The sequence below is a fragment of the Pseudonocardia sp. genome, assembly GCF_050250275.1.
GTDB lineage: Bacteria > Actinomycetota > Actinomycetes > Mycobacteriales > Pseudonocardiaceae > Pseudonocardia.
The window spans coordinates 1-54642 of the sequence record NZ_JBFWOY010000019.1 but is presented as its reverse complement, the minus strand read 5'-3'; the positions used below and the strand labels follow the sequence as shown (position 1 = coordinate 54642).

Sequence of the window (54642 nt, the reverse complement as noted above, 5' to 3'; positions counted from 1 at the left end):
CAGCGCGACCCAGACGCAGGCCAGGCCGCCGCCCGTCGGGATGATCCCGCCGGTCAGGCCCGGCCGGTAGAACAGCTCGTAGGAATGGCTGGTGAGCGGCCAGTAGCCGTAGACGACCGCGCTCGCCGCGCGCCCCCGGCGCAGCACGGGCGCGTCGACGAGGTGGGCGACGGTCGAGCGACGCCCGTCGGCGCCGATCACGAGCGGCGCCCGCACCTCGTACGCGGCACTCCCACGGCCGCGCGCAACCACGCCGACGACACGACCCCGGTCGCGGAGCACCCCGGTGACGTCCACACCGGACCTGACGGTGGCGCCCGCGTCCCGCGCGGCGTCGACGAGCAGCGGGTCGAGCACGGTCCGGCGGGGCGCGTGCAGCGGGCCCGGGAGGTCGACCGTGGACACGGTGTCGCCGAAGAAGTACCTGACCGACGTGATCGCCGGGGACGCCGCGGCGACAGCGTCCAGCAGGCCCCACCTGCGTAGCTGCAGGACGGCGCCCGGCAGCAGCGCGTGGGTGGACAGGGTGTCGCGGCCGGGGCGTTCCCGGTCGAGCAGCAGGACACGGGCGCCGGCCCGGGCCAGCAGCATCGCCGTCGCGGCGCCGGCACAGCGGGCGCCGACGACGACGGCGTCGTAGTCGTTCACGGGGACCTCCGGGTCAGGGGTCGGACTGGTGACGACGACGCTAGGAACGAGGCGCATCCGGGCTCGTCGGGAGCGACTCCCCATCTCGCGCTGCGGGTACCCCATCTCTGGATCGGTGCCCGGGGTGGTGCGAGGCTCGCGCCGTCACCCGTCGACGGACCGTCGGGGGCCATTGCGCAGGTCAGAACGGTGCCGGGATCGGCCCCCCACCGGCCCCGGAAGGGTGAGCGCCGTCCACGACGCGCACTACCCGTCCCGGCGGGCCGCCGCTCGCGACGGTGTCCCGGTCCCGCCGGGCGGTGCCTCGGTGGCGGCGGTCAGCCGGTGCCCGCGCCCGCGAGCCCGGCGGCGCGCGCGTCGCCCGCCGCGGCGAGGTGCGCCGCGGTCCACGGGAAGGCGCCGGCCGTCGAGCGGATCCCCTGCACCGTGCGGGAGCGGTTGGGCTCGTCGAGCTCGGCGAGCAGGTCGGTCGAGAGGGTGGCGAGCGCGACGAGACGGCCCGGGTCGAGCCACGACGGGCGCAGCGCGAACAGCAGGTCCTCGGTGGCGGCGTTGCCGCTCGCGCCAGGCGCGAAGGGACACCCGCCGAGCCCGCCGAGCGCGCCGTCGACGACCTGCGCGCCGGCCGCGACGGCGGCGAGGGTGTTGGCGACTCCCTGCCCCCAGGTGTCGTGGCCGTGGAACACGATCCGCCGGTCGGGGCGCTCCCGGTGCACCCTGCCGATCAGCGTGGTCACCTCGCCGGGCGCGGCCTGGCCGAGCGTGTCGCAGACGACCACGTCGGAGGCGCCCTCGGTGCGCGGGTCGTGGACGATCTCCAGTACCCGGTCGGGGGCGACGGGCCCGTCGAACGGGCAGGTGAACGCGGTCGCCAGGCACAGCTGGATGCGCCCGCCCGCACCGAGGGCCGTCTCGACGGCCTCCGGCATGGCGGCGAGGCTGGCGTCGGTGTCGCGGCCGATGTTGGCCCGGTTGTGGGCGTCGGACACCGACAGGCAGTACTGCACGTTGCGGGCGCCGGCGTCGACGGCGCGGGCCACGTGGCGTGGGGTGGCCACCCATATCCAGCAACGCTCGAGCTCCTCGGGCGTCAGTGCGGCGACGACCTCGAGGGTGTTGGCCAGTGGCGGCACGAGGTCGGGCCGGGCCAGGGAGCCGATCTCGAGGCTGGGCACGCCGAGGGCGAGCAGCTCGCGGACGACCTCGACCTTGCGCCGGGCCGGCAACGTCTTCCCGGTGAGCTGCAGGCCGTCGCGCAGGGTCACGTCGCGCAGGAGGACCTCGGGGCGGGCGGCGTCGGGTGCGGCGGCGGTCATCGGGCACCGTCGGGGCGGTCAGCGGCGGCGGCGATGCCGACCTCGGCGAGGACCTCGGCGGTGTGCTCGCCGAGATCGGGCCCCAGGCTGCGCACCGGGAGCGACCTGTCGCCCATGACCGGGACGATGCCGGGGAAACCGACGCGGCGCGGGGCGTCCCCGCCGGTGTCGACGTCGAAGTACTGGATCATGTCGCGGGCCTGGAACTGCGGGTCGGCGACGATGTCGGCGGCGGTGTAGATCGGGCCTGCGGGCACGCCCACCTCGTCGAGTGCGGCGAGGACGGCGGCGCGGGGGAGGGTCGAGGTCCAGGCCGCGATCGCGTCGTCGAGCTCGTCGCGGCGGGCCCAGCGTGCGGCGTTCGTCCCCAGCGACGGGTCGTCCCCCAGATCGGGGCGCCCGGCCGCGCCCATCAGGCGTCGGTAGATGCCGTCGCCGTTGCCCGCGATGACCACCGACGACCCGTCCGCGCACGGGTAGGCGTTGCTCGGGGCGATGCCCTCCATCCGGCCGCCCACCCGCTGCCGGTCCACCCCGTAGGCCAGGTGGTCGGGCACGAGCGACTCCATCACGGACAGGACGGCCTCGTTCAACGCGACGTCGATCGTGCGCTGCACGAGTGCGGGGTGGCCGTCGTCCCGGCGGTTCTCGCGCTGGAAGAGCGCCATGACCACGCCGAACCCGGCGTAGAGGCCCGCGATCGAGTCACCGATCGACACCCCGGTGCGCGACGGGGGCCGGTCGGGCTCGCCGACGAGGTCGCGCAGCCCGCCCATCGCCTCGGCGACCGCGGCGAACCCCGGACGGTCGGACAGGGGTCCCGTCTGCCCGAACGCCGAGATCCGGGACAGGATGACGCCGGGGTTGGCGGCGTCGAGCTCGGCCGGTCCCAGGCCCCACCTCTCCAGCGTGCCGGGGCGGAAGTTCTCCAGGACGACGTCACAGGTGGCGACGAGCCGCAGCACGGCGTCGCGGCCCTCGGGGCTGCGCAGGTCGAGCACGATCGACTTCTTGCCGCGGTTGATCGTGCGGTACAGCATCGACGTGTCGCCCGCGTACAGGCGCCAGTTGCGCAGCTCGTCGCCGGTCCGCGGGCGCTCGACCTTGATCACCTCGGCGCCGAAGTCCGCGAGCAACCGTCCGGCCGTGGGCGCGGCGATGTAGTTCCCCAGTTCCAGCACCCGAACCCCCTCGAGCGGGAGGGTGAGGCCTTCGGCGACGGGCATGGAGCTCCTCCGTGGTCGTGACGTCGTCCGCGTCGGGAGGGGCCGCACGACGAGGGACGCCGCACGGCCGGTGCCCGGCGCGCGTCGTCAGTCTGCCTGGCCGGCCGGTGTCCGTGTAGTGAGCGGGGACTCACATCGTGATGCGCCACAAGGGCTGCGAGGGGTGCGTCCGGGTCGCGGCCGTGCCGGAACCGGGTGCGGCGCAACGTCGGTACGGGCGGATCGCGCGCGGACTGTCAGGCTGCGCGGTGGCGCTGCAGGGTCCGCAGGTCGGCGGTCTCGGCGCGCACGACCAGCTGCTCGAGCAGGCCGTCGCAGAGGTCGGGCGCGGTGACCTCGAGCAGGACCTGACCGTCCTCGAGGTGGACGGTCATGCCGTCGCGCATGCGGGCAGCCAGCTCGCACAGCGCGGGCGCCGCCTCGGGGGCGAAGGTGAGCAGTAGCCGGTTCGCGGCGAGTCTCTCGGTGTCGCGCAACCAGCGCGCCAGGACGATGTCGAGTTCGGCGGGTGTCACGGCGTCGGCGCTCATCTCGATGGAACGGCGGGGTCGACCCGCGTTGTTCCCCGGTTCGCGCGGCGCTCGAGGCCAGGCGCCGGCCGCAGCGGTCATCGGGCGCCCGCCTCGGTCTCTGCCCGCAGGTCACGCTGCTCACCGACCAGGACGTCGAACATTACGAACGTCGAGAGCGTGACCTGGCACGCCGGGCGGCGTGCATCGCCGGCGGGTGGATACGCCGCGCTGCAGCGCCGCGAAGTCCTGTCGCCCGTCGCGGCGGATCACGAGCTCACCGTCCAGAACGGTCCCATCGGGCAAGCTCTTGACGGACGCCCAGCGCGTGCGTCTAGGCTTACCGTTCGTGGCAGCTTACGGAGATGGGGGGTTGGGGTTGCTCGGCGACCCCAGCCGACGCGCCATCTTCGAGTTGCTCGCCCGGCGTCCGTGCTCGGTGCAGGAGCTGGCCGACGCGCTGCCGATCAGCCGGCCCGCGGTGTCGCAGCACCTGAAGGTGCTGCGCGAGGGCGGGCTGGTCGTCAGCCGCGCCGAGGGCACACGGCGGATTTATCACCTCAATCCCGAGGGAGTCACCGCTATGCGGGCATGGCTGGACGGTGTGTGGAGCGACGTCCTGGCCACCTTTCACAAGATCGCCGAGGATCCACGATCCTGAACTGCGACGACCGTAAGGAGCACTCATGACCGGCACGGCCCCGATCCCTCCCATCACCGGCAGCGTGACACTGGCCGTCCCGGTCGAGCGCGCGTTCGAGGTGTTCACCGGATCGGTCAACTCCTGGTGGCCGCACCAGTACCACATCGGACAGTCCGAGGTCGCCGAGATCGTGCTCGAACCGCGGGTCGGGGGCCGCTGGTTCGAGCGCGGCGTGGACGGCAGCGAGTGCGACTGGGGACGGGTGCTGCTGTGGGAGCCGCCGGCGCGGCTGGTGTTCACGTGGCAGATCAACGGGTCGTGGCAGTTCGACCCCGACCCGGAGCACGCCAGCGAGATCGAGGCCCGGTTCACCGCGAACAGCCCGACCGAGAGTGTGGTCGAGGTCGAGCATCGCCACTTCGAGCGCCTCGTCGGTGGCCAGGCCGTCCACGGCGCCATCAACGGCGGTGGCGGTTGGGTGCAGCTGCTCGACGGGTTCGCCAAGACCGTCGCCGAACAGGGCTGACCGCCATGGCCGCACCGGGCACTGCCGGCGGCGACGCCATGGCGATGGCCCACGCCGAACGCGCCGCGCTGGTGGAGCTGCTGGAGTCGCTGAGCCCCGAGCAGTGGGACGCGCCCACCCTGTGTGAGCAGTGGCGGGTCCGTCACGTGATCGCGCACATGTTCAGCTACGACGAGCTGTCCACCCTCGGCGCGATCGGCAGGCTGTTACGCAACGGCATGTCGTTGGATCGAGCCAACTCCGCCGGACTCGCCCAGTACGCCGACCACACCCCCGCTCAGCTGCTCGCGTTGGCGCGCAAGCACCTGCACCCGAGTGGGTTCACCGCGAAGTTCGGCGGCCGCATCGCGCTGGCCGACGCGATGATCCACCAGCAGGACATCCGTCGACCGCTGGGGCTGCCCCGCGAGATTCCGGCCGACCGGATCGCCACCGTGCTGGAGTTCGCCAGCACCGCCCGCCCGCTCGGTACCGCCCCGCGCATCGCCGGGTTGACGCTGACCGCGACCGATGTCGGCTGGAGCCGCGGCGGGGGGCCCGAGGTGCGCGGGCCCGCCGAACCGCTGCTCATGGCCATGGTCGGGCGCCGCGGCATCTCCCCGGAGCTGAACGGCCCAGGTGTTGCGGTGCTGGAAGGTCGCATCGCTGCGTAGGAGGTGAGCGATCGCCGATACCGGTGAGGGCTGCACGGATGCGGGCGGCGGCGTCGGGCCGGCCGGCGCCGGTGCGGGGGAAGGGGCAGGTGGTGGCCGGAGGGCTCGGCCACCACCTGCCGCTGGATCGATGTGTCGTGGTCTGCGCGCCGAGTTGGGGGGCCGGTCGGCGCGCGTGTGGGTCGAGGTGACGCTCACCCCCTCTCGTTGCGGGCGGATCCGTGGAGCATCGGCCGTCCGGCGCCGCCAGGGCATGCCGTCCGGTCGGATCGGGACGAGGCTCGTGGGTCGGCGTGCGGTGGCGGCGTGTACCGCGTCGCCGATTGTGTCTGGAGGTGGGTCCGTACCCGTCGGGGTCGCACGGTCCGGGGCCGGTGTCGCGGAGCGGTCTGCAGCCGTACGAGGCTCACGAGACCTGCTGGGCCGGGGTTCGGGTCGGCTCCGGGGGGCGGGGCCCGTGCGGCCCGGGGACGTGTCAGGTCGGCGCGTCCCCGGGCCGCCGGGCCGCCGGTCAGGACGATCCGGTGCTCAGGGCGCGCTGACCGGCACCGGCCGAGACGGAGATGGATCGGGGCTTGGCCCGCTCGGCGACGGGGATCGTCAACCTGAGGACGCCCGCGTCGTAGGAGGCGTGGACGTGGTCGCCGTCGAGGGCGTCGCCGAGGAACAGCTGGCGGGAGAAGACGCCGAGCGGTCGCTCGGCCACCTGCATCTCGACGGACCCGTCCTGGGTCGGGCGGCGCTCCGCCCTGACGGTGAGGACGTCGCGCTCGAGGGAGATGTCGATCGCGGACGCATCGACGCCGGGCAAGTCGAACTCGACGATGTACTCGTCGCCGTGCCGGTAGGCGTCCATGGGCATGCCGGCAGGGCGTGACCAGGTCCCGGGTGCGGCGCCGAAGGCCTGCTGGGCGATGCGATCGAGCTCGCGGAACGGGTCGGTACGCATCAGCATCGCTGGTTCTCCTCTCATCGACGGGTGGTGGGCGATGCTCCAGCCGACTGGCTGGATATCTGCAGTCTAGGACAGAGATTTTCGTGTTCGCAAGAGGAGATCCTGAAAATCTTCAGCCACCGATGAAGGTTGCCGTAGATGGCCACTGCAGGAACCCGGTACCCTCGGGCGCCGGGAGGTGAACGCATGAGCGGGCTCGACAAGCTCGACGACGAGGACTACCCGTCGGTCTCGATGGGGCAGGCAGCCGAGCTGCTCGACGTGCAGCCCGCCTTCCTGCGCAGCCTCGACACCGCCGGCGTCCTGCACCCGCACCGCACCTCCGGCGGGCATCGCCGCTACTCCCGGCGGCAGCTCGCGCAGGCGGTCAGGTTGCGGGCCCTCCTCGACGACGGGCACAGCCTCGGTTCCGCCCAGGCGATCCTCGACCTGGAGAACCGGGTCGCCGCCAGCGACAACGCCCGCCGCCGCGCCGACGACGCGCGCGACGAGGCCCGCACCGACCTGCGGGAGCGCACCGACCAGCTCCGGGAGACGCAGCGGGAGCTCGACGAGGCCCGCGACGAGATCAGCGCCCTCAACGCGCAGCTGAGCCGGCGCGCCTGACCGGCCCCCCGGCGGCCCCCGCCGCCGATCCTCCACGGCCGCGACCCGGCCGCGGACTCACCCGCCGTGGGGGAGCCGTGAGGACGTGGGGGCACCACATCCTCTGCTCCGATTCGACACCAGGGAGCATCGCGATGACGTCAGGAAACGCGTTCCCCTCGGCGCGGTACGGAGTCCACTCCGAGGTCGGAACCCTTCGCAAGGTGTTGGTGTGCGCCCCCGGCAGGGCGCACGAACGCCTGACCCCCGGCAACTGCGACGACCTCCTCTTCGACGACGTCCTGTGGGTGCAGAATGCCCGTCGCGACCACTTCGACTTCATGAGCGAGATGCGCCAGCAGGGGGTCGAGGTCGTCGAGCTGCACAGCCTGCTCGCCGAGATCTCGACGTCCCCCAGGCCCGCGAACGGCTGCTCGACCGCAAGATCGTCGCCAACGAGGTCGGCCTGGGTCTTCCAGAACCTCGCCGTCCGCAAGCCGGAACTCGACGCCGGGGTGTACGCCTACGCGAAGGCGGGCTTCGGCACGTACCCGGGGTTCCTGTCGGCCTTCGGCTACTGGGCCAGCGCGTGCGTCGGCAACGTGACCTACCGGGTCCTGATCAAGTCGACCCTCGGTGCGGTGTTCCCGGCGCTGGGGGACGGCGACACCCTCCTCGCCGTCGCGATCTCCTCCGTCGGCCTGTGGGCGTTCGCGTTCCTGATCCTGCGCGGCGTGCGCGAAGCAGCCGGGATCAACACCATCGTCACGATCGCCAAGATCGTCCCGCTGGTGACGTTCGTGGTCATCCTGTCCTACGGGGTCCTCCCGCGCGCCGACCTCGCAGAGCAGCGCCAGCCGTCGGTGGCGGGTGTGCTCGAGTCGGTCGTCGGCCCGTGGGGTGCGCTGTTCATCAGCATCGGCGTCATCGTGTCGGTCCTCGGCGCGTACCTGGCCTGGACGCTCATGGCGGCGGAGGTGCTGTTCGTCGCGGCCGAGCACGACGACATGCCCCGGTTCCTGTCCCGCCTCAACGCGAAGGACGTACCGGCGCCCGCCCTGCTGCTGACGTCCGGGCTGAGCAGGTCGTGCTCCTGCTGACCCTGTTCTCCGACGACGCCTTCACCTTCACCCTGAAGCTGTGCACCTCGTTGTCGCTCATCCCGTACCTGCTCGCGGCGGGCTACGCGCTGCGCATCTCACCGGGACGGCACCGCGAGCTGATCATCGCCCTCCTCGCGACGGTCTACACCGCGTTCCTGGTCATCGCCGCGGGCATCGAGTACGTACTGTTGTCCTGCATCGTCTACGCACCGGGGACACTGCTGTTCGTCCGTGCCCGCCGTGAGCAGGAGGCCACCGTGTTCACCGCCGTCGAGAAGGGACTCGTGGTCGTGGTCGTCGCCGGGGCGGCGGTGGGCGTCGCCGCCCTCGCCACCGGCTGGATCACGATCTGAGGTCGGCGCGACGATGCCCGGAGCCGCCCGCGCAACGGCCCGGAAGCTGCGCCGCCGGGCCGCCGCCCTGCGCAGCCGGTGGCCGGTGCTCGACCATCTGCGCCGCACCGGCCGGCGCTTCTTCGACCAACGCGGCAACCACCTGGCCTCGGCGATCGCGTTCTCGACGGTCGTCGCCGCGGTCCCGCTGCTGATGGTCCTGTTCTCCGCGGCGGGTTTCCTGCTGTGGCTGCGACCGGACCTGGTCGCCGAGCTGGAGGCGTGGGTCGTCGGCAGCTTCCCGGCGCCGCTCGCGGCGGCGGTGGACCCCCTCGTCGAGAGCGCCGTCGCGAGCCGCGGCCCCGTCGCCTCCGTCGGCACCGTCGTCGCGGTGTGGGCGGGGACGACCTGGATGCGCGTGATCCGTGAGGCGGTGGCGGCGATGTGGGAGATACCGCCGCGCCCACCGGCGTCCGTGACCCAGCTGCTGCGCGACCTGATGTCCCTGCTCGCCCTGATCCTCGCGGTGTCGGCGTCGGTGGCGTTGACCGTGAGCGCGACCGGCGGTCTCGGTTCGGTGCTGCGGCTCGCCGGGGTGGCCGACCGCACGTCGGCGCGGGTGCTGGTCGCGGTCGTCGGCGTGCTGCTGGGCTGGTCGATCGTCTGGGGCGTGCTCGTCTGGATGCTCGCCAGACTCCCCGGCCACGCGCTGCCGCTGCGGGTCGTGGGACCGGTCGCCGCGACCGGCGCGGTGTTGATCGAGGCCATCACCGTGGTGACCACGCTCGCGATCGGCGCCACGTCGACCTCGGTCGGCGGGGCCGTGTTCGGTACCGCGCTGGCCGGGTTGGCCTTCCTGTTCGCCGTGGCCCGCGTCCTGCTCTCGCTCGCGGCGTGGTCGGCCACCGCCGCGCCCCCGCCCGGCTCCGCCGTCGCCCCGGGCGCCCCCTGACGTGGACCTCCGCCGCCGGCCGCCCGGCGGCCGGGCCGCCGGGCGACGCCGGTCGGTCGCCGACTTCTCACCCGCGCCGGGCGAAGGCGCGCGCCGGTCGCGACCCGACCCTGGACGGCACCGCCGGGGCGACCGAACCGGCGCAGGGGGTGCCGATGACCGACCGAGCCCGCCGTGACCCGGGCCCGAGCCGCACCGGCGTCGGCCCGAACGCCCCGTCGTCCGCCGTCGCCGGGTTGCCGTGCGCCACCGCGGTCCTGCTGGCCCTCGCCGCGATGGTCGTCGTCGCCGCCGGAGCCGCCGCGGCCTCGTGGTTGATCGGCCCCGTGTTCCTCGCGCCACCGCTCCGGCCCCGGTCGCCACCCTGATGCGGCGGCGGCTCGGCGAGTTCGACGAGCTCGCCGCCGCTGCGCTGGAGATCCGGGGGCGGCGCGGTCTCCCGGACCCGCCGACGTTGACGGAGCGCGAGCACGCCGTCCTCGTCCTCCTGCCGTCCCTCCGGCCGCTCGCCGAGATCGCCGACGAGCTGAGCGTCTCGGCCAACACGGTGAAGACACACGTCAAGGCGCTCTACAGCAAGCTCGGTGTCAGCTCGCGTCGTGACGCGGTCGATGCCGCAACCCGCCTCGGCCTCATCCGTTCCGGCTGACCCGGGGGGCCGGCCCGTCGACGTCTCCCCGACGCCGGGGGCCGATGTGACCGCTACCGGCACCCCGCACCGGTGCGCCCGCCCGCAACCGGGGCGGGCGCCGTGTCGGCGACGGCGACCCGCCCACCGACGCGCCTCAGGTGCTGGAGGCGGAGGCCGTCCGCGGCGGCCGGGAGACCATCGACTGCGGCGGCTCGGCCGTCGGGCCCGGCCGCAGACCCTTGACGACCAGGTGGACGCCGAGGGCGAGCTCCCAGCCGGCGATCGGGACGACGGCGATCGCGGCGAGCGGGGACAACCGGTCCCACATGCCGAACAGGGTGCCGACGTCGGAGGCCACGAGCAGGGCGGCGCCGACGAAGCCGATCATGGGCAGGGCGCGCGGTACGAGGCGTGACCGGTAGAGCAGGGTTCCCAGCAGCAGAGCGTTGGCGGCGGGGATCAGACCCTGGCTGAGCAGGAAGTTCGCGTCGTAGAACGCGACGAGGGCGTGTCCGACGGCAGGTGCGTCGGCTGCCTCGCCCGCTCTCTTCAACGTGAGGACGGTGAGGAGGGCGGCGACGCCGACGAGGATGGCGGTCGCTTCGGTGACGCGGGCGGCGACGAACCCCAGCGCCCGGGCCGGGCCGTACGTCCGGAGGACCGGATGGAGCGCGACGGCGGTCCCGATGCAGGCGAGGGCGACGACGATCTCCAGCAGGCCGCCGACGACGACCGGGGTCGGTGATGCGTCGCTGGTGAGGAAGTCCGGTTCGTGGATCCGGCCGTACAGGGCGAGGGTGGGGATCGAGGCGAAGGACAGCAGGTAGAAGCCGCCGGCGATCCGGGCGTACCTGCGGGTCGCAGGGTCGGTGGTCATGGCGTCGTCTCCTCGGGTTCGGTGCGGGTGGTGGGCCGGCGCCAGGGGTCGCCGGGGGTTCGGACGTAGCGGTTCCAGACGTGTCGCCACGGGACGACCGCGGCGATGACCACCACGAGCGAGCAGTTGACGAGCACGTCGCCCGTGGCGGCGTCCAGGTCGCCGGCGACGATGTGGGGGAGGGCGACGACAGCGATCCAGATCGTCTTCCAGACCACCTCGAACAGCAGGATCGGCTGCATCCGGGCGGGGTGGCGCAGACCGATCAGGGCCATCAGCGACATGGCGGTGAGCAGACAGGTGACGACGCCGTCCATGACGGGGACGTCCGCGGCGCCGGGCAGGAGCGGCCATTTGACGACGGCCAGTCCCACGGCCATGAGGGCGTACCCGAGCCGCATGGCGGTGAGCCGGTGTGTCGTCAACGGGCGTCGTGCCGACTCCCGGACCGTGGCGACGGGGTTCACGATGCCCGCCGCCGGTCGAGGCGGGCGACCAGCCGACGGCGCACGCGATGCAGCTCGGGCACCAGACCGTAGATCACGATCGGCACGGCGACGGTGGCGAGCACGACGGTGCGCACGATCGACGGCAGTGCGGCGAGCCGATCGCCGAGGACGAGGTCGAGGATCGCGAGGGTCGGGACGACGGCAAGCCAGATCATCAGCGCCAGCTGGTGGGTGGACGGTGGTCGGGACGTGCCGGGCCGCGGCTCCGGGACGGGTGACGGGGTGGGTGACGACGCGGTCATGCGTCCTCCTCGATCTGGTTGTGTGGGCGGGTGGGTCCGGTGTGGGGGCCGAGGTCACGGACGGCGGTGCGGACGTCGTCGTCGACCAGGTCGGCGTTGAGTGCGACGGCGGTGGCGGAGCCGGCGCCTGCGGCGGTGACGACCTGGGCGCGGGGGTCGACGACGTTGCCCGCGGCCCAGACCCCGGCAACGCTGGTGCGGCCGGTCCCGTCGACCACGACCCAGCCACGGTCGTCGACGTCGCAGCCCAGCCCGGTGAGCAGGGCGTCGTGCGGGACGAACCGGGGTGGCACGAACAGTGCCTCGCACGCGACGACACAGCCGTCGTCCATCTGCAGGCCCCGCAGGTGGTCGGCGTCGTCGACGACGAGGTGGTCGACCGCCCCCTCGACGACCTCGACACGCCGCGCGAGCAGCGCCGTCCGCTCGTCGGCCGTGAGCCGTCCCGGGGGCACGACGTGGACGAGATCGTCGGTCCACTGCCGGACGATCTGGGCGTAGCGGTGGGACCCCGGGTCGCCGCCGAGCACGCCGAGGCGGCGGCCGCGGACCTCGTGGCCGTGGCAGTACGGGCAGTGCAGGACGTCGCGGCCCCAGCGTTCCCGCAGGCCGGGGACGGCGGGCAGCTCGTCCCGCAGGCCGGTGGTGACCAGCACGTGCCGCGCCGGCACGTCCGGCCGCCCGTCGGTGAGGGTGAGCCGGAACCCGCCGGCCGGGTCGGGGCGGATCCCGGTGACGGTGGTGTCGACGACGACGCCGCCGTAGCCGCGGACCTCCGACCGACCGGTACCGAGCAGGTCGGCCGGGGCCATCCCGTCGCGGGAGAGGAACCCGTGCATGTGTGCAGCCGGGGCGTTGCGGGGGTGCCCGGCGTCCAGCACCACGACGTCGCGGCAGGCCCGCGCGAGCACCAGCGCCGCGGAGAGCCCGGCGGCGCCGGCTCCGATGATGGCCACATCGTGTCGTCTCATGCCGAGAAGGTTGCGACCGGTGTGGGCGGTTCACCAACGAACGTTGCCATTCGTGGGAATCAGGAGTCGGATGAGCCGTGTGGCGCACGTTCCGACCGCCGCCATCGCGGCAGCTCTCGACCGGGTCGGGGGCCGGCTCAAGCGCATCCGCACACAGCGGCGGATGACGCTGACCGCGGTCGCGGACGCCACGGGAATCTCGAAGAGCACCCTGTCACGGCTGGAGACGGGACAGCGGCGGCCCACCCTGGAGCTGTTGCTCGCGCTCTCCCACGCGTACCGGGTGCCGCTCGACGAGCTCGTCGGCGCCCCGCCGGAGGGTGATCCCCGCCTGCGGCTCAGCCCGGGCCGGGTCAAGGGCCGCACCGTCATCCCGCTGACCCGGGAGCCCGGCGGGGTCCAGGCATGGAAGATCGTCGTGCCGGCCGACAAGACCATGCCCGAGCTGCGGACACACGACGGCCGGGAATGGATCTACGTCATGTCGGGGCGGCTGCGGCTGCTCCTGGGGGACGAGGACCTGACCCTCGGCCCCGGCGAGGTCGCCGTCTTCGACACGAGCGAACCGCACTGGTTCGGCTCCGACGGGGCCGGCCCCGTCGAGATCCTGAGCATCTTCGGACGCCCCGGGGAACGGATGACCATCCGGACGGAGCCGTGACGGGCGGCCGGTGCCGGACCTCATGATCCGTTTCGGACACCGGACCCGCCGCCGCCTCGCGCCTGGTCGACCACCGCACGAACGGCGCCGGCGACGAGGCGCGGCTTCTCGACCGCGATCCCGTGCCCGCTGTCGGTGTCGGTGACGTGCCGGGCGCGGAGTTCGTCGGCGAGACGATCCTGCGCGGCGAGCCACGCCGGCCAGGTCGATCCGGTGTCGCCGACCTGCAGGTCCCACGGATGGTCGGAGGTGAGGACGGCGGCGGGCAGCGGTTGCGGCAACGGAGGCGCGGCGAGGATCTCGTCGACGGCGGCGGGATAGTCGGGGACCTCGATGCCCCTGGCCGGGTCGACGGTCGCGGCGATCGTGCGCATCCAGTCCGACCACTGCGCCGACGTCATCGTCTCGCGCAGGAACACCGACGCGCCGTCGACGGTGACCAGCCCGGCCACCTGCCCGCCGTGGACGCGCGCGTACAGCGCCGTGATCATCGCCCCCCACGAGGCTCCCACCAGCACGTACGGCCCGCTCTCGCCGGCTGCGGTGAGCACCGCCCGGAGGTCCTCGGCGCTCGCCCCCGCCGACGTGGGCTGCGGTACCGGGGTGGACGGGCTCAGCCGGTCGTCGGCCAGCACGGTCCCGGGCCGGTCGTAGGCGCACACCCGGGTGAAGGAGGCGACCGTCGGGAGCACCGCTGACGGGCTCGGCGCGGGCGCCGCCGCCGGGTCGGCGGGATCGACGACGACGGTCCATTCGTCCGCCGCGCCGCCGGTGCCGGAGACGAGCACGACCGTCGGCGAGCCGGCTCCACGGCAATCGAGGAAGATGCTCCGGTCGCCGCCGATCGCGACCATTCCCGCGACGTCGTCGTCGACCGCAGGGGCCGGGGCTCCACAGGCGGCGAGGACGAGTGCCGCCGCGACAGCGATCGGAACCGCGCGCGAACACCCTCGGCGTGTCATGACCCGCCTCTCCGGTGCCCGGCCGACGATCACGCAGTCTCACAGGCGCCCGGTTCGGACGGAACCGCCGTTCGGTCCCGGCGAACCGGGCAGGGTACCCGCTGCGCAGGGCGGGTCGCGAATGGACGGTCGGGTCGGCGGCACGATCGCGCGGGCCACCGCGACCGCTCACGGCGCCGAGGTCGCCGGCCGGTCGCGCAGGACGGCCGCGCCCGGCCCGGTCAGTTTCGTCAGCGCGACGGTGCGCCCGGTGAGCAGCATCAGCAGGGCTCCGACCGGTCCGCGGACCTCGTGCCCCTGTCCGACGGACCAGCCGATGTCGTCGGCGACCAACCGGTAGCCGGCAAAGGTCCGCCTCGCATGGAACATCCGGCCCCTTGACCACACCCGGTCCGCGCCGAGCGCGGCCAGCCGGGCCGGCATCGGCAGGTCGCGCCCGAGCGGCACGGCGATGTCCTGGCCGTGCACCAGGTAGTCCACCGCGGTCTCGCGGAACGTCACGGTCGGGAGGGGGTGCCAGACCCCGATCCGATCGCGGATCTCGTCGACGACGACCTCGACCGGCAGCTCGGCGTGGCGGCAGGCGGCGGTCCGGATCGCCCCGTTCATACCGCCGTGCCGGATCGTGTCCAGCACCGCGAGGGGCAGCTGTGACCAGCGGGTGTTCTGCAGTGCGACGTGCGCGGCCACCTGTCGTACGGTCCAGCCGTCGCACAGCGACTGCCGCTGCCAGTCCGAGGTCGACAGGCTCTCCAGCAGCGCCATCAGCTGTCGGCGGTGCTCGTCGATCGCGGTCCACGCCTCGCCGGGTTCCATCGGGGTTCTCCGTCCAGGGGCAGGCGGTCGGTCATCGGAGCCGACCGGGTGGAGCCTTCTCGTGCGTCGCGGTGAGTCCGAGCAGGGACTCCAGCAGAGCGGTGATCCTCTCGGTCGGGTCGAACGCCGGGTCCGGCACGGCGAGCTGGTGCAGGACCAGCCCGGTGACGAAGTCGCCGATCACGGGCACGTGCCCGGGATCGTGCGAGCCGATGGTGCGCAGCCACGTCGCGAACCAGGTTCCGACCTCGTTCCCGGTCTCGGCGACACGCCGGCGGATCGTGGGATTGTGGCCGGCCTCGACCAGGACGGCGTACCGGGCGAGGGTCAGGTGCCGATGGATACCCACGGCGTCATGCGCTGCTGCGGCGAGGACGCGCCCCAGCTCCGCAGGTGTCGTCGGATGGACGGTGTGGGCGACCGCCTCGAAGTTCTCACGTTCGCGAGCGGAGACCCGCTCGACGACCGCCTCGAGCAGCGCCTCCCGGGTGGAGAAGTAGTTCGCGGTGGAGCCGGCCGGCATGCCCGCCTCCGCGTCGACCGCGCGATGGGTCAGGGCGCGCATGCCACTCCCGCCGAGCACGCGGATGGCCGCGTCCAGCAGTGCGTCCCGGCGGCTCGCCACCAGCGGAGACTACAGCTGTTGTCTGATCCACAACAAGTGTTGTTCCCGGCGCCGGTCCGGCCGGGCCTGCCTCAGTCCGCTCCCGGGTCGGTCGCCTGCAGGCCGGTCTGCAGCTCCGGGTGTGCGGTGAACACGGCGACCTGGAGCTCCGCCACGAGGCGCTGGGTCGGGTCCTCGAGGTCGACGCCGAAGGCGTCGCGGAGCCGGGTGAGCCGGTACTTCAACGTGTTGCGGTGGACGTAGAGCGTGCGTGCCGCGGCGGTGAGGTCGCCACCGGCCTCGAAGAACGCCCGCAGGCTCGACAGGTACTCGGTTCCCCGGTCACGGTCACTCACCACCATGCCCGCGACGCCCCCCTGGAGGAGGCGGGGACGCTCCAGGACGAGCTCGGTCAGCTCGGACATCACGGCATCCGCGACGGAGTCCTCGAAGCAGACGACGCGCCGTTGCTCGTCGAGCAACGGCAGGTTGAGCAGGCGGTCGATGGCGCGGCGGGCATCGTGGATCTGTTCCACATCGGCGGTCTCCTCGCTGACGGCCGCGCGCAGGTCGACGCGGAGCTGGCGCGACGCCTGGCCGACGATCTCGTTGGCCAGGGCCGTGACCTCGCCCGCCGACCGCTCCTCGAGGACCGGGAACAGCGCGTAGATCCGCCCGTTGCAGGAGGTGACCGCTCCTCGCCGGTGTGTCGCCTCGACCCGCAGGGCGACCAGGTCCTCGAGTGGCCGGAGGGCGACCTGGCCGGCGGTCGGCCCCGGCTCCGGCCGGTCGCGGCTGAACGAGACGAGGCGGAACCGCAGCCCCTCGATGCCGAGCCGGGCCGCGACGGTCTCGGGGCTGCCCCGACCCGAGAGCACGTTGCGCAGGAGGTCACTGCGCAGGCGCCGGTCGAGGTCCTCGCTGATGCGGGAGCGGAGCAGCTGCAGGGCGGCGACGCGCGAGATCTCCGCCAGCAGGTCCTCGGAGTGCTGGTCGAGCTCCCGCTCGGACTCCGCCACCCAGATGTAGCCGAGGATGTCGGACCCTCCGCGGATCGCGGTGACCAGGCGCGTCGCGCCGTCCGGGGGCACCACACGGACGGGCCGCAGGCTCTGCCGGACCCGGGGGAGCACCCCGGTGGTCTCGCACCACGCGATGAAGTCCTTCGGCGGCCGGCGCTGCAGGATCGACTGCCGCCGGATTTCGTCGATCTCGTCGCCGAGACTGGAGAAGGCGATGACCTCCATCCGTTCGTCGTCGATGATGACCGGCCCCTCCAGGGCGGCGGCCGCCGAGTTGGCCAGGGCGAACAGGTCGCCGAACGGTACGCCGCGCTCGTCGGGGACGACTGCGGCCAGCGACGAGATCGACCGGCGTGCCAGCACGTGGAGCTGGTCCCACGACAACTCCGGGGCGATCGCCAGTACCGTCGCGTCGGTGGCGGTCGCCAGCTCACGCAGCCGGTCCCGTTCGGCGTCGTCCCGGATCTTGAACGCCAGCGTGATGTCGCGGCCCAGCAGCTTCATCAGCGGCTCGACGTCGGGGTCGTCCACCCGCACGCCGATCGCGAGCACCAGGTCGCCGCTGCTCGCCTGGGCCGCGGTCGAGGTGTCGTGGATGAGCACGGCGACCACGGGGACGCCGAGACCGGCGGGTGCGTGGACCACGTCGACGAAGTCGCCGCCGACGAGGCCGAGGAACGTGTCCAGCGTGAGCGCCGCGGTTCGCGACTGGGGTGTCATCCGGTTCTCCCTCCGTGGCGCTCAAGTCATACTGGGCGCCCCTCCGACCCCGGTGTCGAGGGAAGAACCTTCCCGACCGTCCCGCAGACGTTGCGTCCCCGTGAAGCTCGCGAAGATGTGAGCGTAGACCGCCACCGCGGTGACGAGGGAGTCCACGTCGACGTACTCGTCGACGGTGTGGGCCACCCCGAGCTCGCCGGGACCGAACACCACCGCCGGGATGCCGAGCTGGTTGCGCATGAAGCGGGCGTCGGTGGTGAAGGGCAGGCCGGTGACACCGGGCCTGCGGCCCGTCATCGCCTCGTAGGAGGCGCCGACGGCGGCGACGAACGGGTGTCCGGCGTCGATCTCCGACGGCTCGCAGAAGGTGTCGACGGCGAGGTCGTAGTCCGTGCCGGGGGACAGCCCGAGCGACGCGATCCGGTCGATGATGCCCCGTACGACGCTCTGCTCGGTGTCGCCGGGCAGCACCCGTCGGTCGATCTGCAGCTCGCACTCCTCCGGAACGACGTTGGGTCCGCTGCCGCCGCGGATGACCCCGACGTTGCAGGTCGTGGTCCCCAGCAGTGGGTGCGGGGTCTGGGGGAACTCGTTGTCGTGCAGGACCTGTGCGATTGCGGCGGCGCTGATGATGGCGCTGCGCCCCTTGGAGGGCTCGCTCCCGTGAGCGGGGACACCCCGGGTGGTGACGCGGGCGAACATGAGCCCGCGCTCGGCCAGGCACAGTGCCAGGCCGGTGGGCTCGGGATCGAGGCAGGCGTCGGCCCGGATCAGCCCCGCGCGCAGCAGCTCCGCGGTGCCCAGCTCGCCGCCGAGCTCCTCGTCGGCGACGAGATGGAAGGCGACCTCGCAGGGCAGGTCGAGCCCGATGCTGCGGCAGACCTGCAGCGCGGTGACGGCGGCGGCCACACCTCCCTTCATGTCGGCGGACCCGCGGCCGTAGAGCCGCCCGTCGTGCACCTCTCCGCCGAAGGGGTCGTGGCGCCACGCGTGGGGCCGCACCGGAACCGTGTCGACGTGCCCGTTGACCAGCAGGACCGGTTTCCCGCTGCGGGCACCGTCCCCGGTGGCGACCAGCAGGCTCTGGCGACCCGGCCGTGGCTCGACGATCCGGCCGGCCAGCCCCATGTCGTCGAACACACCGCGCAGGTGGGCGACGACCTCGGACTCGCCGCCGGGAGGGTTCTCCGACCGGATGCGGACGAGGTCGCGGGTGAGCGAGACGACCGCGTCGACGTCGACGGCCGCCCGGATCGTCCGGACGAGGGGTGCGGGCGTCATCGCAGCTTCTCCACCTGGGAGTGGTCGAGGAACCCGGCGTCGGCCAGCCGGCCGAGGAACTCGCCCAGCCGGGGGTTCGCCGACAGCGGCCCGGCGAGCTGGTCGCGAGCGGCGTCGAGATCCCCGGACCGGGCGAGCAGGACAGCACGCCAGAACTCGGCTTCGGGGTTGCCGACCATGACGCGCGCGGCGTCGGCGAGTCCGGCCAGGGCCCGGTCCCGGTCGCCGGCGCGGGGCTCGCCGTAGGGCCCGATCATCAGGCCCGGGGCGAACATGGTGCCGGAGACCGCGTCGAACGCGCGCCGGTAGCGCAGGAGACGCCGCAGCTCGGAGATCGGGTCCGGATGGTCCTCCACCCGCAGGTCGACCGGCCTGTGGTTCCAGGGCTCGGACGTGCGTTCCCCGCCGACGACGATCATTGCCGCGCCCTGGCTCCCGCGGATGTCCCCACCCGCGGCCTCGGCCGCCTCCATGGCACTCATCAGGCGTTCGGCGAGGTCGCCGGAGCTGCGGTGGTAAGCCGCGAGCATCTCGGTGAGGACACCGTCGTGCGCGAGCATGTTGCCCTGGACCGCCACGGGCCCGTCGACGAGGCTCCCGGCGGCGGCGATGCACGCGCCGCCGGTCCAGGCCGCCGCGTCACCCACGGCGCCGACCAGCCCGACCTGCCGGACCTCCGGATGGGGGTCGTCCGCGCGCAGACGGTCGAGTACGTCCGAGGCGGTCGCGCCGTCGGCGAGCAGCGCCATGCCCGTCCCGCCGTACCGACCGTCGATGAACGCCTGGGTGGCGATGGCGCCGACGCCCGGCTCGGCCCAGGTGACCCCGGCTCCGGGAGCGAAGAAGTGCGACTCGCAGGCCACGCCGAGGTGGCCGGTGGCCTCGTCGCGGGCGACGATCGAGTAGGTCATGACCCGTCCCCGGTGAGGCGATCGTGGAAGTCCCGGATCCCCGCCGCAGTGCCCGCCGGGTCCTCCAGCATCGGCAGGTGGCCGATGCCGGTCATCGTGCGGACGTCACCGCCGAACGCGGCGGCGAGCTCGTGGGCCATCGCCTCGGGGCAGGTCGGGTCGTGGGTGCCGACGAACACCCGCGCCGGCACACGCTCGGCGCGGGCGGCGAGGGCCGCCCCGGCGGGGCGGGAGTCGGCCACGACGAAGGTCGTGCGCAGGACCTCGACGACGGTGTCGAGGGGCCGGTCGCCGTCCGGACCGCCGGCGGCCAGCTCCACGAGCTCGGCGGCGGCCCCGGGCCGCGAGGCCGGGCCGAGGATGCCGGCCCCGTGCCGGCGGAACCACTCCCTGACACCGAGCGCGCGCAGGTCACGCTCGGTGTCGTCGATGGTCGCCTCGTCCCAGCCCACGCGCAGGGTGGCCCCGAACGCGGCGACGGAGGCGACCCGGCCGGGGGCCGCCAGCGCGAGCTCGGTCGCCACGGCGCCCCCGATGGAGCCGCACACGACGTGGGCCCGCTCCAGGCCGACGGCGTCCAGCACGGCGAGCGCGTCGGAGGCGTAGTCGGCCGGGAGGTAAGGGCCGCCCGGCGCCGAGTACCCGTGGGCCCGGTAGTCGACCGCGATCGCCGCCCGCGCGTCGCCGAGCTCACCTGCGACCGCCGACCACACGGCCGCGGCGGTGTTCACCGGGTGCAGGTACAGGATCGGAGTGGCACCCGGGTCACCCGGCCAGGCCAGATAGGACAGCTCACCGGCCTTTCCCGGTGTCGTGTGGCGTTCGGCGTGCGGCATCGCGCTGTTCTCCCGACTGCGTGGTGCTGGGGGTGGTCGTGCGGCGGCTCAGGTGTCCTGCGGGAACCGGGGGGCGTCGGGCGAGGCGATCGGCGAGGCGTGGAAGTGCCAGATCTTCCAGACCGGGTTGCCCTTCCCGTCGTCGCGCCGGTAGACCTCGGTCACGCGGAACACCAACGGCTCGGGGTCGGGCTCGAGGACGCCGGTGCCCTTGTCCCCGGAGACCTGGGCGCTCCAGTACGTGGTCAGATAGGCGAGGTTCCCCTCGGCGTGGACCTTCGGCTCCTCGACGATCTTCATATCGGACAGGTTGAAGCCGATCTGGTGCAGTCCCTCCCAGAGCCTCACCTTCTCATCGACGCTGTCGTACTGGTGGCCGTTGAGGTTGAACTGCAGGTACCCCGGGTTGGCGAAGTTCGGGTACATCTTCGCCTCGACGAGGTCGTTGTTCGACTCCAGCCAGGAGTGGTGGACCGCCAGGATCTCCTTGATGTCGTCCGGGTTGTTGACGTTGTCGGTCATGTCGTCTCCTCTGTTGGGGCCGGTCGGCGCTGCGCCGCGAGGGTGCGGAGCCGGGGTAGGACATCGGTGGCGAGCTGGTCGATGAAGCGGTGCTGGTCGTGGCCCGGGCCGTGGAACACCAGGTGGTCGAGGCCGGCGTCGAGATAGGGCTGGATCCGGGCCACCGCCTCGTCCGGGTCGGAGGCGACGATCCAGCGCCGGGCGATCTGCTCGATCGGCAGCTCGTCGGCGAGGCGTTCCATCTCGACGGCCGAGTCGACGGTGTGCTTCTGCTCGGCGCTCAGGGACAGCGGGGCCCAGAACCGGGTGTTCTCGAGGGCGACGTCGGGGTCACGGTCGTAGGACAGCTTGATCTCGATCATGCGGTCGATCGATGCCGGGTCGCGGGAACCCTTCTCGGCGCCCTCGGTGACGGCGGGCATCAGCGTGTCGGTGTAGAGGTCCATGCCCTTGCCCGATGTGCAGATCATGCCCTCGCCCTGGCGCCCGGCCCAGCGGGCCACCATGGGCCCCCCGGCCGCGACGTACACCGGGACCGGCTTCTCCGGGCGGTCGTAGATCGAGGCGTTGACCAGCTGGTAGTACTCGCCCTCGAAGTCCACCGCCTCCTCGGTCCAGAGCAGGCGCATGAGCCGGACGGACTCACGCAGCCGGGCGAAGCGCTCCTTGAACTCCGGCCATTCGCGGCCGGACACGGCGATCTCGTTGAGCGCCTCGCCGGTCCCGACGCCCATGACGACGCGGTCGTCGTAGAGCAGCGCCATGGTGGCGAACGTCTGCGCCATGACGGCGGGGTTGTAGCGGAACGTCGGGGTGGTGACCGACGTGCCGATCAGCACCCGGTGGGTCCGTTCGCCGACCGCGGCCATCCAGGTCAGCGCCGACGGGGCGTGCCCGCCCTTGTGCCGCCACGGAAGGAAGTGGTCGGAGACCCAGACGCTGTCGAGCCCGACCTGCTCGGCCCGCACCGCGTACTCGACGAGGTCGCGAGGGCCGAACTGCTCGGCGGAGGCCTTGTAACCGAAGCGGAGGTCCATCGGCGTCCTCAGCCGAGCTGAGGAAGGACGGTCGACGCCGCGAGCTCGAGCTCGTCGAGTGCGGTGTCGGCGTTGACGGGTGACAGCACGACACTGGTGGCACCCGCCGCGCGCAGTGCCGCGATGCGGGCGGCGACCTCGTCGGGGTCGCCCGCGACCGCGAGGGTGTCGATCCACTCGTCCGGGAGGTTCTTCGCGAGCGTGTCGGGGTCCTGGAGCAGCTGCGCAACCTGGTCGTTGTAGCCGAATGCGCCGGTCAGGGGATTGTGCGGGCCGACGGCGGCGATATAGGTGGCCAGCGCGGGACGGACGGCCTCACGGGCCTGCTTCCCGTCCTTCGCGATGCTGAACAGCGCGAAGGTCGGCACGAGGTGGTCGGTACGCCCCGACTCGGCCATGCCCTCCCCGATGTGACCGAGGGCGTTCTCGAGGTACGTCGTCCCCGCCAGCACGCTCATGACCGTGCCGTCGGCGATCTTCCCGGACAGCCGCAACGACTTGGGGCCGAGTACGCCGGTCAGGATCGGGACCCGGCCCTCGACCGGATGGGTCGGCGCCACCGCGTTGAAGGTGAACTGCTTGCCCTGCCGGTCGACCGTCTCCCCGGCGAGCAGCGCGCGGACCCCCTCGACGCACTCCGTCAGTGCCGACAGCGGGGACTTCGCGGTGATCCCCATCTGGTCGGTCCAGAACGGGACGCCGTGCCCGATCCCGGGCAGGAAACGGCCCGGGTGGGCCCGCGCCAGCGTGGCGATCTCCATGGCCGTCACGGCGGGGTGGCGGGCCACGGAAGCGACGATGCCGAGCCCGACCTTGACCCGCTCCGTCGCGCCGAGAGCCAGGCCGGCGCCGGTGAAGCCGCCGTAACAGAAGTAGTCCTCTGCCATCCACACCTCGCCGTAGCCGAGGCTCTCGGCGGCGGCGGCGAGGGCCGGAATGCGTTCCGGCGGGGTCGACGTGGCGACGAAGACGCCGACTGGGGCAGTCACACTCATGGAGGTCCTCCAGAAGCGACGGGCCGCTCGTGGGCGGCGCGTCGCGGTCGACGGTCGGAACGATGACGGCGCACCGTCGGTCGCCGCCGAGTCTCCGCGTCGCCGCGGTGGCGGGCAATTGACGGTGTGACGAACTCGGGCCCGCAGCTTCGGGCGATCCGTCAATGGACACCGCGGTGATCAGCCTCGACGCTGACTCGCATCGGAAGACCTGGCCGTCCTGGTCCCACGGATGTGCACTCGCCGTCGCCGGGTCGTCCCACCACCACTGCTGAAGGGCGGATCGTGACTCAGCAACAGGCACCTCCCGGACTGATCGGCTCTCGGGTGCGCCGCAAGGAGGACCCCCGCCTGCTCACCGGCCGGGCCCAGTTCGTCGACGACGTGGTACTGCCGGGCCTGCTGGAAGCGGCGGTCCTGCGCAGCCCGCATCCGCACGCCCGGATCCGCAGCATCGACGTCGGTGCGGCGCTCGAGCTGCCGGGCGTGTTCGCCGTGATCACCGGCCAGGAGGTCCGGGAGGCCTGCGCCACCCCGCAGCCCGTCGTGTGGCGGATGATCCCCGACCAGCGGATGACCGACCAGTACGCACTGGCCGTCGACAAGGTCCGCTACGTGGGGCAGGCGGTGGCGGCCGTGGCCGCGGTGGACCGCTACGTGGCCGAGGACGCCCTCGGGCTCATCGAGGTGGAGTACGAGGTACTGGAACCGGTGGTGAGCCTCGACGACGCTCTCGCCGAGGGCGCCCCACTGCTCCACGAGGACTGGCCGGACAACATCAGCTGTCGCCAGACCATCCCCAAGGGAGACGCCGCCGCGGCGTTCGCGGAGGCCGACGTCGTGGTCACGGAGACGCTGACCTACGGCAGGCAGATGGGCACCCCGCTGGAGACCCGCGGTGCCGTCATGTCCTGGGACCCGTTTACCGACCAGCTCGACGCCTGGATGTCCACGCAGTCCCCGAACCTGACCCGGGACCTCCTCGGCGAGGTGCTGGGACTGCCCGTCGACCACATCCGGGTGCGGACGCCGCACGTCGGCGGCGGGTTCGGCAACAAGTTCGACTTCTACGGCGAGGAGGTCGTGGCCGCGCTCCTGTCCAAGCGCACGGGCCGCCCCGTCAAGATCATCGAGGACCGGCTGGAGAGCTTCGTCGCCAACGCCCACTCCCGGGAACAGCGCATCGAGGTATCGGTCGCGGCGAAGTCCGACGGAACGATCATCGGCATGCGCGGAACGGTCTGGGCCGTGCTCGGCGGCCAGCTCGCCACCGTCGGCATCGGCCCCTGCTGGCTGTCGATGGCCGTGATGGCGGGCCCCTACGACATCCCGAACGTCGAGGCCACCGTCGTCGGCGTCGTCACCAACCGCTCCCCCTACGGGTCCTACCGCGGCTGGGGCCAGCCGAAGGCGAACTTCGCCCACGAGCGCATCATCGAGAGCCTCGCCCGCGAGCTCGGCATGCCCGCCAACGAGGTCCGCCGCCGCAACCTCATCGCGCCGGACAAGTTCCCGTACCCGAGCCAGGTCTTCTACTACGACAGCGGCAACTACGCCGAGTGCCTCGACATGGCCGAGAAGGCCGTCGCCGAACGCGGCTGGGCCGGGCGCCGGGCCGCCGCCGCCGCCGAGGGCCGCTCCCTGGGCATCGGATACTCGTTCCACATCGAGATCAGCGCCCTGGGACCCAGCAAGATCATGAACCAGGCCGGGCTCCAGCACTCCTCCTTCGACGAGGAGGTCGTGCGGATCGACTCCGCCGGGGGCGTCACCGTCCGGACCGGGCTCTCGGCGATGGGCCAGGGCATCGAGACCGCGCTCGCGCAGGTCGCGGCGCACACCCTCGGCGTCCCCCTCGACACCGTGAAGGTGCTGCACGGCGACACCGAGACCAACCCGTTCACCGGCTACGGCACCGGCGCCAGCCGGGGCGCCGCGCTCGGCGGGGGAGCGTTGCTCCGAGCCGCCGACCGGCTGCGGGACAAGGTTCTGCGCATCGCCGCCCACATGCTCGAAGCCTCCCCGGACGACCTCGAGATCACCGACGGCGTGGTCGCCGTCAAGGGCGCCCCCGGCGGACCGTCGGTGACGATGCGCGAGATCGGGGACGCCGCCTACCGCAGGCTCGACGGCAAACTCCCCGACGGGGAGGACCCGACGCTGGAGGAACGTGACGTCCTCGACCCCGACAACGTCGCCTTCTCCTACGGCACGACAGCGGTCCTCGCCGAGGTGGACCGCGAGACCGGCCGTGTGGACCTGCTGGACTACCTCCTGGTGCACGACTGCGGCACCGTCATCAACCCCATGATCGTCGACGGGCAGCTCCACGGCGGTGCGACGCAGGGAATCGGTGGCGCACTGTACGAGGAGATCGTCTACAGCCCCGACGGTCAGCCGCTGACCACGACGTTCATGGACTACCTGATCCCGACGGCCAGCGAGGTCCCGACCTTCGAGACCCTGCACATGAGCACGACCGCCGACCACATCCCCGGCGGTTTCAAGGGAATGGGGGAGGCCGGGACCATCGGCGCGGCCTCGGCGATCACCGCCGCGATCGAGAACGCCGTCCCCGAGCTCGACCTGCGCCTGACCAGGCTGCCGGTCACCCCGCCGCGGTTGCTGGCCGCCCTCACGGCCGCGACGTCCGAGGAGCAGTCATGAAGCCCGCACCCCTCGACCACGTCCGCGCCTCCAGCCTGGACCACGCGATCGAGTCCCTCGTGGCCGGAGACGGTGACGCGAAGATCCTCGCAGGCGGACAGAGCCTCGTGCCGCTGCTCGCCATGCGGCTCGCCCAACCGGCCACGCTGGTCGACCTGGGCGGACTCCGCGACCTCGACTACATCCGCGACGACGGCAGCCACGTGGAGATCGGCGCCATGACACGCAGTCGCGTCGTCGAGACCTCTCCGATCGTGGCCGGGGCCCTCCCGCTCCTGCCGGCCGCGCTGCGCCACGTCGGACACGTGACGATCCGCAACCGCGGCACCCTCGGCGGCAGCGTCGCCCACGCCGACCCGGCGGCCGAGGCCCCCTCCGTGCTCCGTGCCCTCGACGCGGAGATCGTCGCCACCGGGCCGGCGGGCCGCCGCACCATCCCCGCGGCGGACTTCTTCCAGGGCTTCCTGCTCAGCGCCCTGGACGCGGACGAGATCCTCACCGCGATCCGGATCCCCCGACAGCCCGCGGGATCCGTCGTCGCCGTGGAGGAGTTCGCCCGCCGCCACGGGGACTTCGCGCTGGTCGCGGTCTTCGGAACCGCCCGGCTCGGCGCGACCGGGGAGATCGAGGACATGCGCATCGGGGTGGCCGGCGCCGCGAGCACACCCCTCCGTGCGGAGGCCGCCGAGCGGCTCCTCGTCGGCCGGTCACCCACCCCGGACGTGGTCGCCGCGGCCGCAGCCGCCGTCGCCGAGGCCACCGACCCGGCGGAGGACATCCACGCCCCCGCCGAGTACCGACGACACCTCGCAGAGGTCCTCACCAGGCGATGCCTGAACCGCCTGTTCACCCACGCCGAGAGGAACGCGGCCGCATGAGCACCCCGACCCGAACCGGCGCCAGCGTGTCGATGACCGTCAACGGCGAGCAGGTCGACCGGCACGTCGACCCCCGGCGCACACTGGCGGACTTCCTGCGCAAGGACTGCGGCGCCACCGGCGTCCACCTCGGCTGCGAGCACGGCGTCTGCGGGGCGTGCACCGTGCTGCTCGACGGCCGCACCGCCCGCTCCTGCTGCACCCTCGCCGTCCAGGCCGAGGGCGCCGCCGTCACGACCGTCGAGGGCATGGCGGACGGAGCCGATCTGCACCCCCTGCAGGAGGCCTTCTGGAAGCACCACGGCCTGCAGTGCGGGTTCTGCACACCGGGGATCCTGCTCACCGTGCAGGAGCTGCTGGCGGACAACCCCGAGCCCAGCGACGAGGAGATCCGCGAGGGCATCTCCGGCAACATCTGCCGCTGCACGGGCTACCAGTTCATCGTCGACGCCGTCCGCGACGCAGCCGCGATCCTGCGCGGCGAGAAGGCCGCCGGGGCGAAGTAGCGTCTGCTCCGCCTCGGAGCGAGCCGCGTCGCCGTCGCGCACCCGGCCCGGCGGCGGCGCGGACCCGGGCGGCTCACCACCTCGTGGGGCTGCGAGCTCCCCCGCGCCTGCACCGACTCCGTTCGTGGCCGTCGACCAGCACAGAGCGGGGGCCTCGGCAGCAGTGCTGCGGCCCAGCGCCCAGACTTCTGCAGCGGCGTGCCGCGCGGCGTGGCTCGCGCTCCCGGAGGGGAGGGCGAACGCCGCGGCGCAGGTCCGAACTAGGGGCGATGGCCTCATTGACCGGCGTTGTCCGGCCCGGGACCCTCGATCGACGGGGCGAGGTCGGCCTGCGCGCTCCATGGGCCGCAGGCCCGTCCGCCCATCGACGCGCCCCCCCGGAAGGGGTAGGCCCTCGACCGGAGGGAGGCCACATCGGACCACGCGGAGAGTTGTTCGAGGAGAACCGGTGCCCGAACGCAACCCGATGTGCCGTCGGCCAACGGGGCAGTAGGCTGATACGCGATCACCTCTCCGACATCCTGAGTAGGGACCATCCCCATCCGGGTTGGCGACGGAGGTTCAAATGCCTGAGACACACGCGTGCGGGCCCGACAGCGACGACGCGTTCTTCACCGCGTTGGCTGAGGTCTTCGACAGGTTCCCGGACAAGTTGCGGCAGTACGCCGTCTCCTGCGTCGATCACGAGACGGACATCATGAAGATCGACTTCGACAAGCAGACGGCGATCGCACGCATCGAGGACGGGAAGGTCGTCGAGCGGTTCGCCGATCGGGGCGGGGAGGAACTGGCAGCGGGGCTGATCTGCTGCAAGTGGTGGCGGTCGAGTGACAACACCTGGGAATGTCTCAAGCGTTGGGACCACGCCGTGACAGGCGTACCTGTCGACGAGAAGGTCCTCAAACCGCCGGGATGACGCGACGTGGCTCTTCGGCTGCGCCTGACGTCGACGTCGTCGGTGCCTGCTGCTCGGGGCAGGAGGCGATGACCATGGCGCAGCCAGGAGCGGCCCGACTTCATCCGTGCCGGGCGCCGACCGCTCGGCGAACGTCGGCAGACCCGGACCGGAGTGGCCGGCCGCCGACGTCCCGGCGGCTGCGCTCACGGTGTCGAGACGGCGCTCCATCTCGACCGGACGTCGTGAACGGAAGCGGGCGATCACCGTTTTCAAGCGGTTCCTGTGAACGTAGTTCTCGTCGCCACCTATTCGGTTCCGGTCACCGCGGAACTGTTGCCGAGAAGGGGGGCATACAATTCAGGAATGTCCCGGTCCAGGCGTTTCGGATGGGCGTGGTGGCTTCTGGCGCACCTTGCTCTCGCTCTCGGTCTCGTCGGGATTGTCGTTCCGCTGCTCCCGACCGTGCCGTTCATCCTGCTCGCCGCCTACGCCGCTGCCCGAGGCTCCGACGGCCTGCACCGCCGGCTGCTGGCGCACCGACGGTTCGGACCCGCAATTCGAGACTGGCAGGCGCACGGCACCGTCAGTCGCCGTGCGAAATGGCTTGCCAGCGGTGTGATGGCGGTCAGTGCAATCATCATGGTGGTTTTCGCGACGCGGTGGTGGATCGCTGCGGCAGGAACGGCGATCATGGGCGTCGTCGCGACCTGGCTCTGGCTGCGCCCGGAACTGACGCAAGGCTGAGCCGGTCGCTTCTGTCACACCGAACGAGAACGCCCCGGACGGACGACGGAATCGACACGGCGTCAGAGGACCAGGACCGAGCGCAGCACATCGCCGTGATGCATCTTCTCGAACGCGGTCTCGATGTCGTCGAGCCCGATCTCCTCGGTCACGAACTTGTCGAGCGGGAGCCGTCCTTGCAGGTGCAGGTCGACGAGCATCGGGAAGTCCCGCGAGGGCAGGCAGTCGCCATACCAGGACGACTTGAGTGCCCCGCCGCGGCCGAAGTAGTCGATCAGCGGCAGTTCGGGGGCCATCACGTCCGGCATCGGGACTCCCACCAGCACGACGGTGCCCGCGAGGTCGCGAGCGAGGAAGGCCTGCCTGTACGTGTCGGGCCGGCCGACCGCGTCGACCACGACGTCCGCACCGAACCCCCCGGTCGCGGCCCGGATGGCCTCGACCGGGTCCTGCGAACGGGCGTTGACGGTGTGGGTGGCGCCGAACCCGCGCGCCCACTCCAGCTTCCGGTCGTCGGTGTCCACGGCGATGATCGTGGACGCGCCCGCCAGGGTCGCGCCTGCGATGGCCGCGTCGCCCACCCCGCCGCAGCCGATGACGGCGATGGAGTCGCCACGACCGATGCCACCGGTGTTGATCGCCGCGCCGATGCCGGCCATGACGCCGCAGCCGAGCAGGCCGGCGACCTGCGGTCTCACGGCAGGGTTGACCTTGGTGCACTGCCCGGTGGCGACGAGGGTCTTCTCCGCGAACGCGCCGATGCCCAGCGCAGGGGAGAGTTCCCTGCCCGACGTGAGAGTCATCTTCCGGGTGGCGTTGTGGGTGTTGAAGCAGTATTGGGGCTTCGCCTTCAGGCAGGCGCGGCACTGTCCACAGACGGCGCGCCAGTTGAGGATCACGAAGTCGCCGGGCGCGACGTCGGTGACCCCGTCACCGACGGACTCGACGACCCCGGCGGCCTCGTGGCCGAGCAGGAACGGAAAATCGTCGTTGATCCCGCCGAGCTTGTAGTGGAGATCGGTGTGGCAGACCCCGCAGGCCTGCACCGCCACCACAGCTTCGCCCGGACCCGGGTCCGGAACGACGATCGTCTCGACCGAGACCGGCTTGCCCTTCTCCAGGGCCACGACCCCGCGAACCTTCTGCGACATGGGAACCTCTCAGTTCGGTTGTGCTGTGACGACCGGGAGTGTGTGGCGCAACTCGGATGCCAGGCAGCGGCTCGCCGAGTCGAACGGGTGGGTGGCTGTCGGCGGTGTCTGCCCGGGAAGGCCTGCCATCGCTGCCTCTCAGGTCGACGGGGCGTCACCCGCCAGGGCGCGGTGGAGAATCCCGCGGACGGCGGGTTCGTCGACCGCACGCGGATTGATCGGGCGGCCGCTGACGATCTCTGCCACTGCGCGGTCGACGAACTCGACGCGGAATCCGACGTCGGCCAGGCTGGTGGGCGCACCGATCCGCCGCGCGAGGTCCCAGACCCCGCGGGCCGGATCGGTGGTTCCGAGCGCACGGCGGAGCCTGTCCGCGGCATCCGGAGCGGCCGCAAGGTTGAAGGCCGTGACCGATGACAGCACTGCGGAGTGCATCGGCGCGTGGGGGAGGTCGAACGCCCCGCCCAGGACGTGGCAGATCTTGTGGTGCAGACCCATGGTGGCGACACCGAGGACGGTCCCGGCGAGCCAGGCGCCGTACAGCGCGTCGCTACGCGCTTGCGGGTCGGACGGGTCATGGACGACACGAGGTAGTGCGTCGGCGAGGGCGCGGACGCCTTCCGCGGCCTGGAGGAGGGTGATCGGCGACGCGTCCGGTGCGTAGAGCGCTTCGACGAGATGGGCCAAGGCGTTCATCCCGCTGGCCGCGGACAGGTGCGCCGGCAGGGAGAGGGTGAGGTCCGGGTCGTAGATCACGGTGCGGGGCAGTACCCGGCGATCGCGACCGGTGGTCTTGCGGGCGCCATCGGTCACGCCCCAGATCGGGGTCATCTCGCTGCCCGCGTAGGTGGTGGCGACGGCCAGGATCGGCAGGTCCGTCCTGAGTGCGACGGCCTTGGCGAGGCCGGTGGCCGAGCCGCCACCGACGCTGAGCAGCAGATCGGCGTCCGCGGCGCGCGCCCGGCTCGCCGCCTCCGTGGCGACGTCGGCGGGAACGTGCATCACGACCTGTTCGAGCCGTTCGACGACCGCGGCGCCGAGGCGGTCGGCAATGTCGTCGGCATAGCGTTTCTCGTAGCCGCCGGCGATCAGCACTATCCGCTGCGCAGCCAGTCGCTCGACCTCGGCGGGAACCCGGGCGAGCGCGCCGCGGGCGAAGACGACCCGAGCGGCGGGAACGTCGTGGACGAAGTCCTGCACGGTCAGCCCCCCGAATAGAATGCGGGCAGGTCGGCGTCCACGTTGATCCACACCGACTTCGGGTCGGTGTAACCGTGCATGGCTTCGAAGCCCATATCGCGTCCGTAGCCGGAGCCGGCTACTCCTCCGAAAGGGGAGCCGGGGTTGACGCGTTTGTAGGAGTTGACCCAGACCATGCCTGCTCGGAGGTCGCGGGCGACTCGGTGCGCCCGGGAGAGGTCGCGCGTCCACAGACCTGCGCCGAGGCCGTACTCGGTGCCGTTGGCGATGCGGAGTCCTTCCGTCTCGTCGTCGAAGGTGTGGACCACGACGACGGGCCCGAAGACCTCTTCGGTGGCGATACGGTGGCCCGGTTCGGCGGATATGACGGTGGGGTCGAGATAGCAGCCGGCGGCCAGGTCCGGGTCAGCAGGGGCAGTGCCGCCGGTGAGGACCGTGCCTCCCTCGTCGGCGGCGATCCTCAGGAAGGACTGGACCCGGTCGCGGTGGGCGGGGCTGGTCAGCGGCCCCATCTCGGTGGCGGGGTCCTTGGGGTTGCCGACACGGATGGACCGGGCGAGCGCGGTGAACCGTTCGAGGAACTCGTCGGCAATGGCGGCGTGCAGGATCAGCCTGCTGCCGGCGATGCAGGCCTGTCCCTGGTTGTGGAAGATCGCGAAGGCCGAGCCGGCGACGGCCGCAGCGAGGTCGGCGTCCTCGAACACGATGTTCGCCCCCTTCCCGCCGAGCTCGAGCTGGACGCGCTTGAGGTTGCCGCCACTGGCCGCGACGATGGACCGCCCGACGGGAGTCGAGCCGGTGAACGCGACCTTGGCGATCCCGGGGTGGCCGGCGATGCGCGCGCCGGCAGTGGCCCCGTAGCCCGGCACGATGTTCACGACGCCGTCGGGAAGCCCGGCCTCGGCGAGCAGCTCGCCGATGCGGAGGCTGGACAGCGGAGTCAGCTCGGACGGCTTGAGCACGACCGTGTTGCCCGCTGCGAGTGCGGGCCCGAGCTTCCAGCTGGTGAACATCACCGGGAAGTTCCACGGCACGATCTGCCCGACGACGCCGAGCGGGCGGCGGTCGACGTAGTTGAGAAACCCGCGTTCGACGGGTATCACGGTGCCCTCGACCTTGTCGGCCATCCCCCCGAAGTAGCGGAACGTGGCCGCGGTCCGGGGCACGTCGAGTCCGCGAGTGTCGCGTAGCGGGTGCCCCGTGTCCCGGGTCTCGAGCAACGCGAGGTCCGCGGCATGGTGTTCGATGAGGTCGGCGAGCCGCAACAGGATTCGGCCGCGTTCGGCGGCGGGGGTGTTGCCCCAGTCCGGGGCAGCAGCCGTGGCGGCGTCGACAGCGCGATCGACGTCGGCCTCGCGGGCCTCGGCGACCTCGGTGATCAGTGAGCCGTCGTGCGGGTCGTGCACGGCGATGCGGGCACCCGCGTCTCCGTCGACGAACTTTCCGCCGATCAACAGGCCGGTCTGCACGGTGGTCCTCTCAGGGGGTCTGGCCGGAACGAGGGGCCACGGGCCCGCACGCCTCGTGCGGGCCCGCGGCCAGGATCAGAAGTCGATCGGGTAGGTCGGGGTCTTGCCGCTGGCGATGAGGTCCGGGATCTCCTCGCCGGCGTTCTCCCAGACCAGCAGCATCGACCGTTTCGGCGAGTAACCCTGGTGGCGGATGTCGGCGGGCATGGCACAGACGTCGCCGGGCTTCATCAGCACGCGCGCACGGACGCCTCCGCTCTCCCGGTCCTCGACCTCCCAGGTGATCTCGTCGGTGAGTTGGAGGAACCACTCGACACGATCGTTGCCGTGGACGATCGGCAGGATGTACTCCTCGGTGGTCGGGCAGAAGAGCGAGTCCTTGCAGACGCTCACGACCGACGGGTTCCAGGTCACCTGGGATCGGGAGAGGTAGGCGAACAGGCTGAACGCGGCGACCTCGGACTCGAAGCCCGGTTCCGCCTCCACCAGCGGCTCGTCCTGAGGCACGTCGGCGAAGTGCCGGTTGACAGGGTGCCCGTTGTCGTCCGAGCGCAGACCCTCGTCACCGGGGACGGCAACCATCCGCTTCGCGCTCACCCTGTGCCGGGTGATGGCGGCGCGGTTCTCGCCGTTCTTCACCCCGAACGCCGATCCGGTCTCGTGCGGCGAGGCGAAAGGGTCGAAGGTCGAGTTGGTCCAGTCGTCGAGCATCTCGCTGAACGTCGCTCGAACGGCGGGTGTCTCGACGTTCTCGGTGTAGTCGAGCTCGGCCTTGCGGTACGCGTCGTTGAAGCGGCCGGCGAAGACATCGACTGTGCCGTAGTGGTTCAGCGTGCCGAACACACCGTCGAAGTTCACAGTGCCGTAGAAGAACTCCCACGCGACGTCGCGCTGCAGGGCGCGCAGGAACGCGTCGGCACTCATGATGTGGCTGCCGGTGGGCCACGTGATGTAGACGAAGTACTCGTCACGACGGAACCTGAACTCGCCGAGAGCGAAATCCCGGTAGCCGTACTCGTTGGCCTGTTCCGCGGCGACGTGCTGGCTGTCTCCGGTCGCGGTCATGAGCTGTCTGCTCCTTTCGAAGGGCAGGTGGTGGGGATCGGCCGATCCCCGCTAGACCTGGGCGATCTCCGCCCAGCGGAAGAGGGTGTCGGGTCCCACAGTGGTCTGCTGGATCATCACGGAGGCGGTCGGCGCGGTGAACCGATACGCGGCTCCTGCTGGTAGCAGGGCTTGATGGCCGCGGCGAGCGACGATGCGCCCCATCCGCCGACCGAGCGGCTCACCCTCGAGGGCGATGGAGCCGTGGGCGTCGGGGTGCAGCGGGCTCTGGTCCAGCTTGACGAGGTGGATCTCGACCTCCCCGTCCATGACCAGGACGAACTCGTCGTGAGCCGCGGTTCGCCAGCTGCTGACGCCCTCGGCCCGCACCGCCTCCAGGACGTACTCCATGTTGCGGCCGACAGCGACCTTCTCGTACGGCGCGGAGCGGCTGGCGACCTCGAACACGTTGGAGAAGGCGTAGTGCCGTGCGTCGTCGTTGATCAGCTCCAGCCGGCCCTTCGTGTAGGCGGCGAGTGAGCCGAACCGGGTCTCATAGCTGTCCGACTCACGGACGGCCGACGTTGATGGCTGTGTCATGTATGTCCTCCGGCAGGTGTACAGCGGGATGTGGTCGGGACGAGTACCGGGCCGACCGTGACGGCCCGTAGCTGAGCGAGCAGGTCCGAGGCATCGGCCTCGTCGGCGAGCAGGGCGCGCAGCGACCGCGCTCCGGCCGCGACCAGGTCGATCACGTGGTTCTGGGCATCGGAGAAGGTGCCGAACAGACCGGCTCGCCGTGGGTCGCGTTGCGCGCTGAGCCAGGGGTCACGGTTCAGGCGGGCCTCCGCCTCGCCCAGGGTGCGGCCGAACACGACCGGGACGTCGACGGAGAGCACCTGTTCCGGCGGAGCGGTCTGCCGGGCCCGGCGCAGACGGTCGGCGGTCTGGTCGCGGTCCGGGCTGCGGACGATCCGTGTGGCGGGCAGCGGGTGGTGCCCTCTGACGACCACCCGTCGAGCCGCGGCGTCCTCCCCGCCCAACGCGGCGATGAGAGGCCCGGCCAGGTCGTGGGCGTCGACCTCGATCAGCACCCGGGAACGCGACGGGTGGTTCCGGTACTGCGCAAGCCAGGACAGGTGCGGCCCCGCCGGCCCGAACACCACGCCGACACGGGCCGGTCCGGCCGCGCTCACCAGTGCGTCGAGCGTCTCCAGAGCACCGTGGTGTGGTGGTTCGTCCCAGGTGAGCCAGGCGGCCGTGTAGCCGAGCCGTGCTGCCAGCCGGCACAGCTGTTCCTGGCGCGGCAGGGGCATCCCCGCGCGCAGTGTGACTTCCAGACCTATCGGTGTGCTCACCGCGGGACTTCTGCCCGGTCGGCGATCGAGGCGACGCAGTTCTCGAGTTGACGCAGGGTCGACACCTCGTGCACACCGGTGCAGTACTGCGCGTAGAGGCCGATGCTGGAGTCACCGGTGTCCCAGTCCCGGCGTGGCTCCGGGTTGAGCCACCACACCTGCCGGGCCTGGTGCCCGAGCTCGGCGAGCTCACGGGTGGCCGGCGCACGGTCGTGGCTGCGGCCGTCACCGATCACCAGGACCGTGCTGCGACAGGTCGACGCGCCGCGCCAGGTTCGCGTGAACGCGTCGAACGCCGCGGCGTAGTCGCTGCGCCCGTCGCCGCTGACCAGGCCGCGATGCCGCAGCAGGCTGTCGACGTCGAGCAGTCCGGTCGACCGGTCCAGGATCTCGGTGATCTCGACGATCCCGTCGACGAACACCCAGGTGCGGGTACGCGTGAACTCGGCCTGCAGCGCCTTGAGCAGGGCCAACGCGAACCGGGCGTATCCGGCCATCGAGCCGGAGACGTCGCACAGCACGACCAGCTCCGGCCGGTGCCGGGTGAGCCGATGCAGCACGGGGTCTGCAGGGACCCCTCCGGTAGCCATGCTGCGGCGGATCGTGCCGCGCATGTCCAGGCTCCCGCTGCTGCGGCGACGGGCACGATGCAGCCGGGCGGCAACTCGCCGGGCGAGCGGACGCAGCGTCGCGCCGAGCTCTGCCAGCTCGTCAGCGGTCGCGTCGAGCAGCAGCCGGTCGTCCAGCGGTGGCGTCGCCTCGACAGGTGGGGGATCGAGCCGACGAGCCACGAGCTGCGTGAGCAACGTACGAAGCTCGTCGACCTGCTCACGCGCGGCTGCCGCCCGCAGCCGCCGGACCAGCGGGGACTCCTCGTCGCGGCCTTCGGCCAACAGCCGCCGCAGGATGTCGTCGAGGTCGAGGGCGCGCACGACCCGGGCCGTGTGGTGGGCGGTCGTCCCTGGGCCGGAGCCCAGACCGGCCCACCGGTCGACAGCCTGCGCGGCGCGCTTCCCGGCCTCCACCCGGTCCCGGTCGGCCAGCGCCCGGCTCAGTCGCTCCCGGAGCTGCTCCGCCGACTCGAGGTTCGTCCCCGACGGGCCCTCCGCGTCGTCCCGGTCGTCGTTTCGGTCACTGCCGCCCTGGTCGTCCGGCGAGCGGGGTGGCGGATCGATGCCGTCCGGTTCCAGGACGTGTGGGGTCTGTGCGCGCGGGTGGAGAAAGGTCTCGTCGAACGCGCGGGCGAAGACGACCTTGTGTGCTGCCTGCTTCACCAGGACACACCGGGTGATGGACCGTACGGTTTCCCGGTCGAGCATCTCGACGCCTGTGAGCGCGCGGAGCGCGTCTGCCGCCGCCTCGGACGAGACCGGCACGCCGCCCATACGCATCCGCGACACCAGCCGGAGCATGGCGTCGACGGGTGTCCTCGTCGCGTCGGTCTGCTCACCCAGCTCCCACGCGCTCCAGCTCTGGCGTCGCCTGCGCACCGTGCCGTTCACTCCGAACCCAGACCCAGATTCGTGAACGCCAGGGCGCGGTCGCTGCCGTGCTTGAGCACCGATCCCAATGAGGAACGCAGCGCCGCCGCATCGAGAGTCCTGTGCCCGAGGGCCAGTAGGGTGCGGGTCCAGTCGATGGTCTCCGCGATCGACGGTGCCTTGCGCAGCTCGATCCGGCGCAGGGTCCGCACCGCGTGCACGACCTGCGCGCACAGCACGTCCTCGACCTCCGGCACCTGGGAGCGGACGATGGCCTCCTCCCGGGCAGGGTCCGGGTAGTCCAGCTCCAGGAACAGGCAGCGACGGCGCAGAGCCTCGGACAGCTCACGGGTGGCGTTGGAGGTGAGCACGACCAGGGGGCGTCCGTTCGCCCGCACGGTTCCCAGCTCGGGGATGCTGACCTGGAAGTCGGACAGCACTTCCAGCAACAGAGCCTCCACCTCGACATCGGCCTTGTCCACCTCGTCGATGAGCAACACCACCGCGGTGCTCGCCCGGATCGCGCGCAGCAGGGGCCGCTCGAGGAGGTACTCCTCCCCGAAGACGTCCCCTGCGAGCTCGTCGAACGAGGCTCCCTCGTTGACCTGCAGTCGAAGCAGCTGCTTCTTGTAGTCCCATTCGTAGAGAGCGCGGGCCTCGTCGATGCCCTCATAGCACTGCAGCCTGATCAACTCGGCGTCGGCGACCCGGGCCAGCGCCTTGGCCAGCTCCGTCTTGCCGACGCCGGCCGGACCCTCGACCAACAGCGGTTTGCCCAGCCGAGCAGCGACGAACGCACTGACCGCGGTCTCGTCATCGGCGAAGTATCCGCACGCGGCAAGGCGCCTGGCCGCGTCGTCGACGTCGGTGAACAACGCTCCTGCGCCGATGTCGCGGCCGGGCGGCACGGCGGGGCCGACGCTGCGTGCGGTGCTCATAGATTCAGCACCAGCCTCGCCGACCTCGCCCGGGAACAGCAGATCATCATGACCTCGCCCGAGGCCTGTTCGGCGGGGGACAGCACCGAGTCGCGGTGGTCGGGCTCGCCTTCCAGCACCACGGTCTCGCAGGTGCCGCAGATCCCCTCCTGGCAGGAGGAGACGACCGGCAGGCCGGCCTCCTCGGCTGCACTCAGAATGCTGCTGCACGCCGCGACCTGGAGCGTGACCCCCGAAGCGCGGAACTCGACCTCGATCGCGGTGTCGGCGGCCGGGACGTCGGGATCGGTCGCCTTCGCCGTGAACCGCTCGACCCGCAGGGCCTTCTCCGGCCAGGCCTCGCATGCAGCCTCGACCGCGGCGAGGAGTGGCTCGGGCCCGCAGCAGTAGACCAACGTGTCCTGCATCGGCACGCCGAGGGCCTCCCGAAGATCGAGCAGCCCGGACTCGTCTTCCGGGTGGATCGTCACCCGGTCGGGATGGTCGAGCGACAGCTCCTCGTGAAACGCCATCGAGGAGCGGGTCCGCCCGCCGTACAGCAGGTGCCAACACGCCCCGGCGTGTTCGGCCTCGGTGATCATGCCGAGGATCGGGGTGATGCCGATGCCGCCGGCGATGAAGAGATACCGTGGCGACGGCTCGAGCTCGAAATGGTTGCGAGGACCTCGCCCCGCCAACGCATCGCCCGGGCGCAGAGCGTGCACCCGCTCGGAACCCCCGCGGCCGGCCACCGTGCGGAGCACGGCGATCCGCCACCGGTCGCGGTCGTCCGGATCCCCGCACAGCGAGTACTGCCGCACAACATCCGGGTCGATACGGACGTCGAGATGCGCCCCCGGCGACCACGACGGCAATGCCTCTCCGTCGGCCCGGCGAAGCGTCACCGCAACCACGCCGTCGGCGATCGTGTCGACATGGTCGACGACCAGATCGAGATCCTGCTCGGGGCAGTCCGCCCTGCGAACGGAGTTCATCGGGAGGGTCTCGCTCATGAAACGGACACCTCCAGCCGGGTGAAGCCACGAAGGATGTTGTGCAGGGCCCGCTGCGACGAGGTGACCTCGAATCTGCGCACCTGCTTGGCCAGCGCAATGAGCAGTGCGGAGATCTCCAGACGGGCCAGGGTCATCCCGACACACTGGTGCGGCCCGGCGCCGAAGCCCATGTGGGTGCGGGCGTTGCGGCGCACGTCGAAGCGGTCGGGGTCCGGGAACTCTCGCTCGTCACGGTTCGCCGCCCCGTAGAACACGATCGCGCGCGAGCCCGCGGGCACGGTCACCCCGTCGAGGTCGTAGTCGGACACGGCGTATCGGGAGAAGTCCTGGATCGGTGCTTCGAGCCGGATGACCTCCTCGACCGCACCTGCCACCAGCGACGGATCCTGCCGCACCAGGTCCCACTGGTCGGGATGCCGTGCGAACAGCTCGACTGCGCTGGAGATGGCAAAGATCGTGGTGTCGAGGCTCGGGCCCATGTAGTCGATCATCATGACGGGCACGGCCTCGGGAGAGATCTCCCCGCGGTCCGCGGCGTCGTGGATCGCCTCGGCCCAGCTGCCCGGCTTGAGCTTGCCCCGCACCGCCTGGGTCGAGGCGTAGCTCACCATCTGCTGTAGCACCGGGAATGCCGATACGGTCCGCTCGTTCGCCGGGCCGAAGCAGTTGAACATCTCCGACGCCCACAACAGCATCTGCTCGCGGCCCTCCTCCGGGAGACCGATCAGGTTCGAGACCACCGTCAGCGGCAAGTGGTGGGCCAGCTCGGTCGCGGCGTCGAAGCTCCCCTTGGTCACGAGCCGCTCGACGAGCTGCTCAGCCTCGGCAGTGATCTGGTCGTGCAGCGCCCGCAGCGACAACGGTCGCAGCGGCCGGATCACCACGCGGCGCTGGGCATCGTGCTGCTCACCGTCGCTGCAAAGCGTATTGCCCCGCAACACCTTGTTCATCTCGTCGTTCATCATCACGCCGTACGCGGAGGAGAACGTCTGCCAGTCCTCGAGAACCCGACGCACCGACGAGTGGCGAGTCATGGCGAACATCTCGTACTTGCTCAGCCACACCGTCGGGCCGGCCTCACGCAACCGGCGGTAGCCCGGCCACGGGTCCAGCAGCGCCTCATCGGTGTAGGGGTCGAAATCGCTCTCCGGCACGCCGACCGGCCGGCTTCGGGTAGGGGCAGTCATCGGGACTCCATCGCATGAGGTCGGGTGAAGGTGGTCGGTGACAGTCCGGCCCAGGCCGCTGAGCCGGGCCGGGCCGGACGAACTCGACGACGGGCCCGCCGAACTCGATGACGGGACTGCGGATCAGGGCTGCCACAGCCCCGCCATCGACGGCCACGGCCGATCCGAGGGCTCAGACGACGTCGCGCTGCACGAACAGACTGACTCCGCCGGTGGCGAAGTTCTCCAGGTCGCCCGCGGCTGCGGCACCCTCCGGAGACGACAACCCCGCCGCCAAGGCGGCCCCGTCGGCGAACTCCAGCTCGGCGACCAGGTAGTAGGGCGCTTCCGTGGGGGTGCCGTCAGGGGCCGGGACGCCCTCGCAGGCACCCAGCCGCACACTCAGCAGGCCAGGGATCCTTTCCGCAATGGGTCGGTGCACATCGCGGTAGTGGGCATCGAAGGCGGCCGGATCCTCGGGTCGGCCGTAACAGACGGTCAGACGGTGCACGAGATCGCCTCTCAGGGACGGTCGGCCGGAACCGGGTTGGTGTCCGGGTCCCACTCGACGAGTACGTGCGCGGGGCCGCGGAAGGAGGTGTTTGGGCTGTACGCGAACTCCTGGCCCTCGACGAGCCGAATGTGCGGCAGGCGTCGGGTCAGCTCTTCGAGAATGATCCGCATCTCCAGGCGAGCGAGCGGCGCGCCGAGACACATGTGGGCGCCGAAGCCGAAGGCGAGGTGCTGGTAGGCGTTGTCGCGGTGGATGTCGAGCTTCTCGCCGTCCTCGAACTTCGCCTCGTCATGGTTGCCCGATCCCGTCACGAGCAGCACGTTTGCGCCCTCGGGGATGTCGACGCCGCCGATCGTGGTGGCCGCTGTGGCGCGCCGGCGCCACGCGATGACCGACGAGCTGTAGCGGAGGAGCTCCTCCACGGCGTTGGGGATGAGCGAGGGGTCGGCGCACAGCTGGTCCCATGCGTCCCGGTTCTCCAGCAACGCACGGAAGCCGTTGCCCGACGCCCCGGTCGTGGTCTCGTGGCCGGCGAACAGGAAGTTGAGCATCGTGTTGTAGAGGTAGGTCTCGTCGATCAGCTCCGGGTCCTCCTGGTGAACCCGGATGACGTCCGACATGAAGTCGTCGCCGGGCTTCTCCAGCAGTCGGGCGACGTGGGCCTTGCAGAAGTTCCAGTAGACGCCCACCTCGTCGACGAGCGCGTTCTGCTCGTCCTCGGTCGGGCGCCCCCATGTGAACAGGGTGCGGCGGGCGGCGAACTTCTTGACCAGCGGCGCTTCCTCGTCCGGAACGCCCAGGAACATGAAGATGACGAGGGCGGGAATCTCCCAGACGAAGTCGTCGATCAGATCGGCTGCGCCGCTGCCGACGAACTTGTCGAGGTACTCGGTGACGATTGCCCGGATGCGTGGCTCGAGCGCCTCGACACGCTGGGTCTCGAACTTCTCGCCGATGGCCCGCCGGCGCTTCATGTGGATCGGGCCGTCCTCGTTGACGAGGACCGGCCCCGGCACGTAGCCGACCTCGATGACCTTCTGGATCGACGACGGGAAGAGCGGGGTCAGCGGCTCGAGGGCGACCTCGGCGGAGAATGTGCGGGAGTCGCGGAAGACCTTGCGGACGTCGTCGAACCTGGTGACGACGTAGTAGTCGATCTCCGGGCTGTAGAAGACGGGCTCCTCGACCCTTGCGTCGGCGAGGAACGCGTAGGGGTCGGAGAGGTACGGGTCGGCGAAGGGGTTGAACGAGGCCGCTCGATGCGACACCGGGCAGGTGGCCGGTGATACGTCAGATGTGGTCATCAGATCTCCTTTGATCGCATGGTGGTGGGTCGCGGATCGACCTGGCGGGGGACGCGACAGGTCGACGGGTGCCCGAGCCGTTCGGGCGAGGGTCCCGATCAGGCGTCGCGGACCCAGGCGACCACGACATCGGGATCACGGATCGTGCCCACGGCGGACGCTCCGCCGCCGAGCGCCTGATCGTCGAACACCTCGCGTGCAGCGTCCCGAAAAGGTGCCCAGGCGTCGGGCATGCGCCGATCGGGCAGGATCGCCTCCACCGGGCAGGCCTCCTCGCAGGCGCCGCAGTCGATGCACTCCACGGGGTGGATGTAGAGCATCCGAGTGCCCTCGTAGATGCAGTCGACCGGGCACTCCTCCATGCAGGAGCGATCCATCACGTCGATGCACGGCTCCCCGATGACAAAAGCCACGGCTGGACCTCCTCGTCGGGCGTGGGTGCCGCATTGGGGCGGCAGTCTCGTGGAAGCAACAACGGTAGATCGGTAGTAGGCCGGGGCTCGATCCATTCAGCGCGAGACCCTGTCCGGCCGGCGCGGGCGGGGCCAGGAAAGGCGCCGTCCATCGGCCTCGCGTGGGCTGGACAATACTTCGCGTTCCACGGATCGCCCGCGTACCCGCCGGATTCCTAGCGTGAGGAAAGAATCCGACCAACCCCTCATCGTCTGGAGATCCGAGTGGACGGGAACAGCAATGGCGCTGATGCACACAACGCCTTCCTGGATTGTGATCTGTTGATTGTCGGAGCGGGCCCGGTCGGCCTCTTCGCCGCGTACTACGCCGGCTTCCGAGGGCTGAAGGTTGCAGTCGTCGACGCCCTCGCGGAACCCGGCGGTCAGATCAGTGCGATGTACCCGGAGAAGCTCATCTTCGACATTGCAGGATTCCCGTCGGTGAAGGGGCGCGACCTCGTAGACGGCCTGCTCGAGCAGGCCACACGCTTCGACACTCGTTTCCTGCTCGGTGATCGGGCCCAGCTGCTCCGCCCTGTTGCGCTCCCAGGCGGGCGCTCGGAGTTCGAGGTCGTCACCGCCAACGGCGCATCGGTGCGTTGCGGGGCAGTCGTGGTGACGGCCGGGATCGGGGCGTTCGCTCCACGCAAGCTCGGCGCAGGCGACGAGTTCGAGGGGCGGGGTCTGGCGTACTTCGTGCCAGACCCTTCCGAGTATGCGAACCAGGACGTCGTGGTGGTCGGTGGGGGTGACAGCGCTGTGGACTGGGCGCTGACCCTGCACCCGATCGCCCGGTCCGTCACTCTCGTGCACCGGCGCCGGACCTTCCGAGCCCACGAGGCGAGTCTGGTCGACCTGCGCGCGACGTCGGTCGAGATCATCACGGACGCCCAGGTCGCAGGAGTGTTCGGCGGGCCCGACGTCGAGCGCGTAGCGCTGACGGGCCCGGGGGTCGAGGACGGCAGAGAGCTGCCCTGCCGGCGTCTGGTCGCAGCGCTCGGGTTCGTGGCAGACCTCGGGCCACTTCGTTCGTGGGGTCTGGAAATCGCCCACCACCGTCACCTCGTGGTGGACTCTGCGATGCAGACCTCGGTCCCGGGAATCTTTGCCGCCGGCGACATCACCGAGTATCCCGGTAAAGTCCGGCTGATCGCCGTCGGATTCGGCGAGGCAGCTACGGCGGTCAACAACGCCGCAGTCTTCCTCAACCCCGAGGTGGAGCTGTTCCCGGGTCACTCCACGGACGCCGGACCCGCCGCCCCTGCCCAGTCAGAAATGGTCTGACCCATTTGTTCAACCACGATGGAGGGTCCGAGAGGGCGGCTCACCGAATTCGGCCTCATGAATTGCGGCGAACCGGCCCAGATGGTTGAAGCCCCAGCTGTGCGCGATCGCAGCGACAGTGGTGTCGTACGGATTGGCAGCAAGCAGTGCCTCGTGGGCGCGGTGGAGCCGGATGGACCGAAGGTACTGCATCGGGGACTGACCGACATACCGCGCGAACCCCTCCTGCAACGTGCGAACGCTCACGCAGATGTGTCCCGCGACGTCTGCGATGCCGATCGGTTCCCCAGCGTTTTCATTCAGATAGCTCAGCGCGAGGTCGATCGTCCGGGGTCGAAGTGCCGGGGACGATTCGACAGCGCCCTGCGCACGGTGCTCAAGACCGGCCGCAGTGATCAGACCGCTCAGCAGGCCGTTGGCGAGGGAGCCGGCAACGAGAGGCTGGTGAACGATGCTGTCAGGTCGGTGCAGCTGCTCGTTGAGCATGAGGGCGAACTCCACCCAACTGCGGCCGGCACCGCCCCCGACATCGAGCACCGGATCGACGGAGACCGGGCCCACGACGTCACGCCCGACATGCCGGCCGAGGGTGGTCTCGAGCGCGGCACGGTCGATCTTCACGCAGAGCTGTCGGCTCCCCGCTTCCCACCTGGTCAGGACCGTCTCACCCGCCGGACCGTAGAGAGCGGCGTGTCCGGGCGCCGTCACCGAATCCTCACCGCCATGTCGCGACGCGAGCCGTCCGTGCAACGGGACGTTGACGTGATAGCTGTCGCCCAACTCGCCACAGTCGATCCGCACATCCGCGTCATACCTGAGCTCGCCGAGGAACACCGAGCCGATACGCGCCGCTTGCACGGACATCGTGAACGCCGAAGCGCGATCCAGAACGGTCAGTTCCTGCGGATAGTAGAGCTTGCTGCCGACCAGGCGGGCCTCGTCGATATCGACAAGGTGGTGCCGGGTCAGCGAGCGGGGCTTGTCGCCGCCGCTCGTCGCCTCAGCATGGGTGAGCCGGGCCGCCGTGTGGTCGGTCACCGCGCCTCCTTGCGCTCTTCGCCGACCGGGGGTCACCCGCGAACCCGGCAGCATACCTCCCGATCGTGTAACCGTGATGGCCGATCCTGGCAGGGTGTCGAACGCCGAAGAAGCGATCGACCCGCAGCTTGCGCTGGGTGGATACGAGTCTGCGCTGCGTGGACAACGCCCGGGGACAATGAGCCGTCCGGCTGAGGTGCGATCCTGGTAGCCCAGGAGGTTCGGACGGTAGCTCTGCATACCGTGGGGTGGGTGGGCGCGGCGATGTCGAGCCCTCCACCACCGGAGAAGCCCCACGGGCGGAGAGGTGTCCGTGCAGATGGTTCTGGCGACGAACTCGGCGAGCCGTTCGAAGGTATCGGGGACTGACCGCTCCCAACGTCGCTCGCTGGCTCGCCGCCCAGGACCGGCTCGCCCGCCCGGCGCGACGAGCGACGACGAACGGTGGCGGCTCAGGGCCGGGGGACATGGTCGTCGTCGACGAGTCCGCGATTACCGGTGCAGCACGCTAGGTGGGGGCACGCGCCGGTGCTCTAACCCACGGTCACGGTCCCGCAGCAGCGTCGGCGCAAGGACTCCGACACCGGGCCGGTTCCGAAACCTCCCGCGGTTGCAGAAGGACGTCAACGAGGCGTACGGCCGTCGCCGCGGGCCGGGTGAGCGGGTCAACGCCGAGCTGAAGAACTGGCGGTCCTGCGCAAGACCCGCTCTAGTCCGAACACCGCGGACAAACTCGTCTCCGCAGTTCAGCCCCTCATGATCGCCAGCGCATGATCAGTTGGCAAGGGCTCTATGTGACTCTCCGTACGGCGATCGCAATAGCCCGCAGGCCTCCAGAGCAAGCAACCGGTCATGTGAGGAACCCAGGTCAGCCGAGCTACTCAACCGAGCTTTGAAGCGGCGTCGGTCACGATCTGCCACATCTCATAGTTCCCGCATTCTGCCGTGATCTCAGCCGTCGCCTGAGCCGCGGCGAAGAAGTCGTCGGCCATTGGCGAGGTGCGTGACGCCGCCATCGCGACGAATATCTGGTCGGGGGCCAAGTCCGAGACGGGCACGTAGCTGATGTCCGGCCGTGAGTAGAACACGGTCTCCGAACGCCCCACGAACGAGATACCCCGGCCGGCCGCGACGTGCTCCAGCTTCTCCTCCACCCCGCGCACCCGGAGCCCGGAGTCGGGGTGTGGGCGTCTGGTGGGCTGCGTGCTCGCGCCGGCGTGCCAGATCAGCGGCTCACCGGCCAGGTCTGCCTCGGTGACCTCCTCCTTGCGGGCCAGCCGGTGGTCCGCAGGCAGTGCCACCATGAGGGGCTCGGTGTAGAGGGGGGTCAGGCGCAGGCCGGTCTCTGCGATGGGCAGCCTTATGTAGCCGACGTCGACGCGGCCGTCGAGCAGCATCGGGACCTGGTCGTCCCATTCCATGCGCTGCACGTCCACGACCACGTCCGGATGCCGTACCCCGAACTCCCGCGCGGCGGGAATGACCGGGATCCCGGCCCGAAAACCGACCACCAGTCGCTGGCCGCCACGGCCAGCTGCGGACACCCGGCGCCTGACCGCCTGCGCGGAGGCGAGCAGCGGACCGGCGTCGTCCAGGAGTTGTTGGCCTGCATCGGTCAGCGTGACGCCGTGGCTGTCTCTGGTGAACAAGGAAGCGCTGAGATCCTGTTCCAGCGCGCGGATCTGCCGACTGAGCGCTGGCTGCGCGATGTGCAGCTCGTCGGCGGCGCGGCCGAAGTGCAGCCTCTTGGCGACGGCGACGAAGTAGCGCACCTTACGCAGGTCCACATCCATGGAGCCTCCCGGTCCGGCAATGCCTCGAGGGTATCACCACGGTTGAAAATGGTCTTGGACACCCCGTTCCGGCCAATGGCATCGTTCATGGCAGCCGAGGAGATCGGTACGAGAGTTCGGGATCGGCATTTGATCGCATGCCCAAATCGGGATGAGTACATCATAATCGAGCCTCCTCCGTTACCGTTTCGGAAATCGTCAATTCAAAGGAGAGACCGTGGGAAAGCTCGATGGCAAGGTCGCGGTAGTCACCGGTGGATCCACCGGCCTGGCGCTGGCCGGGGCCAAGCTGTTCGTCGAAGAAGGAGCATAGGTCTTCATCCAGGCCCGGCGGCAGGAAGCGCTGGACGACGCCGTCAGGCTGATCGGCCGCAACGTGACCGCCGTCCAGGGTGACGCGTCCGACCTCGACGACCTCGAGCGCTTGTACAACACCGTCAAGCGGGAAAAGGGCTCGTTCGACGTGCTGTGGGCCAGTGCCGGGATCGGCGAACCTGGTGTCCTCGGCGAGATCACAGAGGAACAGTTCGAACGCACCTTCTCGCTCAACGCACGCGGAACCCTGTTCACCGTGCAGAAGGGCCTGCCGCTGATCAACGACCACGGCTCGATCCTCATGACCGGGTCCAACGCCTCCCTCGGGGCCTTCCCCGGCTGGAGCCTTTACGCGGGAAGCAAAGCCGTCCAGCAGGCCTGGGCCCGCGTCTGGCTCAACGAGCTGCGCGACCGCAAGATCCGGGTGAACGTCCTGACCCCCGGCCAGGTCGGCACCGCCAAGCAGGAAGAGCTGTTCGACGAGGCGACGAGAACCGCATTCGAGTCCCTCATTCCCCGCGGAACGATGGGGCGTCCCGAAGAGATAGCCAGCATCGCCCTGTTCCTCGCCTCCGACGACTCCAGCTACGTCAACGGTCTGGAACTGGTCGCCGACGGCGGCACCACCGCTATCTGAACCACGCCCGAACAAGTCAGAGCGTCGCCTCGCGAACAGGCGGCTCGAACGCGAAAGAGAGGCACACCCTCATGAGCAGCGTCACCTTCATCGGTGCGGGGAACATGGCCCGCACGATCGGCACGCTCGCTGTAGCGGGCGGCAACACCGTCGAGATCATGGCACGCGATCAGTCCAAGGCCGATGACCTGGCTGAGGCTCTGGGCGGCGGCACGACGACGGGCAAGTGGGGCGCCGTCCCAGCCGGGGACATCGTCATCACGGCCCTGTTGTACACCGGTGTCGTTTCGACCATCGCCCACTACGGAGACGCCCTCGCGGGCAAGACCATCGTCGACATCAGCAACCCCTTCAACGCCTCGTCCGACGGCCTGGCCCACAGCGAGGCAACCTCGATCGCGCAGGAGGTCGCCAAGGTGGCCCCGGCCGGCGCCAGCGTGTTCAAGGCCTTCAACACGATCCTCCGTGGCGTTCTGGAGAACGGTCGGCCCGACGTCTTCTTCGCCGGTGACGACCCGCGGGCCAAGGCGGACGTGGCGGCATTCATCAAGAGCCTCGGCCTACGCCCGCTGGACGTCGGCGGCCTGAAGATGGCGCACTGGCTCGAAGGAGCGGGACTGCTCACGGTAGGCCTCGCCGGTAACGGGATCGGCCACGGGAACTTCGCCCTGGGCGTCGACGAGTTCACGGGCTGACCCAACTGGCCCCTGGGACTCACCAACCAGTCGGCGAGCATGGAGCCGTGTCTCGAGCTGTTGATGGATCACCGGATTCCGTTGTCAGACATCAACAGTGGCGAAGGAATTCGCCCGAGGAGGCTCAACACAATGCAGATCGGTTTCGTGATTCCTGTTGTCGGGCCCGCCGTTAGCGACGCCCCCGCCCTGCGCGCTTTCGTCCGCGGACTCGAGGACCTTGGCTACGACACCCTGTGGATCGGTGATCGCCTGGTCACGCCGGTTGATCTGGACAGCGGCTACCTGGACCGAGGGCCGCAGATGACCCGCTCCCTCGATCCGATGCTGCTGCTGACCGTCGCTGCGGCAGCGACCAGCCGGGTGCGCCTGAACACCAGCACGCTCAGCACGTTCTACTACGAGCCGCCGCACCTGGCCCGGCAACTGACCACGCTCGACGTGCTCAGCGGCGGACGCCTTGGCGTCGGAGTCGGGGTGGGGTGGATGAAGCAGGAATACGACGTGGCCCGCCATGCGGACTGGAGCCGGCGCGGCAGGATGCTCGATGACATGCAGGCGTTCCTGCAGGCGTGGTGGACGACCAGTCCCGTGTCCTGGAACAGCGAGTTCTTCACCATGGAGCCGGTCCACGCAGGCCTCCGTCCGGTCCAAGTGGGCGGGCCGCCCATCTGGATCGGTGGTGCCAGCGAGGCCGCGATGCGCCGGGTCGGCCGCAGCGGGGTGGGCTGGCTCGGGGTCGAAGGGCCGGCACCCGCTGCGTCGACCAGTAGTCAGGACGAGGGCGCCGGCCGCCTGTGGTCAATCGCGCGTCGAGCGGCGGAGGACGCCGGTCGCGATCCGGACGCACTCAAGACGGCCATGCGGATCAACCTCGCTCCAGGCACGTCAGTCGACTCGGTCGCGGACCAGCTGAAGCGGTACGCCGAGTCCGGTGTTGACGAGGCGTACTTCGATGCCTTCGCCATGTTCACCAGCCTTGACCAGCTGCTCGACTTCGCCGGCGAGGTAATCGCGCGTATCGGCCGGTTGTGATCACCTAAAAGCGGACGGGCAAGCCGTTCAATTCGGACCAATAGAAAAGAGTACTCATCATGAGCAAAATCAGTTTCATTGGCCTGGGGGAATGGCCCACGCCGTCGCCTCACGCGCGGTATCGAGCGGCCACTCCGTCCAACTCATCGGCCGCGACCCGACCAAGGCCAAAGGCCTTGCCGCCGAGCTCGGCGTCGGGGCCACGGTGGGGGTCTTCGGCGCCGTCCCTGTGGGAGACATCGTCGTCCTCGCCGTGCCATACGCCAGCGCCGTGCCGGTCGTCGCCCAGTACGGGCATGCTTTGGCCGGCAAGGTCATCGTCGATATCTCCAACACCTTCAACGCCGACGCCACCGGGCTTCTCACTCCTGAGGGCACGTCCGGTGCGCAGGAGATCGTCAAAGCGGCCCCGGCGAGCGCGCACGTCGTGAAGGCCTTCAACACCGTCTTCGGCCACGTCCTGGTTCAGGAGCGTCCGTTGGACGTGTTTTTCGCCGGAGACGACGCACGGGCCAAGGCGAGCGTATCGGTGTTCATCGAAAGCCTCGGCCTGCGTCCCCTCGATGTCGGCGGCCTGGAGATGGCCCGCTGGCTGGAAGGGGTCGGGCCGCTGCTGATGGGCCTGGCCCGGAACGGCGCGGGGACCTTCGACGTCGCTCTCGGTGTCGACTTCCCCCGCTGAGCCCACCCCGGCTGAGCCCACCCGCACCACCACCGCATCCCCGGATCACTCACAAGGAGTAGACCGTGCGCGTCTTCGTCACTGGCGGGACTGGCCATTCCGGTTCGTACATCATCCCGGAGCTCATCACCGCCGGGCACGAGGTCACCGGCCTGGCCCGGTCGGACACCGCAGCGGCGGCGCTGTCCGCGCTCGGCGCAAAGGTACGCCGCGGCGACCTCCAGGACCTCGAGGGGCTCAAGGAGGCTGCTGCGGGCTCCGACGGCGTCATCCACGTCGCGCACCGGCAGGACCTGCTCCCGTCCGGCGGGGTGGCCGCCGTGGCCGCCGCGGAGCTCCCGATCATGCTCGCCTACGGCGAGGCTCTCGCGGGGACCGGAAAGCCGCTGGTCGCGGCAGGGAGCATCGGCTCGCCCGGCAGCGGGAGGGACCTGGGCCGGCCGGGCACCGAGGACGACCCGGCCCTTCCCGTCGGCGACGAGCACAAGAGCACCCTGCGTGCCCGCAACGTCGTGGAGGCCGCCGTCATCGGGCTTGCTGAGCAGAACGTACGGTCCTCGGTCGTGCGGATCGCCAACATCGCGCACAGCACGACCGACCAGGCGGGCTTCCTCCCCACCCTCATCGCGCTCGCGAAGGAGAGGGGCTTCGCCGGCTACCCCGGAGACGGCGAGAACCGGTGGAACGCCGTGCACGCCCGTGACGCCGCCTCCTTGTTCCGCCTGGCGCTGGAGAAGGGCCCGGCCGGCCGCTACTGGCACGCGGTCGAGGACGGAGGCATCCCGTTCCGCGAGATTGCCGAGGCCATCGGCAGCCGTCTGGGCGTGCCCGCCGCGAGCGTCCCCTGGATGAGCTGATGCTCCCGGAATACTTCGGGTTCCTCACGGGCGTCGCCACGCAGAGCTACCCGACATCCAGCCTCATCACCCGCCGCACCCTTGGTTGGGAACCCGCTCAGCCTCGCCTCCTCGCCGATCTGGACAACGGCCACTACTTCCCCGACGTCTCCTCGACAGCCCACGGCGACGACGTAGCCACGCTGGAGAAGTTCGTCGGAGGCAGCGAGGCAGGCCTCGCGATGGTGGACGAGAGCGCCGTCTGGTCGGAGGCGGAGAGCCTGCCCTGGGGCGGGGAATGGCGAGGGCCGGACGGGTTCGCCCGGCTGACCCAGGAGATCGACCTGCTGGCGGAGCTCACGGTGCGCGAGCACGAAATCGTTCGCGCAGGCGACGTGCTGGAGCTGCGGCTCGACGCTGTGTTCACCTCCCGCAGGAGCGGGCGTCGACTGCCGATGAAGGTCGTGGAGCACTATCGGGTCCACGACGGAAGGATCTACGGCGCCGACGCCTTCTACAAGGACACGCACGCTGTCAACGACCTGGTGAAGAACGGTTGACCCGCGTGACCACCAACGGACGAGACTCCGCATGACGACCGTGGGATTCATCGGAAGCGGATCCATCGGCAGCACCATCGCGCGGCTCGCCGTCGCGGCCGGCCACCAGGTCGTGCTCGGCAACTCACGCGGTCCCGAGACGCTCGCGGACACGGTCGCGGAACTGGGGCCGCGGGCCTCCGCGGCGACGCGCCAGGAAGCCGCGGCGGTCGGTGACATCGTCGTGGTCACGGTGCCGGTCACGGCTTTCCCGGACGTCCCCGCCGCGCCGCTGGTGGGGAAGACGGTCATCGACACCTGCAACTACGGCCCCGATCGTGACGGGCACATCCCCGAGCTCGACGGCGCGTCGCTCACCTCGAGCGAGCTGCTGCTGCGGTACATCCCGGACACCGCGCTCGTGAAGGCGCTGAACACGATCTATTTCAAGCACCTGCTCTCACTCGCCCGCCCGGCGGGGGCGGCCGACCGCTCGTACCTGCCGATCGCCGGCGACGCCGCGCACGCGAAGGCAGCGGTGACCGAGTCCATCGCCTCCATCGCATATGGCGTGGACGCGGGACCGCTGGCCGGCAGCTGGCGGCAAGCGACGGGCACGCCCGTGTGGGGAACCCCGTACGGACCGACCTCCAACGAGAAGGGCCGGCCAGCCGACGCGGACGCCATCCGCGCGGCACTGGCCACCGCAACGCGATAACCGCAGGCTGGGGCCGGTCGCAGTATGACCCTGTCCGTGTGGTGGCCCCCGTCCGGAAGGCATCGGGCAGCGGCAGAGCGGCGCTGGTTACGTGCGCGAGCATGACCAGGAGAGGCACATGACCCACCACCAGCCGCTGATCGCGGTGACCCGGCCGACCTCGAAGATGTGCGCGCGCGGCTTCGCACTGCCCGATGGCCCGCACCGTGACGGTCGACGGCTGGCAGGCCGGCACCGAAACCATCGAGGCGCGCCGCCTCGCTCACTACTGGGCGACGGGCTGCGACTGGCGCGCACGAGGCGTGGATCAATTCCCTGCCGCATCACACCGCCGACGTCGCGGTATACAGGTCCACTACCTCCGGTCGACGGCGAGTGCGAGCCCGGGCCACAGTTCTGAATCCGCGTGGCGCTGGTCGAAGGACGGGCATTCTGACCGGGACACCGCTCGGCCCCACAGGCTGTATCGACCACGAACGTTGTCGACACTTGGCCTTCAGGTGCCGAAATGGCTGCGTTCGCCGTTACGGTCGAGGATCATCAGGATCTCGGCGGGGCCCCGGTCGCTGCGCAGGGTGTGCGGGGTCATGGTGGTGAAGGCCGCGGCTTGTCCTGCCTCGACGCGGATGACACGTTCGCCGAGGTAGAGAACGATCGTGCCGGACAGGACAGTGAACCAGTCGCGACCGGGGTGAACGCCGAAGTCCTCGGGGCCGACGTCGCCGGCCTGCTCGGTGATGCGCATTTTTCCGACAGTCAGGCCCTGGGGTCCGTCGTCCTTGCTGAGCAGCCAGGTGGTCAGGCCACGGCGCTCGTCGCGCTCGGGCCGGATGACGACGTCGGAGTCGTCGGGTGACTCCACGAGCTCATCGAGAGTTTTGTCCAGTGCAGCAGCGATGGCGGTGAGCTGGTCCAGGCTGAGGCGGCGATGGCCGGTCTCGATGCGGCTGAGCTGGGAGGGGCTGATCCCCGCGCGTTCGGCGAGGTTGTCCAGCGACCAGCCGCGCGCCTTGCGCAGGGACCGGATACGCATCCTGACGGTGGTGTCCAATGTCGATTCTTGCTCCACCGGCAAGAGCCTATGCCACGCAAGCGGAGAGCCTCGTACCGTCGCGACATGAACGCCCACCGAGACATCAATGGGCATATCGGGCACGAGCGGGCTGGAGAAGCAGAGAAGGCGATGGCCCGGTTACTGGAGTTGGATGCCGAGGTTCTCGCTCCCTACCTGGCGGAACTGACCGGGCTGCTCGCTCAGCTAGTCGGCCCTGATGCGGCCCGGATCCTGGATCTCGGCAGCGGCCCGGGGACCGGCAGCCTGGCCCTTGCCCGACAGTTCCCCGCCGCGCAGGTGACAGCGGTGGACATCTGTGCGCAATTGTTGCACCGCTTGCGCAAGCAGGCCGCTGCGCACGGTATCGCCGACCGCATCAGCACGGTCGAGGCAAATGTCGACGGGCCGTGGACGAAGATCACCGAGAAGGGAACCATCGACCTGATCTGGGCCGCGGCCTTCATGCACCACGTGAGTGACCCGGCCTGCACCTTCGCCCAGGCTTTCGAGCACCTTCGGCCGGGCGGGCTCATCGCCGTCACCGAGATGGACTTCTTCCCCCGCTTCCTGCCTGAGGACACCGGTCCGGGCCAGCCCGGCCTGGAGGCCCGCCTGCACCAGGCCACCAATACCCGGCCACCGCACGAATGGACCGGCGCTCTGGAGGATGCTGGGTTTGCCGTCGAGGAGCGGCGCCGCTTCGAAATCCGCCTCGACGGCGCCCAAGCAGGTCCGGCTCTGAACGCCTACGCCCACCTCTGCCTGGCCAAGCTGCGCTCCCACGCCACCGACGTCCTAGAGGCGGACGATCTGGCAGCGCTGGACGCGCTGCTGGATGAGACGCAGCCGCAGAGCATCGCGGTCCGGGGCGACTTGAGCGTGCGTACCACCCGTACCACCTGGCTCGCCCGCCGCCCCTGACACGCGCCGGCGCTTTCGCCTGGCGGCCCGTTTCTCCTGCTGGTCGACTTTTCATTTTCATCTGGAGTTCTTCATGAGTTCCGCAACGTCTGCGGCCCTCGCACCTGGCAGCGTCGCCGCGCCGCACCGGCTCCGTATCCTGGCCCTTCTGGGCCTGGCCCAGTTGGTGGTAGTCCTGGACACCACGATCGTGAACATCGCACTGCCCTCGGCCCAGGCCGATCTCGGCTTCTCCGACGGTTCCCGGCAGTGGATCATTACCGCCTACGCGCTCGCCTTCGCCGCGCTGCTGCTGTTGGGAGGGCGGCTAGCCGACCTGTTCGGTCGCAAGCCCGCCTTCCTCGTCGGCGCGGGCGGCTTCGCCCTCGCTTCCGCGCTGGGCGGTATCGCTCCATCTTTCGAGCTCCTCGTCACGGCCCGCGCCTTGCAGGGAGTCTTCGCCGCCCTGCTCGCCCCGGCCGTCCTCTCCCTGCTGAACACCACGTTCACCGGGCCGAAGGAACGCGCCAAGGCGTTCGGGATCTTCGGCGCGATCGGCGCGTCGGGCACGGTGCTCGGTCTGCTGGTCGGCGGAACGCTGACGCAGTTCCTGGACTGGCGCTGGACCATGCTCATCAACGTTGCCTTCGCCGCCGTCGTCACCCTGGCCGGTACGCGTCTGCTGGCCCATACTCGCGACAAGGCCGGGGCCCGTTTGGACCTGCCCGGCACAGTCGCCATCTCGGCCGGACTCTTCGCTGTGGTCTACGGCTTCTCCAACGCCGAGTCCCACACCTGGTCATCACCCATGACGTGGGGCTTCCTCGCCGCCGGCGTCGTACTGATCGCTGTGTTCGCGCTGTGGCAGAGCCGTGTACGGGACCCTTTGCTGCCGCTGAGCGTGCTGCGTGACCGTGACCGGGCCGCCTCATTCGCCGCGCTGCTGGTCACCGGCGCCGGACTCTTCTGTGTCCTACTGTTCCTGACCTATTACCTGCAGATCAACCGCGGCTTCAGCCCGGTCAGAACCGGTCTCGCCTTTCTGCCGATGATCCTGGCGATGATGGTCGTCGCCCAGATGCCGACCAGCAAGCTCCTACCCGCGCTCGGCGCGAAGAAGGTGCTTCCGGCCGGCTTCGCCATTTCGGGTGCCGGCCTGCTGTGGCTGTCCGCCATCACTGAGCCTTTGCCAACCTGCTGGATGAGCAGGTCAGCGGGCTGCGGCGTGTCGTGGCCTCGAATGGGTGAAGCTCCTGGTAGACGGGCGATTGACTAGATCAACACGTCCTACCAGGAGCTTCAAGGT

59 protein-coding genes and 1 pseudogene (1 of these 60 only partly in view) are annotated in these 54642 nt (G+C 70.6%); 25 read left to right on the top strand and 35 right to left on the bottom strand.

The window, feature by feature from the left end; genetic code table 11:
• From AB7F12_RS18085 to AB7F12_RS18070, 4 genes are all read right to left on the bottom strand, one after another.
• A protein-coding gene (locus tag AB7F12_RS18085) for an NAD(P)/FAD-dependent oxidoreductase (RefSeq protein ID WP_428497498.1) crosses the window boundary here: on the bottom strand, nucleotides 1-648 show its 5' portion. Its footprint begins 471 nt before the window's first position; the window shows 648 of its 1119 coding nt (coding positions 1-648); it begins with the start codon at nucleotides 646-648; its stop codon lies beyond the left edge, outside the window.
• Between the two features lie 317 nt (nucleotides 649-965).
• Nucleotides 966-1964 carry a hydroxymethylglutaryl-CoA lyase gene (locus AB7F12_RS18080; RefSeq protein WP_428497499.1) on the bottom strand — a complete coding sequence of 333 codons (999 nt, stop codon included), beginning with the start codon at nucleotides 1962-1964 and terminating at the stop codon, nucleotides 966-968.
• A complete protein-coding gene (locus tag AB7F12_RS18075) occupies nucleotides 1961-3190 on the bottom strand; it encodes a CaiB/BaiF CoA transferase family protein (protein WP_428497500.1) in 1230 nt (409 codons plus the stop codon). Before AB7F12_RS18075 ends, AB7F12_RS18080 begins: the two co-directional genes overlap by 4 nt.
• 236 nt (nucleotides 3191-3426) lie before the next feature.
• The gene (locus tag AB7F12_RS18070) at nucleotides 3427-3720 is read right to left on the bottom strand and encodes a hypothetical protein (RefSeq protein WP_428497501.1); all 294 of its coding nucleotides are present in this window, start codon (nucleotides 3718-3720) and stop codon (nucleotides 3427-3429) included.
• Between the two features lie 352 nt (nucleotides 3721-4072).
• Between AB7F12_RS18070 and AB7F12_RS18065 the strand changes: the two genes are divergently transcribed.
• The 3 genes from AB7F12_RS18065 to AB7F12_RS18055 are packed head-to-tail and all read left to right on the top strand — an operon-like array spanning nucleotide 4073 to nucleotide 5521.
• Nucleotides 4073-4360, top strand: a complete 288-nt coding sequence (locus AB7F12_RS18065; RefSeq protein WP_428497502.1) for an ArsR/SmtB family transcription factor — start codon at nucleotides 4073-4075, stop codon at nucleotides 4358-4360.
• Nucleotides 4361-4385: 25 nt separating this feature from the next.
• Nucleotides 4386-4868 carry an SRPBCC family protein gene (locus tag AB7F12_RS18060; RefSeq protein WP_428497503.1) on the top strand — a complete coding sequence of 161 codons (483 nt, stop codon included), beginning with the start codon at nucleotides 4386-4388 and terminating at the stop codon, nucleotides 4866-4868.
• Between the two features lie 5 nt (nucleotides 4869-4873).
• The gene (locus AB7F12_RS18055; RefSeq protein WP_428497504.1) at nucleotides 4874-5521 is read left to right on the top strand and encodes a maleylpyruvate isomerase family mycothiol-dependent enzyme; all 648 of its coding nucleotides are present in this window, start codon (nucleotides 4874-4876) and stop codon (nucleotides 5519-5521) included.
• A gap of 511 nt (nucleotides 5522-6032) precedes the next feature.
• Here AB7F12_RS18055 and AB7F12_RS18050 read toward each other — a convergent pair.
• Nucleotides 6033-6476, bottom strand: coding sequence for an Hsp20/alpha crystallin family protein (locus tag AB7F12_RS18050; protein ID WP_428497505.1), 444 nt, complete (start codon nucleotides 6474-6476; stop codon nucleotides 6033-6035).
• Nucleotides 6477-6662: 186 nt separating this feature from the next.
• Between AB7F12_RS18050 and AB7F12_RS18045 the strand changes: the two genes are divergently transcribed.
• From AB7F12_RS18045 to AB7F12_RS18020, 6 genes are all read left to right on the top strand, one after another.
• Entirely contained in the window at nucleotides 6663-7082 is a 420-nt protein-coding gene (locus tag AB7F12_RS18045) for a helix-turn-helix domain-containing protein (RefSeq protein WP_428497506.1), read from the top strand.
• A gap of 134 nt (nucleotides 7083-7216) precedes the next feature.
• Nucleotides 7217-8161 (top strand): amino acid permease, encoded by a 945-nt coding sequence (locus AB7F12_RS18040; RefSeq protein WP_428497507.1) that lies wholly within the window; start codon nucleotides 7217-7219, stop codon nucleotides 8159-8161.
• Nucleotides 8149-8517 (top strand): hypothetical protein, encoded by a 369-nt coding sequence (locus AB7F12_RS18035; RefSeq protein ID WP_428497508.1) that lies wholly within the window; start codon nucleotides 8149-8151, stop codon nucleotides 8515-8517. The genes AB7F12_RS18040 and AB7F12_RS18035 overlap by 13 nt, the downstream gene beginning before the upstream one ends.
• Nucleotides 8518-8530: 13 nt before the next feature.
• Complete coding sequence (locus AB7F12_RS18030) at nucleotides 8531-9448, top strand: YhjD/YihY/BrkB family envelope integrity protein (RefSeq protein ID WP_428497509.1); 918 nt, start codon at nucleotides 8531-8533, stop codon at nucleotides 9446-9448.
• A 155-nt stretch (nucleotides 9449-9603) separates the two neighbouring features.
• Complete coding sequence (locus AB7F12_RS18025; protein ID WP_428497510.1) at nucleotides 9604-9816, top strand: hypothetical protein; 213 nt, start codon at nucleotides 9604-9606, stop codon at nucleotides 9814-9816.
• Nucleotides 9816-10097: a response regulator transcription factor gene (locus AB7F12_RS18020; RefSeq protein WP_428497511.1), complete on the top strand. Its 282-nt coding sequence runs from the start codon at nucleotides 9816-9818 to the stop codon at nucleotides 10095-10097. The genes AB7F12_RS18025 and AB7F12_RS18020 overlap by 1 nt, the downstream gene beginning before the upstream one ends.
• Nucleotides 10098-10233: 136 nt before the next feature.
• On the opposite strand, the gene AB7F12_RS18015 is transcribed toward AB7F12_RS18020, so the two are convergent.
• From AB7F12_RS18015 to AB7F12_RS18000, 4 genes are read right to left on the bottom strand one after another with little or no spacing between them, the layout of a single operon-like run.
• Nucleotides 10234-10956 (bottom strand): DUF4386 domain-containing protein, encoded by a 723-nt coding sequence (locus AB7F12_RS18015; protein ID WP_428497512.1) that lies wholly within the window; start codon nucleotides 10954-10956, stop codon nucleotides 10234-10236.
• A complete protein-coding gene (locus AB7F12_RS18010; protein ID WP_428497513.1) occupies nucleotides 10953-11423 on the bottom strand; it encodes a hypothetical protein in 471 nt (156 codons plus the stop codon). The genes AB7F12_RS18015 and AB7F12_RS18010 overlap by 4 nt, the downstream gene beginning before the upstream one ends.
• Nucleotides 11420-11707 carry a hypothetical protein gene (locus AB7F12_RS18005; RefSeq protein ID WP_428497514.1) on the bottom strand — a complete coding sequence of 96 codons (288 nt, stop codon included), beginning with the start codon at nucleotides 11705-11707 and terminating at the stop codon, nucleotides 11420-11422. Before AB7F12_RS18005 ends, AB7F12_RS18010 begins: the two co-directional genes overlap by 4 nt.
• The gene (locus tag AB7F12_RS18000; protein WP_428497515.1) at nucleotides 11704-12678 is read right to left on the bottom strand and encodes an NAD(P)/FAD-dependent oxidoreductase; all 975 of its coding nucleotides are present in this window, start codon (nucleotides 12676-12678) and stop codon (nucleotides 11704-11706) included. The genes AB7F12_RS18005 and AB7F12_RS18000 overlap by 4 nt, the downstream gene beginning before the upstream one ends.
• A gap of 70 nt (nucleotides 12679-12748) precedes the next feature.
• Between AB7F12_RS18000 and AB7F12_RS17995 the strand changes: the two genes are divergently transcribed.
• Nucleotides 12749-13339, top strand: coding sequence for a helix-turn-helix domain-containing protein (locus AB7F12_RS17995; protein WP_428497516.1), 591 nt, complete (start codon nucleotides 12749-12751; stop codon nucleotides 13337-13339).
• A 20-nt stretch (nucleotides 13340-13359) separates the two neighbouring features.
• On the opposite strand, the gene AB7F12_RS17990 is transcribed toward AB7F12_RS17995, so the two are convergent.
• The 10 genes from AB7F12_RS17990 to AB7F12_RS17945 all read right to left on the bottom strand — a co-directional run bounded on the left by AB7F12_RS17990 (nucleotide 13360) and on the right by AB7F12_RS17945 (nucleotide 23039).
• Nucleotides 13360-14301 (bottom strand): alpha/beta fold hydrolase, encoded by a 942-nt coding sequence (locus AB7F12_RS17990; protein WP_428497517.1) that lies wholly within the window; start codon nucleotides 14299-14301, stop codon nucleotides 13360-13362.
• Between the two features lie 168 nt (nucleotides 14302-14469).
• Complete coding sequence (locus AB7F12_RS17985) at nucleotides 14470-15117, bottom strand: maleylpyruvate isomerase family mycothiol-dependent enzyme (RefSeq protein WP_428497518.1); 648 nt, start codon at nucleotides 15115-15117, stop codon at nucleotides 14470-14472.
• Between the two features lie 31 nt (nucleotides 15118-15148).
• Nucleotides 15149-15742: a TetR/AcrR family transcriptional regulator gene (locus AB7F12_RS17980; RefSeq protein WP_428497519.1), complete on the bottom strand. Its 594-nt coding sequence runs from the start codon at nucleotides 15740-15742 to the stop codon at nucleotides 15149-15151.
• 71 nt (nucleotides 15743-15813) lie between these two features.
• Complete coding sequence (locus AB7F12_RS17975; protein WP_428497520.1) at nucleotides 15814-17463, bottom strand: PucR family transcriptional regulator; 1650 nt, start codon at nucleotides 17461-17463, stop codon at nucleotides 15814-15816.
• Between the two features lie 21 nt (nucleotides 17464-17484).
• Nucleotides 17485-18744: a M20 family metallopeptidase gene (locus tag AB7F12_RS17970; RefSeq protein ID WP_428497521.1), complete on the bottom strand. Its 1260-nt coding sequence runs from the start codon at nucleotides 18742-18744 to the stop codon at nucleotides 17485-17487.
• Nucleotides 18741-19655: a DUF1028 domain-containing protein gene (locus AB7F12_RS17965; protein WP_428497522.1), complete on the bottom strand. Its 915-nt coding sequence runs from the start codon at nucleotides 19653-19655 to the stop codon at nucleotides 18741-18743. Before AB7F12_RS17965 ends, AB7F12_RS17970 begins: the two co-directional genes overlap by 4 nt.
• Nucleotides 19652-20491, bottom strand: coding sequence for an alpha/beta fold hydrolase (locus AB7F12_RS17960; protein ID WP_428497523.1), 840 nt, complete (start codon nucleotides 20489-20491; stop codon nucleotides 19652-19654). Before AB7F12_RS17960 ends, AB7F12_RS17965 begins: the two co-directional genes overlap by 4 nt.
• Nucleotides 20492-20539: 48 nt before the next feature.
• Entirely contained in the window at nucleotides 20540-21013 is a 474-nt protein-coding gene (locus tag AB7F12_RS17955) for a YybH family protein (RefSeq protein WP_428497524.1), read from the bottom strand.
• A complete protein-coding gene (gene fgd, locus AB7F12_RS17950; RefSeq protein WP_428497525.1) occupies nucleotides 21010-22050 on the bottom strand; it encodes a glucose-6-phosphate dehydrogenase (coenzyme-F420) in 1041 nt (346 codons plus the stop codon). The genes AB7F12_RS17955 and fgd overlap by 4 nt, the downstream gene beginning before the upstream one ends.
• Before the next feature lie 8 nt (nucleotides 22051-22058).
• Nucleotides 22059-23039: an LLM class flavin-dependent oxidoreductase gene (locus tag AB7F12_RS17945; protein WP_428497526.1), complete on the bottom strand. Its 981-nt coding sequence runs from the start codon at nucleotides 23037-23039 to the stop codon at nucleotides 22059-22061.
• 291 nt (nucleotides 23040-23330) lie between these two features.
• On the opposite strand from AB7F12_RS17945, the gene AB7F12_RS17940 reads away from it, so the two are divergent.
• From AB7F12_RS17940 to AB7F12_RS17920, 5 genes are all read left to right on the top strand, one after another.
• A complete protein-coding gene (locus tag AB7F12_RS17940) occupies nucleotides 23331-25712 on the top strand; it encodes a xanthine dehydrogenase family protein molybdopterin-binding subunit (RefSeq protein ID WP_428497527.1) in 2382 nt (793 codons plus the stop codon).
• Nucleotides 25709-26590 carry an FAD binding domain-containing protein gene (locus AB7F12_RS17935; protein ID WP_428497528.1) on the top strand — a complete coding sequence of 294 codons (882 nt, stop codon included), beginning with the start codon at nucleotides 25709-25711 and terminating at the stop codon, nucleotides 26588-26590. The genes AB7F12_RS17940 and AB7F12_RS17935 overlap by 4 nt, the downstream gene beginning before the upstream one ends.
• Nucleotides 26587-27096, top strand: coding sequence for a (2Fe-2S)-binding protein (locus AB7F12_RS17930; protein WP_428497529.1), 510 nt, complete (start codon nucleotides 26587-26589; stop codon nucleotides 27094-27096). Before AB7F12_RS17935 ends, AB7F12_RS17930 begins: the two co-directional genes overlap by 4 nt.
• A gap of 565 nt (nucleotides 27097-27661) precedes the next feature.
• A complete protein-coding gene (locus AB7F12_RS17925; protein WP_428497530.1) occupies nucleotides 27662-28012 on the top strand; it encodes a hypothetical protein in 351 nt (116 codons plus the stop codon).
• A 345-nt stretch (nucleotides 28013-28357) separates the two neighbouring features.
• Complete coding sequence (locus AB7F12_RS17920) at nucleotides 28358-28738, top strand: YbaN family protein (protein WP_428497531.1); 381 nt, start codon at nucleotides 28358-28360, stop codon at nucleotides 28736-28738.
• Nucleotides 28739-28800: 62 nt separating this feature from the next.
• Here AB7F12_RS17920 and AB7F12_RS17915 read toward each other — a convergent pair whose 3' ends face one another.
• The 13 genes from AB7F12_RS17915 to fdxA all read right to left on the bottom strand — a co-directional run bounded on the left by AB7F12_RS17915 (nucleotide 28801) and on the right by fdxA (nucleotide 41771).
• Nucleotides 28801-29889: an S-(hydroxymethyl)mycothiol dehydrogenase gene (locus AB7F12_RS17915; protein ID WP_428497532.1), complete on the bottom strand. Its 1089-nt coding sequence runs from the start codon at nucleotides 29887-29889 to the stop codon at nucleotides 28801-28803.
• 138 nt (nucleotides 29890-30027) lie between these two features.
• Nucleotides 30028-31089 (bottom strand): maleylacetate reductase, encoded by a 1062-nt coding sequence (locus tag AB7F12_RS17910; protein ID WP_428497533.1) that lies wholly within the window; start codon nucleotides 31087-31089, stop codon nucleotides 30028-30030.
• A gap of 2 nt (nucleotides 31090-31091) precedes the next feature.
• The gene (locus tag AB7F12_RS17905) at nucleotides 31092-32558 is read right to left on the bottom strand and encodes an aldehyde dehydrogenase family protein (protein ID WP_428497534.1); all 1467 of its coding nucleotides are present in this window, start codon (nucleotides 32556-32558) and stop codon (nucleotides 31092-31094) included.
• Between the two features lie 75 nt (nucleotides 32559-32633).
• A complete protein-coding gene (locus AB7F12_RS17900; RefSeq protein WP_428497535.1) occupies nucleotides 32634-33623 on the bottom strand; it encodes a hypothetical protein in 990 nt (329 codons plus the stop codon).
• A 51-nt stretch (nucleotides 33624-33674) separates the two neighbouring features.
• Nucleotides 33675-34202 (bottom strand): hypothetical protein, encoded by a 528-nt coding sequence (locus tag AB7F12_RS17895; protein WP_428517047.1) that lies wholly within the window; start codon nucleotides 34200-34202, stop codon nucleotides 33675-33677.
• On the bottom strand, nucleotides 34199-34960 hold the full coding sequence (locus AB7F12_RS17890; RefSeq protein ID WP_428502696.1) for a hypothetical protein: 762 nt from the start codon (nucleotides 34958-34960) through the stop codon (nucleotides 34199-34201). The genes AB7F12_RS17895 and AB7F12_RS17890 overlap by 4 nt, the downstream gene beginning before the upstream one ends.
• Nucleotides 34957-36462, bottom strand: a complete 1506-nt coding sequence (locus AB7F12_RS17885; protein ID WP_428517962.1) for a VWA domain-containing protein — start codon at nucleotides 36460-36462, stop codon at nucleotides 34957-34959. Before AB7F12_RS17885 ends, AB7F12_RS17890 begins: the two co-directional genes overlap by 4 nt.
• Nucleotides 36459-37331: an AAA family ATPase gene (locus tag AB7F12_RS17880; RefSeq protein WP_428502700.1), complete on the bottom strand. Its 873-nt coding sequence runs from the start codon at nucleotides 37329-37331 to the stop codon at nucleotides 36459-36461. The genes AB7F12_RS17885 and AB7F12_RS17880 overlap by 4 nt, the downstream gene beginning before the upstream one ends.
• Before the next feature lie 44 nt (nucleotides 37332-37375).
• Nucleotides 37376-38371: a PDR/VanB family oxidoreductase gene (locus tag AB7F12_RS17875; protein ID WP_428502698.1), complete on the bottom strand. Its 996-nt coding sequence runs from the start codon at nucleotides 38369-38371 to the stop codon at nucleotides 37376-37378.
• Entirely contained in the window at nucleotides 38368-39561 is a 1194-nt protein-coding gene (locus tag AB7F12_RS17870) for a cytochrome P450 (RefSeq protein WP_428517049.1), read from the bottom strand. The genes AB7F12_RS17875 and AB7F12_RS17870 overlap by 4 nt, the downstream gene beginning before the upstream one ends.
• Nucleotides 39562-39733: 172 nt before the next feature.
• On the bottom strand, nucleotides 39734-40051 hold the full coding sequence (locus AB7F12_RS17865) for an EthD family reductase (protein WP_428517960.1): 318 nt from the start codon (nucleotides 40049-40051) through the stop codon (nucleotides 39734-39736).
• 11 nt (nucleotides 40052-40062) lie between these two features.
• On the bottom strand, nucleotides 40063-41358 hold the full coding sequence (locus AB7F12_RS17860) for a cytochrome P450 (RefSeq protein ID WP_428501921.1): 1296 nt from the start codon (nucleotides 41356-41358) through the stop codon (nucleotides 40063-40065).
• Between the two features lie 98 nt (nucleotides 41359-41456).
• Nucleotides 41457-41771: a ferredoxin gene (fdxA, locus tag AB7F12_RS17855; RefSeq protein ID WP_428501922.1), complete on the bottom strand. Its 315-nt coding sequence runs from the start codon at nucleotides 41769-41771 to the stop codon at nucleotides 41457-41459.
• 264 nt (nucleotides 41772-42035) lie between these two features.
• On the opposite strand from fdxA, the gene AB7F12_RS17850 reads away from it, so the two are divergent.
• The gene (locus tag AB7F12_RS17850) at nucleotides 42036-43094 is read left to right on the top strand and encodes an NAD(P)/FAD-dependent oxidoreductase (RefSeq protein WP_428501923.1); all 1059 of its coding nucleotides are present in this window, start codon (nucleotides 42036-42038) and stop codon (nucleotides 43092-43094) included.
• 9 nt (nucleotides 43095-43103) lie between these two features.
• On the opposite strand, the gene AB7F12_RS17845 is transcribed toward AB7F12_RS17850, so the two are convergent.
• Nucleotides 43104-44132, bottom strand: a complete 1029-nt coding sequence (locus tag AB7F12_RS17845) for an AraC family transcriptional regulator (protein ID WP_428501924.1) — start codon at nucleotides 44130-44132, stop codon at nucleotides 43104-43106.
• Between the two features lie 881 nt (nucleotides 44133-45013).
• Nucleotides 45014-45925, bottom strand: a complete 912-nt coding sequence (locus tag AB7F12_RS17840) for a LysR substrate-binding domain-containing protein (protein WP_428501926.1) — start codon at nucleotides 45923-45925, stop codon at nucleotides 45014-45016.
• Between the two features lie 319 nt (nucleotides 45926-46244).
• Between AB7F12_RS17840 and AB7F12_RS17835 the strand changes: the two genes are divergently transcribed.
• The 7 genes and pseudogenes from AB7F12_RS17835 to AB7F12_RS17805 form a co-directional block, all read left to right on the top strand.
• Nucleotides 46245-46877 (top strand): SDR family NAD(P)-dependent oxidoreductase, encoded by a 633-nt coding sequence (locus tag AB7F12_RS17835; RefSeq protein ID WP_428501937.1) that lies wholly within the window; start codon nucleotides 46245-46247, stop codon nucleotides 46875-46877.
• Between the two features lie 71 nt (nucleotides 46878-46948).
• The gene (locus tag AB7F12_RS17830; protein ID WP_428501927.1) at nucleotides 46949-47572 is read left to right on the top strand and encodes an NADPH-dependent F420 reductase; all 624 of its coding nucleotides are present in this window, start codon (nucleotides 46949-46951) and stop codon (nucleotides 47570-47572) included.
• Between the two features lie 132 nt (nucleotides 47573-47704).
• Complete coding sequence (locus AB7F12_RS17825; protein WP_428501928.1) at nucleotides 47705-48607, top strand: TIGR03619 family F420-dependent LLM class oxidoreductase; 903 nt, start codon at nucleotides 47705-47707, stop codon at nucleotides 48605-48607.
• Nucleotides 48608-48698: 91 nt separating this feature from the next.
• A complete protein-coding gene (locus tag AB7F12_RS17820; RefSeq protein ID WP_428501930.1) occupies nucleotides 48699-49289 on the top strand; it encodes an NADPH-dependent F420 reductase in 591 nt (196 codons plus the stop codon).
• 65 nt (nucleotides 49290-49354) lie between these two features.
• Nucleotides 49355-50146, top strand: coding sequence for an SDR family oxidoreductase (locus AB7F12_RS17815; RefSeq protein ID WP_428501931.1), 792 nt, complete (start codon nucleotides 49355-49357; stop codon nucleotides 50144-50146).
• Entirely contained in the window at nucleotides 50146-50685 is a 540-nt protein-coding gene (locus tag AB7F12_RS17810) for a nuclear transport factor 2 family protein (protein WP_428501932.1), read from the top strand. The genes AB7F12_RS17815 and AB7F12_RS17810 overlap by 1 nt, the downstream gene beginning before the upstream one ends.
• Before the next feature lie 16 nt (nucleotides 50686-50701).
• Nucleotides 50702-51382: pseudogene (locus tag AB7F12_RS17805) on the top strand (NADPH-dependent F420 reductase); the annotation flags it as partial.
• A gap of 496 nt (nucleotides 51383-51878) precedes the next feature.
• Here AB7F12_RS17805 and AB7F12_RS17800 read toward each other — a convergent pair.
• Nucleotides 51879-52451 carry a helix-turn-helix domain-containing protein gene (locus AB7F12_RS17800; protein ID WP_428501933.1) on the bottom strand — a complete coding sequence of 191 codons (573 nt, stop codon included), beginning with the start codon at nucleotides 52449-52451 and terminating at the stop codon, nucleotides 51879-51881.
• A 48-nt stretch (nucleotides 52452-52499) separates the two neighbouring features.
• Here AB7F12_RS17800 and AB7F12_RS17795 point away from each other — a divergent pair, with 48 nt between their 5' ends.
• On the top strand, nucleotides 52500-53357 hold the full coding sequence (locus tag AB7F12_RS17795) for a class I SAM-dependent methyltransferase (protein WP_428501934.1): 858 nt from the start codon (nucleotides 52500-52502) through the stop codon (nucleotides 53355-53357).
• A 73-nt stretch (nucleotides 53358-53430) separates the two neighbouring features.
• Nucleotides 53431-54612: an MFS transporter gene (locus AB7F12_RS17790; protein WP_428501936.1), complete on the top strand. Its 1182-nt coding sequence runs from the start codon at nucleotides 53431-53433 to the stop codon at nucleotides 54610-54612.
• The last annotated feature ends 30 nt before the right edge of the window (nucleotides 54613-54642 follow it).

What these genes read in the sequence shown, in the direction of transcription:
- AB7F12_RS18080 (WP_428497499.1), bottom strand. Translation starts at nt 1,964, where the DNA reads ATGACCGCCGCCGCACCCGACGCCGCCCGCCCCGAGGTCCTCCTGCGC.
- AB7F12_RS18075 (WP_428497500.1), bottom strand. Translation starts at nt 3,190, where the DNA reads ATGCCCGTCGCCGAAGGCCTCACCCTCCCGCTCGAGGGGGTTCGGGTG.
- AB7F12_RS18070 (WP_428497501.1), bottom strand. Translation starts at nt 3,720, where the DNA reads ATGAGCGCCGACGCCGTGACACCCGCCGAACTCGACATCGTCCTGGCG.
- AB7F12_RS18060 (WP_428497503.1), top strand. Translation starts at nt 4,386, where the DNA reads ATGACCGGCACGGCCCCGATCCCTCCCATCACCGGCAGCGTGACACTG.
- AB7F12_RS18055 (WP_428497504.1), top strand. Translation starts at nt 4,874, where the DNA reads ATGGCCGCACCGGGCACTGCCGGCGGCGACGCCATGGCGATGGCCCAC.
- AB7F12_RS18050 (WP_428497505.1), bottom strand. Translation starts at nt 6,476, where the DNA reads ATGCTGATGCGTACCGACCCGTTCCGCGAGCTCGATCGCATCGCCCAG.
- AB7F12_RS18045 (WP_428497506.1), top strand. Translation starts at nt 6,663, where the DNA reads ATGAGCGGGCTCGACAAGCTCGACGACGAGGACTACCCGTCGGTCTCG.
- AB7F12_RS18040 (WP_428497507.1), top strand. Translation starts at nt 7,217, where the DNA reads ATGACGTCAGGAAACGCGTTCCCCTCGGCGCGGTACGGAGTCCACTCC.
- AB7F12_RS18030 (WP_428497509.1), top strand. Translation starts at nt 8,531, where the DNA reads ATGCCCGGAGCCGCCCGCGCAACGGCCCGGAAGCTGCGCCGCCGGGCC.
- AB7F12_RS18025 (WP_428497510.1), top strand. Translation starts at nt 9,604, where the DNA reads ATGACCGACCGAGCCCGCCGTGACCCGGGCCCGAGCCGCACCGGCGTC.
- AB7F12_RS18020 (WP_428497511.1), top strand. Translation starts at nt 9,816, where the DNA reads ATGCGGCGGCGGCTCGGCGAGTTCGACGAGCTCGCCGCCGCTGCGCTG.
- AB7F12_RS18015 (WP_428497512.1), bottom strand. Translation starts at nt 10,956, where the DNA reads ATGACCACCGACCCTGCGACCCGCAGGTACGCCCGGATCGCCGGCGGC.
- AB7F12_RS18005 (WP_428497514.1), bottom strand. Translation starts at nt 11,707, where the DNA reads ATGACCGCGTCGTCACCCACCCCGTCACCCGTCCCGGAGCCGCGGCCC.
- AB7F12_RS18000 (WP_428497515.1), bottom strand. Translation starts at nt 12,678, where the DNA reads ATGAGACGACACGATGTGGCCATCATCGGAGCCGGCGCCGCCGGGCTC.
- AB7F12_RS17995 (WP_428497516.1), top strand. Translation starts at nt 12,749, where the DNA reads ATGAGCCGTGTGGCGCACGTTCCGACCGCCGCCATCGCGGCAGCTCTC.
- AB7F12_RS17990 (WP_428497517.1), bottom strand. Translation starts at nt 14,301, where the DNA reads ATGACACGCCGAGGGTGTTCGCGCGCGGTTCCGATCGCTGTCGCGGCG.
- AB7F12_RS17985 (WP_428497518.1), bottom strand. Translation starts at nt 15,117, where the DNA reads ATGGAACCCGGCGAGGCGTGGACCGCGATCGACGAGCACCGCCGACAG.
- AB7F12_RS17975 (WP_428497520.1), bottom strand. Translation starts at nt 17,463, where the DNA reads ATGACACCCCAGTCGCGAACCGCGGCGCTCACGCTGGACACGTTCCTC.
- AB7F12_RS17970 (WP_428497521.1), bottom strand. Translation starts at nt 18,744, where the DNA reads ATGACGCCCGCACCCCTCGTCCGGACGATCCGGGCGGCCGTCGACGTC.
- AB7F12_RS17965 (WP_428497522.1), bottom strand. Translation starts at nt 19,655, where the DNA reads ATGACCTACTCGATCGTCGCCCGCGACGAGGCCACCGGCCACCTCGGC.
- AB7F12_RS17960 (WP_428497523.1), bottom strand. Translation starts at nt 20,491, where the DNA reads ATGCCGCACGCCGAACGCCACACGACACCGGGAAAGGCCGGTGAGCTG.
- AB7F12_RS17955 (WP_428497524.1), bottom strand. Translation starts at nt 21,013, where the DNA reads ATGACCGACAACGTCAACAACCCGGACGACATCAAGGAGATCCTGGCG.
- fgd (WP_428497525.1), bottom strand. Translation starts at nt 22,050, where the DNA reads ATGGACCTCCGCTTCGGTTACAAGGCCTCCGCCGAGCAGTTCGGCCCT.
- AB7F12_RS17935 (WP_428497528.1), top strand. Translation starts at nt 25,709, where the DNA reads ATGAAGCCCGCACCCCTCGACCACGTCCGCGCCTCCAGCCTGGACCAC.
- AB7F12_RS17930 (WP_428497529.1), top strand. Translation starts at nt 26,587, where the DNA reads ATGAGCACCCCGACCCGAACCGGCGCCAGCGTGTCGATGACCGTCAAC.
- AB7F12_RS17925 (WP_428497530.1), top strand. Translation starts at nt 27,662, where the DNA reads ATGCCTGAGACACACGCGTGCGGGCCCGACAGCGACGACGCGTTCTTC.
- AB7F12_RS17920 (WP_428497531.1), top strand. Translation starts at nt 28,358, where the DNA reads ATGTCCCGGTCCAGGCGTTTCGGATGGGCGTGGTGGCTTCTGGCGCAC.
- AB7F12_RS17915 (WP_428497532.1), bottom strand. Translation starts at nt 29,889, where the DNA reads ATGTCGCAGAAGGTTCGCGGGGTCGTGGCCCTGGAGAAGGGCAAGCCG.
- AB7F12_RS17900 (WP_428497535.1), bottom strand. Translation starts at nt 33,623, where the DNA reads ATGACCGCGACCGGAGACAGCCAGCACGTCGCCGCGGAACAGGCCAAC.
- AB7F12_RS17895 (WP_428517047.1), bottom strand. Translation starts at nt 34,202, where the DNA reads ATGACACAGCCATCAACGTCGGCCGTCCGTGAGTCGGACAGCTATGAG.
- AB7F12_RS17875 (WP_428502698.1), bottom strand. Translation starts at nt 38,371, where the DNA reads ATGAGCGAGACCCTCCCGATGAACTCCGTTCGCAGGGCGGACTGCCCC.
- AB7F12_RS17870 (WP_428517049.1), bottom strand. Translation starts at nt 39,561, where the DNA reads ATGACTGCCCCTACCCGAAGCCGGCCGGTCGGCGTGCCGGAGAGCGAT.
- AB7F12_RS17860 (WP_428501921.1), bottom strand. Translation starts at nt 41,358, where the DNA reads ATGACCACATCTGACGTATCACCGGCCACCTGCCCGGTGTCGCATCGA.
- AB7F12_RS17840 (WP_428501926.1), bottom strand. Translation starts at nt 45,925, where the DNA reads ATGGATGTGGACCTGCGTAAGGTGCGCTACTTCGTCGCCGTCGCCAAG.
- AB7F12_RS17830 (WP_428501927.1), top strand. Translation starts at nt 46,949, where the DNA reads ATGAGCAGCGTCACCTTCATCGGTGCGGGGAACATGGCCCGCACGATC.
- AB7F12_RS17825 (WP_428501928.1), top strand. Translation starts at nt 47,705, where the DNA reads ATGCAGATCGGTTTCGTGATTCCTGTTGTCGGGCCCGCCGTTAGCGAC.
- AB7F12_RS17820 (WP_428501930.1), top strand. Translation starts at nt 48,699, where the DNA reads ATGGCCCACGCCGTCGCCTCACGCGCGGTATCGAGCGGCCACTCCGTC.
- AB7F12_RS17810 (WP_428501932.1), top strand. Translation starts at nt 50,146, where the DNA reads ATGCTCCCGGAATACTTCGGGTTCCTCACGGGCGTCGCCACGCAGAGC.
- AB7F12_RS17795 (WP_428501934.1), top strand. Translation starts at nt 52,500, where the DNA reads ATGAACGCCCACCGAGACATCAATGGGCATATCGGGCACGAGCGGGCT.
- AB7F12_RS17790 (WP_428501936.1), top strand. Translation starts at nt 53,431, where the DNA reads ATGAGTTCCGCAACGTCTGCGGCCCTCGCACCTGGCAGCGTCGCCGCG.